At 49.6% G+C, this 57,671-nt stretch carries 52 protein-coding genes and 2 pseudogenes (1 of these 54 only partly in view); 45 read left to right on the forward strand and 9 right to left on the reverse strand.

All coding sequences use genetic code 11. The features are described from left to right. From AC50YL_RS33875 to AC50YL_RS33920, 10 genes and pseudogenes are all read left to right on the forward strand, one after another. Positions 1 to 1,842 carry the 3' portion of a Hint domain-containing protein gene (locus AC50YL_RS33875; RefSeq protein WP_494837787.1) on the forward strand. The gene continues 366 nt to the left of window position 1, outside the view, so 1,842 of the gene's 2,208 nt are visible here — the last part of the coding sequence; its start codon lies beyond the left edge, outside the window; it ends in the stop codon at positions 1,840 to 1,842. 420 nt (positions 1,843 to 2,262) lie between these two features. Continuing rightward, positions 2,263 to 2,508 (forward strand): annotated as a pseudogene (locus AC50YL_RS33880) (aldo/keto reductase); the annotation flags it as partial. Positions 2,509 to 2,835: 327 nt separating this feature from the next. Continuing rightward, positions 2,836 to 3,402, forward strand: coding sequence for an RNA polymerase sigma factor (locus AC50YL_RS33885; protein WP_494837788.1), 567 nt, complete (start codon positions 2,836 to 2,838; stop codon positions 3,400 to 3,402). Beyond that, on the forward strand, positions 3,399 to 4,910 hold the full coding sequence (locus AC50YL_RS33890) for an ABC transporter substrate-binding protein (RefSeq protein ID WP_494837789.1): 1,512 nt from the start codon (positions 3,399 to 3,401) through the stop codon (positions 4,908 to 4,910). The genes AC50YL_RS33885 and AC50YL_RS33890 overlap by 4 nt, the downstream gene beginning before the upstream one ends. Beyond that, the gene (locus tag AC50YL_RS33895) at positions 4,907 to 6,313 is read left to right on the forward strand and encodes an extracellular solute-binding protein (RefSeq protein ID WP_494837790.1); all 1,407 of its coding nucleotides are present in this window, start codon (positions 4,907 to 4,909) and stop codon (positions 6,311 to 6,313) included. Before AC50YL_RS33890 ends, AC50YL_RS33895 begins: the two co-directional genes overlap by 4 nt. 508 nt (positions 6,314 to 6,821) lie before the next feature. Then, complete coding sequence (locus tag AC50YL_RS33900; RefSeq protein ID WP_494837791.1) at positions 6,822 to 7,208, forward strand: phosphotransferase; 387 nt, start codon at positions 6,822 to 6,824, stop codon at positions 7,206 to 7,208. 452 nt (positions 7,209 to 7,660) lie between these two features. After that, positions 7,661 to 8,251 (forward strand): hypothetical protein, encoded by a 591-nt coding sequence (locus tag AC50YL_RS33905; RefSeq protein ID WP_494837792.1) that lies wholly within the window; start codon positions 7,661 to 7,663, stop codon positions 8,249 to 8,251. 264 nt (positions 8,252 to 8,515) lie between these two features. Beyond that, positions 8,516 to 10,315 carry an RCC1 domain-containing protein gene (locus AC50YL_RS33910; RefSeq protein ID WP_494837793.1) on the forward strand — a complete coding sequence of 600 codons (1,800 nt, stop codon included), beginning with the start codon at positions 8,516 to 8,518 and terminating at the stop codon, positions 10,313 to 10,315. A 232-nt stretch (positions 10,316 to 10,547) separates the two neighbouring features. Further along, positions 10,548 to 10,916 carry a DUF7674 family protein gene (locus AC50YL_RS33915; protein ID WP_494837794.1) on the forward strand — a complete coding sequence of 123 codons (369 nt, stop codon included), beginning with the start codon at positions 10,548 to 10,550 and terminating at the stop codon, positions 10,914 to 10,916. A 365-nt stretch (positions 10,917 to 11,281) separates the two neighbouring features. Further along, positions 11,282 to 13,144: an RCC1 domain-containing protein gene (locus AC50YL_RS33920; RefSeq protein ID WP_494837795.1), complete on the forward strand. Its 1,863-nt coding sequence runs from the start codon at positions 11,282 to 11,284 to the stop codon at positions 13,142 to 13,144. Positions 13,145 to 13,280: 136 nt separating this feature from the next. Here the strand turns inward: AC50YL_RS33920 and AC50YL_RS33925 are convergent, their stop codons facing one another. Together AC50YL_RS33925 and AC50YL_RS33930 are read right to left on the reverse strand one after the other, a co-directional pair. Beyond that, positions 13,281 to 13,916, reverse strand: a complete 636-nt coding sequence (locus AC50YL_RS33925; protein ID WP_494837796.1) for a CGNR zinc finger domain-containing protein — start codon at positions 13,914 to 13,916, stop codon at positions 13,281 to 13,283. Positions 13,917 to 14,415: 499 nt separating this feature from the next. Further along, the gene (locus AC50YL_RS33930) at positions 14,416 to 15,285 is read right to left on the reverse strand and encodes an alpha/beta fold hydrolase (RefSeq protein WP_494837797.1); all 870 of its coding nucleotides are present in this window, start codon (positions 15,283 to 15,285) and stop codon (positions 14,416 to 14,418) included. A gap of 516 nt (positions 15,286 to 15,801) precedes the next feature. Between AC50YL_RS33930 and AC50YL_RS33935 the strand changes: the two genes are divergently transcribed. The 8 genes from AC50YL_RS33935 (at position 15,802) to AC50YL_RS33970 (ending at position 24,990) form a co-directional block, all read left to right on the forward strand. Next, positions 15,802 to 16,704: an AraC family transcriptional regulator gene (locus AC50YL_RS33935; protein WP_494837798.1), complete on the forward strand. Its 903-nt coding sequence runs from the start codon at positions 15,802 to 15,804 to the stop codon at positions 16,702 to 16,704. Positions 16,705 to 17,003: 299 nt separating this feature from the next. Continuing rightward, on the forward strand, positions 17,004 to 18,419 hold the full coding sequence (locus tag AC50YL_RS33940; protein WP_494837799.1) for an ABC transporter substrate-binding protein: 1,416 nt from the start codon (positions 17,004 to 17,006) through the stop codon (positions 18,417 to 18,419). Positions 18,420 to 18,479: 60 nt separating this feature from the next. Then, positions 18,480 to 19,382, forward strand: a complete 903-nt coding sequence (locus AC50YL_RS33945; RefSeq protein ID WP_494837800.1) for a carbohydrate ABC transporter permease — start codon at positions 18,480 to 18,482, stop codon at positions 19,380 to 19,382. Beyond that, entirely contained in the window at positions 19,375 to 20,277 is a 903-nt protein-coding gene (locus AC50YL_RS33950; RefSeq protein WP_494837801.1) for a carbohydrate ABC transporter permease, read from the forward strand. Before AC50YL_RS33945 ends, AC50YL_RS33950 begins: the two co-directional genes overlap by 8 nt. A gap of 48 nt (positions 20,278 to 20,325) precedes the next feature. Next, positions 20,326 to 21,402 (forward strand): hypothetical protein, encoded by a 1,077-nt coding sequence (locus AC50YL_RS33955; protein ID WP_494837802.1) that lies wholly within the window; start codon positions 20,326 to 20,328, stop codon positions 21,400 to 21,402. A 22-nt stretch (positions 21,403 to 21,424) separates the two neighbouring features. Beyond that, the gene (locus AC50YL_RS33960; protein ID WP_494837803.1) at positions 21,425 to 22,999 is read left to right on the forward strand and encodes an FAD-dependent oxidoreductase; all 1,575 of its coding nucleotides are present in this window, start codon (positions 21,425 to 21,427) and stop codon (positions 22,997 to 22,999) included. 35 nt (positions 23,000 to 23,034) lie between these two features. Beyond that, a complete protein-coding gene (locus AC50YL_RS33965) occupies positions 23,035 to 24,096 on the forward strand; it encodes a Gfo/Idh/MocA family protein (protein ID WP_494837804.1) in 1,062 nt (353 codons plus the stop codon). A gap of 21 nt (positions 24,097 to 24,117) precedes the next feature. Further along, positions 24,118 to 24,990 (forward strand): Gfo/Idh/MocA family oxidoreductase, encoded by an 873-nt coding sequence (locus AC50YL_RS33970; RefSeq protein ID WP_494837805.1) that lies wholly within the window; start codon positions 24,118 to 24,120, stop codon positions 24,988 to 24,990. Positions 24,991 to 25,152: 162 nt separating this feature from the next. Here the strand turns inward: AC50YL_RS33970 and AC50YL_RS33975 are convergent, their stop codons facing one another. Further along, a complete protein-coding gene (locus AC50YL_RS33975) occupies positions 25,153 to 26,265 on the reverse strand; it encodes an MFS transporter (RefSeq protein ID WP_494837806.1) in 1,113 nt (370 codons plus the stop codon). A 262-nt stretch (positions 26,266 to 26,527) separates the two neighbouring features. On the opposite strand from AC50YL_RS33975, the gene AC50YL_RS33980 reads away from it, so the two are divergent. The 6 genes from AC50YL_RS33980 to AC50YL_RS34005 all read left to right on the forward strand — a co-directional run bounded on the left by AC50YL_RS33980 (position 26,528) and on the right by AC50YL_RS34005 (position 33,421). Next, the gene (locus AC50YL_RS33980; protein WP_494837807.1) at positions 26,528 to 27,418 is read left to right on the forward strand and encodes an endonuclease/exonuclease/phosphatase family protein; all 891 of its coding nucleotides are present in this window, start codon (positions 26,528 to 26,530) and stop codon (positions 27,416 to 27,418) included. Positions 27,419 to 27,985: 567 nt separating this feature from the next. Next, positions 27,986 to 28,885 (forward strand): phosphate/phosphite/phosphonate ABC transporter substrate-binding protein, encoded by a 900-nt coding sequence (locus tag AC50YL_RS33985; protein ID WP_494837808.1) that lies wholly within the window; start codon positions 27,986 to 27,988, stop codon positions 28,883 to 28,885. Between the two features lie 27 nt (positions 28,886 to 28,912). After that, positions 28,913 to 30,559 (forward strand): phosphonate ABC transporter, permease protein PhnE, encoded by a 1,647-nt coding sequence (phnE, locus tag AC50YL_RS33990; RefSeq protein WP_494837809.1) that lies wholly within the window; start codon positions 28,913 to 28,915, stop codon positions 30,557 to 30,559. A gap of 14 nt (positions 30,560 to 30,573) precedes the next feature. Continuing rightward, the gene (gene phnC / locus AC50YL_RS33995) at positions 30,574 to 31,320 is read left to right on the forward strand and encodes a phosphonate ABC transporter ATP-binding protein (protein WP_494837810.1); all 747 of its coding nucleotides are present in this window, start codon (positions 30,574 to 30,576) and stop codon (positions 31,318 to 31,320) included. 186 nt (positions 31,321 to 31,506) lie between these two features. Beyond that, positions 31,507 to 32,625 (forward strand): tyrosine-protein phosphatase, encoded by a 1,119-nt coding sequence (locus AC50YL_RS34000; RefSeq protein WP_494837811.1) that lies wholly within the window; start codon positions 31,507 to 31,509, stop codon positions 32,623 to 32,625. 148 nt (positions 32,626 to 32,773) lie between these two features. After that, on the forward strand, positions 32,774 to 33,421 hold the full coding sequence (locus AC50YL_RS34005; RefSeq protein WP_494837812.1) for a GntR family transcriptional regulator: 648 nt from the start codon (positions 32,774 to 32,776) through the stop codon (positions 33,419 to 33,421). 632 nt (positions 33,422 to 34,053) lie between these two features. Here AC50YL_RS34005 and AC50YL_RS34010 read toward each other — a convergent pair. Further along, positions 34,054 to 35,769, reverse strand: a complete 1,716-nt coding sequence (locus AC50YL_RS34010) for a metallophosphoesterase family protein (RefSeq protein ID WP_494837813.1) — start codon at positions 35,767 to 35,769, stop codon at positions 34,054 to 34,056. A gap of 558 nt (positions 35,770 to 36,327) precedes the next feature. Here AC50YL_RS34010 and AC50YL_RS34015 point away from each other — a divergent pair. The 7 genes from AC50YL_RS34015 (at position 36,328) to AC50YL_RS34045 (ending at position 41,902) form a co-directional block, all read left to right on the forward strand. Continuing rightward, positions 36,328 to 37,317, forward strand: coding sequence for a tRNA dihydrouridine synthase (locus AC50YL_RS34015; protein ID WP_494837847.1), 990 nt, complete (start codon positions 36,328 to 36,330; stop codon positions 37,315 to 37,317). Positions 37,318 to 37,779: 462 nt separating this feature from the next. Then, entirely contained in the window at positions 37,780 to 38,097 is a 318-nt protein-coding gene (locus AC50YL_RS34020; protein ID WP_494837814.1) for a hypothetical protein, read from the forward strand. A 112-nt stretch (positions 38,098 to 38,209) separates the two neighbouring features. Beyond that, entirely contained in the window at positions 38,210 to 38,767 is a 558-nt protein-coding gene (locus tag AC50YL_RS34025; protein ID WP_494837815.1) for an ATP-binding protein, read from the forward strand. 191 nt (positions 38,768 to 38,958) lie between these two features. Continuing rightward, the gene (locus AC50YL_RS34030; protein WP_494837816.1) at positions 38,959 to 39,417 is read left to right on the forward strand and encodes a DUF4830 domain-containing protein; all 459 of its coding nucleotides are present in this window, start codon (positions 38,959 to 38,961) and stop codon (positions 39,415 to 39,417) included. A 732-nt stretch (positions 39,418 to 40,149) separates the two neighbouring features. Then, positions 40,150 to 40,572, forward strand: a complete 423-nt coding sequence (locus AC50YL_RS34035; protein ID WP_494837817.1) for a hypothetical protein — start codon at positions 40,150 to 40,152, stop codon at positions 40,570 to 40,572. A gap of 324 nt (positions 40,573 to 40,896) precedes the next feature. Further along, the gene (locus AC50YL_RS34040) at positions 40,897 to 41,250 is read left to right on the forward strand and encodes a hypothetical protein (protein ID WP_494837818.1); all 354 of its coding nucleotides are present in this window, start codon (positions 40,897 to 40,899) and stop codon (positions 41,248 to 41,250) included. Positions 41,251 to 41,413: 163 nt separating this feature from the next. Next, on the forward strand, positions 41,414 to 41,902 hold the full coding sequence (locus tag AC50YL_RS34045; protein ID WP_494837819.1) for a GNAT family N-acetyltransferase: 489 nt from the start codon (positions 41,414 to 41,416) through the stop codon (positions 41,900 to 41,902). Positions 41,903 to 41,963: 61 nt separating this feature from the next. Here the strand turns inward: AC50YL_RS34045 and AC50YL_RS34050 are convergent, their stop codons facing one another. Next, positions 41,964 to 42,191: a hypothetical protein gene (locus tag AC50YL_RS34050; protein ID WP_161747346.1), complete on the reverse strand. Its 228-nt coding sequence runs from the start codon at positions 42,189 to 42,191 to the stop codon at positions 41,964 to 41,966. A gap of 251 nt (positions 42,192 to 42,442) precedes the next feature. On the opposite strand from AC50YL_RS34050, the gene AC50YL_RS34055 reads away from it, so the two are divergent. From AC50YL_RS34055 to AC50YL_RS34075, 5 genes are all read left to right on the forward strand, one after another. Continuing rightward, the gene (locus AC50YL_RS34055; RefSeq protein ID WP_494837820.1) at positions 42,443 to 42,907 is read left to right on the forward strand and encodes a hypothetical protein; all 465 of its coding nucleotides are present in this window, start codon (positions 42,443 to 42,445) and stop codon (positions 42,905 to 42,907) included. Positions 42,908 to 43,016: 109 nt separating this feature from the next. Continuing rightward, the gene (locus AC50YL_RS34060) at positions 43,017 to 43,679 is read left to right on the forward strand and encodes an IS110 family transposase (protein ID WP_494837821.1); all 663 of its coding nucleotides are present in this window, start codon (positions 43,017 to 43,019) and stop codon (positions 43,677 to 43,679) included. Between the two features lie 144 nt (positions 43,680 to 43,823). Continuing rightward, positions 43,824 to 44,303 (forward strand): transposase, encoded by a 480-nt coding sequence (locus AC50YL_RS34065; protein WP_494837822.1) that lies wholly within the window; start codon positions 43,824 to 43,826, stop codon positions 44,301 to 44,303. A 1,609-nt stretch (positions 44,304 to 45,912) separates the two neighbouring features. After that, on the forward strand, positions 45,913 to 47,403 hold the full coding sequence (locus tag AC50YL_RS34070; protein WP_494837823.1) for a serine hydrolase domain-containing protein: 1,491 nt from the start codon (positions 45,913 to 45,915) through the stop codon (positions 47,401 to 47,403). A gap of 243 nt (positions 47,404 to 47,646) precedes the next feature. Then, positions 47,647 to 48,036, forward strand: a complete 390-nt coding sequence (locus tag AC50YL_RS34075; protein ID WP_494837824.1) for a hypothetical protein — start codon at positions 47,647 to 47,649, stop codon at positions 48,034 to 48,036. On the opposite strand, the pseudogene AC50YL_RS34080 reads toward AC50YL_RS34075, so the two are convergent. The 3 genes and pseudogenes from AC50YL_RS34080 to AC50YL_RS34090 all read right to left on the reverse strand — a co-directional run. Further along, positions 47,933 to 48,409 (reverse strand): annotated as a pseudogene (locus AC50YL_RS34080) (MBL fold metallo-hydrolase); the annotation flags it as partial. The gene AC50YL_RS34075 and the pseudogene AC50YL_RS34080 overlap by 104 nt on opposite strands. 26 nt (positions 48,410 to 48,435) lie before the next feature. Then, positions 48,436 to 48,801: an MBL fold metallo-hydrolase gene (locus tag AC50YL_RS34085; RefSeq protein WP_494837825.1), complete on the reverse strand. Its 366-nt coding sequence runs from the start codon at positions 48,799 to 48,801 to the stop codon at positions 48,436 to 48,438. Positions 48,802 to 48,902: 101 nt separating this feature from the next. Further along, positions 48,903 to 49,478, reverse strand: a complete 576-nt coding sequence (locus tag AC50YL_RS34090; RefSeq protein ID WP_494837826.1) for a helix-turn-helix domain-containing protein — start codon at positions 49,476 to 49,478, stop codon at positions 48,903 to 48,905. Positions 49,479 to 49,791: 313 nt separating this feature from the next. Here AC50YL_RS34090 and AC50YL_RS34095 point away from each other — a divergent pair, with 313 nt between their 5' ends. The 8 genes from AC50YL_RS34095 (at position 49,792) to AC50YL_RS34130 (ending at position 56,003) form a co-directional block, all read left to right on the forward strand. Further along, entirely contained in the window at positions 49,792 to 51,021 is a 1,230-nt protein-coding gene (locus AC50YL_RS34095; protein WP_494837827.1) for a Tm-1-like ATP-binding domain-containing protein, read from the forward strand. Positions 51,022 to 51,116: 95 nt separating this feature from the next. Then, positions 51,117 to 52,112 (forward strand): Gfo/Idh/MocA family protein, encoded by a 996-nt coding sequence (locus AC50YL_RS34100; RefSeq protein WP_494837828.1) that lies wholly within the window; start codon positions 51,117 to 51,119, stop codon positions 52,110 to 52,112. Then, positions 52,109 to 52,888, forward strand: coding sequence for a sugar phosphate isomerase/epimerase family protein (locus tag AC50YL_RS34105; protein WP_494837829.1), 780 nt, complete (start codon positions 52,109 to 52,111; stop codon positions 52,886 to 52,888). The genes AC50YL_RS34100 and AC50YL_RS34105 overlap by 4 nt, the downstream gene beginning before the upstream one ends. A gap of 5 nt (positions 52,889 to 52,893) precedes the next feature. After that, positions 52,894 to 53,142, forward strand: coding sequence for a hypothetical protein (locus AC50YL_RS34110; protein ID WP_494837830.1), 249 nt, complete (start codon positions 52,894 to 52,896; stop codon positions 53,140 to 53,142). Between the two features lie 12 nt (positions 53,143 to 53,154). Continuing rightward, positions 53,155 to 53,520, forward strand: coding sequence for a cupin domain-containing protein (locus AC50YL_RS34115; RefSeq protein ID WP_494837831.1), 366 nt, complete (start codon positions 53,155 to 53,157; stop codon positions 53,518 to 53,520). Positions 53,521 to 53,534: 14 nt separating this feature from the next. After that, on the forward strand, positions 53,535 to 54,362 hold the full coding sequence (locus AC50YL_RS34120) for a phosphoenolpyruvate hydrolase family protein (RefSeq protein WP_494837832.1): 828 nt from the start codon (positions 53,535 to 53,537) through the stop codon (positions 54,360 to 54,362). A gap of 42 nt (positions 54,363 to 54,404) precedes the next feature. Continuing rightward, positions 54,405 to 54,830, forward strand: a complete 426-nt coding sequence (locus AC50YL_RS34125) for a TSUP family transporter (RefSeq protein ID WP_494837833.1) — start codon at positions 54,405 to 54,407, stop codon at positions 54,828 to 54,830. Positions 54,831 to 55,013: 183 nt separating this feature from the next. Beyond that, positions 55,014 to 56,003 carry a helveticin J family class III bacteriocin gene (locus tag AC50YL_RS34130; protein ID WP_494837834.1) on the forward strand — a complete coding sequence of 330 codons (990 nt, stop codon included), beginning with the start codon at positions 55,014 to 55,016 and terminating at the stop codon, positions 56,001 to 56,003. A gap of 235 nt (positions 56,004 to 56,238) precedes the next feature. Here AC50YL_RS34130 and AC50YL_RS34135 read toward each other — a convergent pair whose 3' ends face one another. Further along, positions 56,239 to 56,484 carry an alpha/beta hydrolase gene (locus AC50YL_RS34135; RefSeq protein WP_494837835.1) on the reverse strand — a complete coding sequence of 82 codons (246 nt, stop codon included), beginning with the start codon at positions 56,482 to 56,484 and terminating at the stop codon, positions 56,239 to 56,241. A gap of 42 nt (positions 56,485 to 56,526) precedes the next feature. Here AC50YL_RS34135 and AC50YL_RS34140 point away from each other — a divergent pair, with 42 nt between their 5' ends. Then, complete coding sequence (locus AC50YL_RS34140; RefSeq protein ID WP_494837848.1) at positions 56,527 to 57,468, forward strand: helix-turn-helix transcriptional regulator; 942 nt, start codon at positions 56,527 to 56,529, stop codon at positions 57,466 to 57,468. Positions 57,469 to 57,671: the final 203 nt, after the last annotated feature.

The following is a 57,671-nucleotide window of genomic DNA, read 5'->3' on the forward strand; positions in this document are numbered from 1 at the left end:
TATCTGCGTCGAAGATTTGAGACGCAGCGCTTCGCGAAGGAAGAATACCGGAGCAAATTGCTGGATTCACGGTGGAGGGAGGCGATCGCCGCGAAACAAGCAAGCGCGGACTGGCTCAACCCGTCTTGGGAAATGTACGGTCATTGGGCGAAATTTGCGGCGTGCGGCGCGACCGATGGGGATATAGCGAGCGTTTACCTAGACCTGACGACGAAGGAGCCGATTATCGATCTCGCGGGCTTGACGGACGTCGCGCCTGACGCTTGGCGCCGCTATCGTTCTTGGCATGAAGTCGCCATCGATTCGGGTCTGCTTCGCGCGGACCGTACGGGCGCGACGTACGAGACGAAGCATTCGGAGTCGTTCTGCCAGGGAGGCTCCGGCATATGCAGGACAATCGAATCCACGGTGACTCATTTATACGCGGACGATTATGCAGGCTCGTTGCCTTGGCATCACAATAGCGGAGGCAGCTGCTTCGCGGCCGGGACTTGTATCGTAATGGCGAACGGCTCCTTACGCAGGATCGAGGACATCCGTCCGGGCGACGAAGTAAGAAGTCTTGACTCCGTACGCAAAGTCGCCTTCGTGTCCAAGCCGAGCCGGCGGGGGCGCAGTCTATACGCTTTTAATGACTGCGGCGTAAAGTTTACGCAAACGCATCCGATCGTCCAGTACGGTAACGAACGGGAGCACCATCTTCTCGCGATTCGCCCTGCAGTCGCGGAGACTCACATTCCGACGTTAAAAGCGCAGCGTGTACGACGTCTTGAACCCGGAGCGGAAGTAATGGGATATCAAGATGAGCAATGGATCCCGATTACGGTGAGCAGCATAACCGAGTACCCGGGCGTCATGAACGAGGAAATGCTATATGACTTGATTTTAGAACCGGACGGGTCAATGGCGGATCGTTACGTGGTAAGCGATGGACAGACTCATTTCGCCGTGTGCTCGGAAATCCCGTCCTTGACGATGTATCCGTTAGCGACGGCAGCCTTCCTGCACATGTTGAAATCCGCGTCTCCGGAGCTTCACGAAAGCGCCCTTGGGCGCGGTGTCGGCGCTCATCATCAACATGTTCTCGGCATGGTAAAGAGGGCCGTTTCATCGATTTTTCAAGAAGCGTCGGATCGAGCCAAGCAAGCCCCTGCTGAAAGAGGCGACCTTACACAATCGGTCGACATCGCCGAAGCGTTCGGTATGTTCGTCTCGGATGGGGCATACAACGAGGTAATCGGAGGCGCAGTCGACACGTTCGGCGCTCACTTGGTCGACCTTCTGCCCGGAGAAATCGAGATGGGATGGCGGATTCCGTTTGCCCTGGAGCAGGACAAAGATTATTTGGCGATTTCCGTCTATTATGTGTCCGTTCATGCTCCTTACGAGTTGGATGCTGATGAAGTATGTTCCTTGGAGCTCATCTCCGATACAGAAAACGTAACGCTACGGCAGTCTAAGGCGCCGGAGCTGTTTCAATCGCGGTTCCTGCGTCATTTTGCCAGGTGCGCCTATGTGAAGGGGAGTAGACATCGTCAATTGGAATTGTCGCTGACTTGCGGGCCTACCGTTAGCTGGAAAGGGATGCTGCCTATACCCGCCGATTATGATGGATCCTTACGTTTGGAAAGACTGTGTTCGTTGCGGAACGATCAGAACGGTGAAACGGCACTCGTGGCGGTGGAGCTTCGCGGTATATCGGAGGCGCAGTGCGAAGCGGAACGAAACGCGCTGGAACATTGGCATGCGGATGCCAAATTACGATTTGCGGAACGATTCGGCACAGCTGTCGGAAGTATCATCGCACATCAGCTAAATCCGCCTTTAATGGCGTCCATCTAATTGACGTAAGTGCTGGTGTGTTCACAAAGAAAGTTCTTGTCTTTCGCATAGAAGGACAAGAACTTTTTGGTGTTCATATATCCATAGCCGCACTTCCGCCATAAAGCCTATTTCGCAGATTAGAGCTGCTTTCTTCTATTAACATTGGGGTTTCGCGCTCCTTCCCGACATGATTGTTCAACTGCCGCGTATTTGGAATGAAGAGGCAACCTCTAAATGGCTCTATACATTGTTAGATAAATTATACGTTTATCGTGAACGAGCGCAATATAACGGAGGATGGAAAATAGGCAATTTTCATGCAGGAATAGGCGCAACGAATTTCTCCTTTTAGCAGATCATCGGTTTAAGGACGACTTCATCGTGAAATCCTGAGCATCGCGATATTATTTTCAATTCGATTGGAGGACATCGACAACGGACTACATCGATCTCCTTTATCTGCATCGCGTCGATCCGGCTGTGCCGATGGAAGAGGTAGCGGGAACGGTAGGAGATCTGGTCAAGGAGGGTAAGGTGCGGTTTTTCGGTCTGTCCGAGGCGGGTATCGCCAACATTCGCCGCGCGCATGCTGTCCATCCGGTTTCTGCATTACAGAGCGAATATTCCTTATGGGAGCGAAATCTTGAACCGGACATCATACCGGTTCTGCGCGAGCTCGGCATAATGATCCACGGTACCAGGAAGAGAATTACGATGCTAATTTGGAGACATGGACGAGTGGTTGAATCATCCAGTAATATTCAAGTAGATGCGTTAAGCTAAAGGGTAAGAGATAGTTCAACATTATGAGGGCTGCCAATATGGCGGCCTTTTATAACGCTAACGGAAGGATATCACGGATATGGTGAAGCGCGAGCGCCCGGAGATCTCGATTGTTGCGGGAAGAACCGACCGCGTATTGCTTAATGGATGAGCCATGGATATAAAATTTTTTTTTCAATATAGAACCATTTTCCTTATCAATCGTCTACTTTTGCGAGGTGAACAAAGTTGCAGTTCGATTACTTGAATCATGTTAAGGGCGGTTTAAACCGTCATGCCGTGCTCGATGAATTGATGCAGGCTTACGGCAAAGACGTCTGGAACTTCGCCTTCATCATGACGCATCGAAGAGAGTTGGCCGACGATATTACCCAGGATGTATTCATCAAAGTGTTTGAAAACCTGTATAATTTCCGGGGACAATCGTCGGTGAAAACATGGCTGCTAGCCATTACCCGCAATACGGCGCGCGACGCGCTGCGCTCAGCCTGGATTCGCCGTGTGACACTCATGCCCAGACGTTATGAACATCAGCCGGCTCACGCTTCAGCGGAACAAGCGACAATCGACAAACTCATGACCGAGCATATTTTGGGTATCGTATTGAAGCTTCCTGCTAAGCTGCGTGAGGTAATGCTGCTGAGTAGTCATTACGGACTGTCGATGAATGAATTGGCGGACATGCTTAAAGTATCGACGGCCACCGTGAAATCAAGACTTCACCGGGCAAGGAAGGCGGTTAACCGCAAGCTGTCCGAGGATGTCATGCTGACCGGGGAGGAAAAGTGGATATGAAGAATTCCGTAAATCAATGGGAGCGCAAACTGGCTGAGAAGCTTCCAATCCGAAATGGGTTTACTTCAGATCTTGAACAAAAAGTGAGGGAACGCATCCGCATGAGAGAGAAGAAACGAAAATCGCCATTTCGGGCTGCAGCTGCCCTGATGAGCGTGGTTGTGCTGATTGGCTGCGGTTGGTGGTTCCGTGATGATATAAGGCAAGTTTTACAACCTGTTCATGCTGAAGACGGCTTGTCTGCGTTATTGAAAGATTCGCTTCAGGATGAAGGGGATCTCGTGCTTAAAGTCCAGGACTCGAAATACAGTAATTTCATGTTTGATATCGGACGGCCGTTTGTTCTGCGTCATCCGTCGGTGGAATTCCGATTGTCTTCGCCTCCGGACGCTTCGCTGAAGAATCTTGCGAAGTGGGTGGATCAGGAAAGGCCGGATGTGCTCAGGCTGACGCCGATTCAGTTCCAAGAACTTGCTGGACAAGGAAAATTGAAGTCTCTCGATATCTTGGCGGACAAGGATGGTATGAAGCTGGATGCCATGTATGAGCCGGTAGTCAAGACACTACGTATGCTTGGCGGAGGGAAGCTGTATGGTTTTGCGCAATCTTTTAGTACAGCAGCCGTATATGTTAACAAGCAGTTGTTTGAGAAATACGACATTGAGCTGCCAAAGGACGGCGTAACGACCGAGGAACTGCTGCAGATTGCCATGAAGTTCAATGGTACCGGGGTTGCCGGATTGTCCACTTCAACAGGCAGAAGCGGATTTGGCTTGTTCAGCCAGCTAGGGAGCATCACGGGACTGCGCTCGTTAAGTCCTGACGGCAGCCAATTGACACTGAATACTCCGGCGTGGAACAACCTCTGGAGTAAAGTAACGGAGGGGCTGAAGGCCGGTTGGATCATCGACGATGTAATTGATTGGGCAGAACATCCGAACGGACTGTCAATGGATGAATCGGGAAAGCTTGATGCCTTTGCCAGTAGTAAGGCCGCGATGTCGATTAATACCTATTCTTACGGGAGTGATTTGGTCAAGTATAAAGTAACGCCTGCTATCGAGTGGATCGCTGTTGCCCCGGCTGCTGCTGATACAGCGTCTGATTTTTATTTGGATACGATCTATGCCATTAACGCGCAAACGACCCAAGAGAAAGCGGCATGGGAGCTGGTGAAGTTCGTTGGGGGGCCGGAATCTGCCAGTAAGCAATTTAACCAGACGGGTTCTTTGCCTGTATATATGGATTCCAAGCAATTAGCCTCCCTGCCTGCCGAGCAGTGGAAAGCCTTTTACCCGCCTGGTCTGGATCCGGAGCAAATTATAGCTTCCATCAAACGTTCCGGCAATGAGGAGCAGGTAAAAGTGCAGGGGCAGATTTTTCAAATTGGTTCTGAGACGATGAAGACGGTTTTAGATGGCAAGCTGCAGGGAGATAAAGCGCTGGCAATTATGGAGGAGAAGCTGCGGAATGCGATTCCCGATCTCCGAAAGGGGACTTCTCCATGATTAGCTTCTTGATTACGCGATCCGCAGTCCGTTGGTCTAAGCGATCCCTGGTGAATATGACAGGCACCTGGCTGCCTGTTTATGCAGGCTTAATCCTATTGCTGTTGATCTCGGGCTGCACGGATGGTCCAGCTGCTCAGAAGCCTACAAGTGCACTCAAAGTAGCCGTTTCAGACGAAATACTTTTTCAATACTATTATCAAGATTATTTTGATCTGATTTACCCTGATCTTCCGGTTGAATTGGTTATTACGTCAGATGTCTATCAGGAAGATGATCCCATAAAGGCGTATGCGCAGCTGATTGAAACGGAGAAGCCCGACATCGTTATTTCGCCATCTGCTTTCTACGACTCGCTCGCGGATCAAGGTCTACTGGTGGACTTGACCGACTGGATGAGCCGTTCTGGCATGAAGGAGACGAATTATCACCCGGGAGTTATAGCGTTGCTGAAGGATAATGAACAGAACAGAATATACGGCCTGGCTCCGTCATACGATGCATCACTTCTCTACTATAATGCCGATTTGTTCAAGCAGTATGGAATTGATCCTCCGACGAGTGGAATGACCTGGAAAGAATTGTTTCAGTTGTCTTACCGTTTCGAGCAGGCGGGGGGCGGCATTGTCGGCTACCATGATCCATGGATGCAAGACTTGAAAGCCCTTATATTTGATACGATGAACGGTACCGAAGGATTGCAGCTTGTAGATTGGAATCGGGGCATACATCTACTGGATTCGCCCGCTTGGCATGAATTGTTGCAGACAGGCCTGGAGGCTGTTCGTGAAGGAGCCATTGCCATTAAGGGCGTGGAAGTTCGCGAGGAAGATGGCAGCAGCTGGATCGATGAAGGTGCGATCGCGAAGCAAGATCTCTTCGCCAAGGGCAAAGCTGCGATGTCAATCGATATGTACGGCAACAGGACCAGGTTTGATCAATCCAAGTTTGCTTGGAGCGCGGTTCTTCCTCCGGTGAATAGCGCTTCGCGAGAGTCGGGCGGCCTTATTCGCTTGGACGGGATTTTCAGCATAACCGCGAACTCCGCGTTCAAAGAGGAGGCTTGGAAAGTGATTCAATTTATTGGCAGCGAGCGTGCAGCCAAGGTGATATCCAAAACAGATGGCGGACTATCTATCCGTCGCTCGGGACTTCAATTTAACACCAGCCCGCTTGCGGCTGTTGCCTTCGATCAGAAGCCGATCCATCAAACGATTGACTATACTAATCGAAGTGATTTCTATGTAAATGAATATGCCATGATTCAAAAAGAATTGCAGAACGTGCTGCAGAACAAGCAAAGTCTTGACGCTGCAATTCAAAGCATGCAGAAACAGGGTCAGGCGTTTGTGGATGCTTTTATGAAGAAGCATAAAGCCGTCGAAGAGAAGACGGAACCATGAGCGAAAAATATGACTATTGGAAATAAGGGTGGTATAAGGGGGGCTCAATAAACTAACGGGTACGATAGTTGAGGAGCTTGCCGAGAGGCGGCTCTATTTTTCTTAGTAACGGATAGATTTCGTAATCGTTCCACGAATATTATTGACTGTAAAAATATGCGTTAATAAGATTCGAACTGAATTGAGATTTCTCGCAAGTGAAGCATTCACTGTCGGCAGGTAATTTTTAACTGAGGTAACAACCGGAGTTTGGGAATAGTGTATTCGAGTGCTCAATCACGACACAATAACCAAGGAGAACTCATGGACCCCAAAAATAAAACAAATGTTCCTGGACGAATATGCTGTAGAAGGCGCAGCGAGGTTTGGCGTCAGCTCTGAAGATCTGGCTTTCATTGGAGGCTTTCAGAACTTTATTTATTCCTATAACCGCCATGAACTGAAATATATTCTCCGTTTTCACTCCGAGCACTCTTCGTACGTCGGAAGGACTTGCTGCTGAAATAGAATGGATTCGTTATCTTTCGCAGAATGGGTTGTCGGTTTCAGATCCGATATTTTCGGACTTTATGAACAATGCGGACGAATGACCGGACGTCTTCATGAACTCTCGAAGCGTTACAAACCAATGGCCAAAAGACACACATGGGAGCGTAATGAATACCTCTTGCGGGCCAGTAGATATATACCGTCAGAGCATCAGTTCATTCTTCTTGCCCTTGATGAACTTAAAGCACAATTGGCTAGTCTGCCTGTTTCTGCTGTTAATTTCGGTTTGATTCACGGGGATATCAATGTAGGAAATTTTACCGTTGATGATTCAGTGGGAATAACGCTCTTCGACTTCGATGATTACAAAAGGAATTTCGTTGATCAACGAGTTTTGAACACTTAAAATGAAAGATAATATTAAACTAACAGGTACAATAGCTTACTAGACGTTCAAAAAGAGGTCGTATGCTATAGCGTGAAAGCAGGTGCTTATATTGGGCTTAGATGTATATGTGGTACTTATTATTGTATTGTTGGTCATCATAGTGATGATGTTGGTAAGCATACAGTCACATCAACAAAAGAATAATAAGGATCTTGTAGATGCGATATACAGATTAATTGAAGTCACAAAGAAGAATCAAAAAGAATAAACCTAGCATTGAACTAATTGGGAACGATAGCATAGTTACTTTCGCGAATACCAAAGGTATCACGAAATTTACGAAGTTCGTAAATAAGTACGTTATCTGAAAGAGCCCAAAGTCGATTTCATACATCGGGCATACGCCCTCGGTCTGCCGAAGCATTTCGGGGAAGTAATGCTATTACGCTAACGGGAGACTATAGAACGAATTGAAAATAAGAAACGGAGCATTAGCCTTGAAAAGAACTGCTTATTTTATTGTTCTTCTGATAGGCTGCGCATCGATGATATTCCTTATTAACCACTATCACGCGAAGAAAGCCAATTACTTGCAAGTCGTAAATCGGCAAGGCTATACCTTAAAAATGGCTCAAGAGCCTGTTCCGATTCAATTATCGCTGGAACCGAAGTGGTTGAACAAAGAGGGAACGTGGAATTTCAAGCTTCTGGAAAAGGCAAATACGTCCTTCATTCTCAAACGAACGGAGACATTGAACGGAGGCTTAACTTTTACCATCGCCATTCAACCGGAGATGGAACGATCTACGGGAACATTCTTGTCCAACAGGGTGTATGAAGAAGTTGGCGGCTACCATTATTACGCAAAAGCACCGTTATGGAAAATCTATGGCCAGGACGGTCGTCAGCTCGACATAGACGTGATCGCGAACGGTCAGGGTGACAGGCAATTCTCGTTTACACTGAGCAAGGAAGATCTTGAAGAAGCAGTGGAAGGCGCCTCGCAGGGGCTGGATGTCCAATACAATGGAATTGTCTTATATGAATATGACCGAACCTAATATATGCTTTAGTGCGTTGCGTTCTTAGCACTAACGGGTACGATAGTGCAACGCATCTTGGAGCAGTTTGCTGGCGGCAGTTGCGCCATTTTTATTAAGAAGCAGCCGAATTTAGCTTCTGTTTATTCATATTGCTACCGTCTGAATAACGACTAATAACCTATTTAATGCTTTTATCTTTCTATTAGATAGTGCAGCGAGCACATTTATAGACCTTAGAAGTATGGTAGATTTAAGGCGTAAATCAAGATGGGAGTGAGATGAATGAGACGACCGTTTATGTTTTTGGTTTGTGGATCTTTACTGCTGACGCTGCTTCTGCCCTTTCAGGCGTTCGCCGAGGAGTCCGGTTCAACGTTGGCGGCAGAGAGTTCGAAGTCGGATGTGACGAAGGTTGCAGGAGGAGGGATGCATTCTCTCGTTCTAAAACAAGACGGAACCGTATGGGCGTGGGGGAATAATGATTATGGCCAAATCAGCGGTAGTTCTCGCGTACTTTTTACTCCTGGACAAGTACAGGGCCTCGATTCGGTGGAAGCCATCGCTGCGGGTTTTACACATAGTATGGCACTCAAAAGCGACGGCACTGTCTGGACATGGGGATCGAATTCTCTTGGCCAACTCGGCAATGGAAGCACTCCGTCGAATGGAACGATTAGTTCTTCCCCCGTTAAGGTAACCGATCTTAGCACCGTGGCCGCCATTGCGGCAGGCGATTGGCATAATTTAGCGGTAAAGAGCGATGGAACCGTATGGATGTGGGGGTACGGTCAGTTGGGCGATGGAAGCACGACAATGCATAATACTCCGGTTCAAGTTCAGACACTCGGCTCGGTGATCGCCGTCGCTGCGGGTCATGACCATAGTTTGGCCCTCAAAAGTGACGGGACTGTCTGGGCATGGGGAGAAAATAAATTTGGCCAACTGGGCGATGGAGGCACGACTAACAGTTATACTCCAGTTCAAGTACAAGGTCTCGATTCGGTGATTGACGTTGCGGCGGGTTCTAACTATAGTTTGGCGCTCAAAAGCGACGGCACCGTCTGGGCATGGGGAAAAAATGGATATGAAGGCCGACTGGGCGATGGAAGCATGACAGATCGTTTTGCTCCGGTTCAAGTGAAGGGTCTCGGTTCGGTGGAAGCCATATCAGCGAATCGTGGAAGTTCGTTGGCGCTCAAAAGCGATGGAACAATCTGGGCGTGGGGAGATAATGATTATGGCCAACTGGGCGATGGAACAATGATAGACCGTTCTTCCGTCGTTCAAGTAACCGAACTCGATTCGGTGTCAGCCATCGCGATGGGTGGCGAGGTTAGTTTGGCGGTGAAAAGCGACGGCACCCTCTGGGTATGGGGAGCGAATTATGCAACACATAGCGCTTTTCCCGTGCAAGTTGCCAGCTCTGGAGCTCCACAGTGGCCAGTGGACGACGTGCTGACGGTTACCGGTGTAACCTATAGCAGCTTACAGCTGAATTGGCAGCCGGCTACGGATGAAACGGGTATTGACCATTACTTGCTTTACCAAGACAACACGCGCCTGGATACTTTGAACGGGAATGTGAAGAGCTATGAAGTGAGAGGCCTTTCTCCAAACACGTCTTACCTCTTTTCACTGATCGCCGTCGATGCCGACGGCAACCAAAGTATGAAAAAAGATATGACGTTCACTACTCCAAAGGCTCCCGGCGCTTTTCATCTTTCCGATTCCGAATCTTATGAGTATGGCGGGTCCCATTATGAGTATTTGTTATATGACGGGCTCATTTGGACCTCAAGACAAGAGCTGATTGGATCTTGGACTCCCCCAGCGGGTTTCCATGGAACGGTCACGGTCTCCATGATTCATTCAGAGGATGTAAATTTCGACCTTCGTTTGGCAACGGTTGGCGAAGGAAACCACTCGCCGGTAGAAACGGAAAAATACCTGGATGGTAGCGAGTTCAGTAAAGCGGAAGTTCCCGAAGGTTACGCAGCTGAATGGATGGTGGAGGGATCTTCGCTCCCAAATCATCCGGAAAAGGTTCACCTCTATGTGACCATCCGATATGACGATCACTAAACCTATAGGTAGGGTATAGAAATATGAGAACGGGCCGTGGTGGTATCCACGGCTTACTCCAAGCTAACTGGGAACGATAGTTGAACATCATGAGGGCTGCCAATCTGGCGGCCCTTCGTTACGCTAACGGGCAGCTTAGTTTAAGCAAAACGGTTTTTAAAAGCATTGGTACTATGCTTTAAGAGATGATTTAAAAATGCAATAGGACTGTTTAAATAGAGGAGTGGGTGGTATGAGTAAAGAATCGGAAGAATTCCTTGAAAAAATGTTAGATTTTTTACCGTCGACTGAAGTTGAGTATAGAGAATCAATCGCGTATTACGGTGAGGTACTAGAAACTACTATAATTGAACTAATATTCATGCCGAAAATAATTAAATTATTAATTGAGGACAGAAACATCAATTTGCTAGAGAGTATTTTTAAATACTTTGAAGAAGTATCAAAGAGTAAAGATGTTCATTTAAAGAGCATTTTTAAAACCACGTCATTGGAGATACTTGGAAATGATAAATCAATTCTAAGGACTGCACAGAAATACATGGGAGCCAAGACTATACAGCTTCAGATAGAAGCTGATATAGCATTAGGTAGAATCTAGTTATCACAGACTCGTAAGATATTGAGGGGCCCGACGGAGAAATTCCAAGCAGATTTTGTTAAACTAACGGGTACGATAGTGCAATACGGAAGGGCTGCCAACCTGGCGGCCCTTCGTTACGCTAACGGGTAGTTTAGCGTAACGAACAAGTAACAGACAACCGTAATTTCTACCGCCTGAAAACATGGAAATGCGTATTAGAGGTCACATAGTCATAGTTGGGTTATGTCCGAACTGCGATTCGGATTTGTTATTATAAGGGAGAGTAAGCACAATAGGACCTTAGTTATGGATCGATGGAGTGCTTTCGGTATTTCCAAATAATAGTATACTTGAGAGAAATATGTTCATTGGAGGGAAATGAAATGAAACGATGGTTTTTGCTTTCCGTTCTCGGGACTCTGATACTGACTCTGTTTCTGCCCTTTCAGGCTGCTGCCGCCGACTCCGGTTCCGTTGCGGAAGCAGTAAGTTCGAATTCGGCTGTAACGATGGTTGTATCAGGCGCCGGGCATTCTCTCGCTCTAAAACAAGACGGATCGGTATGGTCGTGGGGATACAATCAATTTGGCCAACTGGGCTATGGAGGTATAACAAATGATGATGATCCTCCGGTTCAAGTGCAGGGTATTGATTCGGTTGTCGCCGTTTCTGCAGGTTCTAATCATAGCTTGGCGCTCAAAAGCGACGGTACCGTCTGGGTGTGGGGAAGCAACATAGGGGGCCAACTGGGCAGCGGAAAAAAGGGAGGGGTCAGTTCTTCCCCCATCCAGGTAACCAATCTTGGCTCGGTGGTTGCCATTGCTGCAGGAAATGATCATAATTTGGCCGTTAAAAGCGACGGATCGGTATGGTCGTGGGGACAGAATAGGTCCGGTGCACTGGGCGATGGAAGCACGACAGCGCATTATATGCCTGTTCAAGTACAGGGTCTCGGTTCGGTGATCGACGTTGCTGCGGGAGATAGTCATAGTTTGGCACTCAAAAGCGACGGAACCGTCTGGGCTTGGGGAAGCAATGATGATGGCGAACTTGGCGATGGAAGCAAGAAAGACCATTATACTCCGGTTCAAGTACAGGGTCTCGATTCGGTAATCGACGTTGCTGCAGGCTCTTCGTTCGGGTTCTCGCATAGTTTGGCACTCAAAAGCGACGGAACCGTCTGGGCGTGGGGAAATAATCATGACGGCAAACTCGGCGACGGAACGACGACCAGCAGCACTTCGCCCGTTCAGGTCATTCATCTCGATTCAGTGACCGCTATCGATGCGGGCAGTGAACATAATTTGGCACTGAAAAGCGATGGAACTGTCTGGGCTTGGGGGTTTAATAGTTATGGCCAACTGGGAAATGGAAGCTCAACCAGCAGTTCTTCCCCCGTTCAAGTGCAGGGGCTCGGCTCGGTTGTCGCCATCTCCGCAGGTTCTGATCAAAGTATGGCACTCAAAAGCGACGGTACCGTCTGGGGATGGGGAATTCAATTTTTTCCGGCAACAGCCAGTAATACGCCCGTACAAGTTCAAGGAACTTGGCTCACTACTCCCGAAGCGCCGCAATGGCCTCCGGGCAACGTGCTGACGGTTACCGACGTGACCGATAACAGCGCACGCTTGAATTGGCAGCCGGCTACAGATCAAACGGGTGTAGACAAGTACTTGATCTATAGCCTAGATGACAATTTGCTGGCTACCTTAAACGGAGAAGCGAGCAGCTATGAGTTGAAGGGACTGTCTTCGAATTCCTTCTACATGTTATCACTGGTTGCCGTGGATGCCAGCGGCAATCAAAGCGAGGACAAAGAGGTGATATTCTTTACGGAAGCCTATCAGGATCAGGATCCCGGCTCGTTACAGCTGTCCGATTCCATAACGGATTCAGACGGCAGGTACAATTACGAGTATTCGTTATATTACGGGTACATTTCGTCTCCTGGCCAAGCGTTGAGCGGATCTTGGACCCTTCCTGAAGGTTATCATGCGGTCGTTACTGTCTCCATGGCTTCTCCGGATGGAGAAAATTATGACCTTAGTCTGGTGACAGCGGGCGACGGTTCCCAATCTCCGAGTAAAACGAAGGTACTCTTGGATGGTACCGAATACAGTACTTCCGAGTTGCCCGAAGGTTACACGGCAGAGTGGAAAGTTAAGGGACATACTGGCGATGATTATAGTCCGGATAAGAAGGTTATCGTCTATGTGAGCATTAAATACGAGGTGATACGAACTTAAGGCATGTAGGGCCGCGTAAAGTAAGAGATAGCTTAGCTTCTGTAAAGAAGCACAAAAAAATGGCGGTGTGGGGAGGACTACTCCTGCGCGGCCATTTTATATTGCCACCCTTGCTGCGTTCTTGATCCGCCAAAAGTTAATCAGTTGCTTCCGATCGTGCAGTGTTATTCCGCTGTCTTTCTAGAAAAGCGCTCACATTCATCCTGTTCCCGCAAGTCTTCGGATTGCACCATCTGCGGGTGCCATTTTTACTATTGTCGTAGAAGTAAAGGACGCACTCGGGATTATCACACTTTTTTACCAATGCCAGATTGTAATGACAGAGGAAATCAACGGCTGTCTCGGCAATAGGAGCAATAACATCGAGAGGCTTTCGCATATCTACATACTTTTTACTGCTAAATCCCTTGTCTGTTTTATTAAGTTTGGTTGTCGTAGTTTGGTTTTCAAGAAGGATATTAATGTTCTCCATAACTAAATTCATAGCATGCTCGTCGGTGAATTTGGTTTGGACGATTGCGAGTAGATGGGAGCGCAGTTTCCTGGCTTCATGTAAAACATGCAGTCTCTCATCGATATTTCTCCATCGCTGCTCATTCACATCGACTTCTTCTTGGTTAAGTATGCCCGTCTTGGAAACCCAATCGAGTAAATTTGAAAATGTTTCAAGTAAATCAAGCGGTTTTCCTTGATATTCGATCTTCGTATTTATAAAGTCGATCATCGGATGATTGCCAATAAAAAAAAAGGATGGTTCGATTAATTTAGGCATCTGATTTACCGCTCCTAATTTAGGATTACCTGAAAATGAGTTGAAACTTTATGCGCGATTACGTATAGGGCCTCCGTATTAAGATATAGTACCCGTTAGGATATGTCGGGGTCAATAGCTGTAGTTTGGCACTTATTACTTCATGTGGCAGGTGGCAACGCCTAGATTAGTGGGTCTGGGAATGGCATTCGTTCAGAGCGTCAACTGGGACGCGGCTGCTGCTGGCTAGCGACACAAGAGTTTGCGAGGAGTTACTCATCGATATTATAGGACAAAAGAGGATTGGAATAAACTGGGTTGTTAACGGGAGTATCGACTTACTTAAATAAAGCCGGACATCATCGAAATGCAAAATGAAAGGATAACGATAATCTCCGCGCTGTTCCAATTAAAAAAGTGAAGATTCGGCATAAGAACGAGTTTGATAGACACCGACGACGTTCCATCGGTGTCTATTCTTTTCGAAAAAAGTAGGGATAAACAAATACAATTTTTTATGTTAGTTGTTTTTTTTCAAAAATTCCCTGATATAGGCTATCAACTCTGGACCATGGGACTCCAACGCGAAATGCCCAGCCTCTTCAAAGATGTGCATCTCCGCATTGGGCAAGTCGTTTAGGTAAGGATGTGCACCGCTTTCCGGGAAAATTTCATCCCCTTTACCCCAAAGGATAAGAGTCGGCGGTTGAGCCTCACGGAAGTATTGCTGCCAAGCAGGGTAAAGTGGAGGGTTTGTGCCATAATCCAAAAACATATCAAGCTGAATCTCCTGATTTTTAGGTCTGTCGAGGAGAGACTGATCCAATGTATAGGTGTCTGGGCTGATCAGCGTGCTATCTTTGACACCATGGGTATACTGCCATTTTGTTGCCTGGAAGCTGGTCAACCAGCGAAGGGCCTCACGTTTATCCGCAGAGGATGGATCATGCCAGTAAGCTTTAATCGGATCCCAGAAATCTTTCAGCCCTTCATTATAAGCATTACCGTTTTGTATAATCAGGCCCTGGATACGCTCGGGATTACGGGCTGCGATTCTGAATCCAACCGGAGCGCCATAATCCATAAGGTAAACAAAGAAATTAGTGATGTTTAGCTTTTCCAAGAGTTTTTCGATAATCTGACTGAAACGTTCAAAGCTATATTCAAACTTGTCGTGATCCGGTGCGCTGCTGTAACCATACCCCGGATAATCCGGGGCGATGACGTGATACCGGTCTGCTAATGCGGGGATCAATTGGCGATACATGTGACTTGATGTGGGGAACCCGTGTAGCAGCAAAACGACAGGAGAACCATATTCCCCGGCTTCACGATAAAAAATGTCTAAACCTTCAACCGTTGCCGTTTGATACTGGATATTTTGTTTCATAAAAAAACTCCTCTCCGAAATACAAAATTATTCGCGATCAACGCGGTTCCTTGGACTAACCATGCTGACAACTTCAATTAGTTAACCATCAAAAACGGTATATTGGTATTATATATATCTTTATTTAATATGTAAACATGTATTTTAGATATTAAAAATGGACGCAATGAATCAAAATAGCCAACTTCTTTTAAGAAGAAGCTAACCATTACACAGCCCGCTACGAGCGAAGAGCTGGCGTTGATCGACGGCATTTTGCAAGGGTAAGCTACTAGAACGCAGGGCATCTTTGGATGCGCTGCGTGTTATTGATTCGGCGGAGAATGGCGCTGCAGCGTGAACCCCAATCGAGACACTTGGAAAAAAGTGTCCCGGTTGGGGTTTTTTGTGCTTTAATGAATTCATTCCGAGGGCCAAGCCCCGAATGAAGCATCTTTAGCAGAGAACGAGCTCCCGAGCAGGTCCAATTATTGCGCTGGGGAATCCGCGTTTATCCCATGCACAGGAGGTTTTATTTTGGCGCATGACCGTAAAAGATTTCATTTCGATAACCTCTACTTCCTGAATCCCAAGCAATACGAGCTGTTCACCCTCTATCAGATCGGCGATTTAAGCTGCGATTCCGGGTACATGCTGCAGGAGCACACGCAGGTCTGTTATGAGATCACCTACGTTATGTCGGGGAAGGGATGGTTCTCGACCAACGGCAAGCGAAGCGAAGTGGAGGCAGGGGATCTGTATATTAATATCCCCGGCGAGGTGCATGCGGGAGGCGCCGACGATAAGGAGCCATTCCGCTATTTCTACGCGGGATTCCTCTTCAACCTGCAGCAGGACGACGATTACCGCGAGAGCTACGAGAGTCCGTTCATCCATATCCAGAAAATGATGGATAAGCGCGATAACCCGCTGACGAGGGACCGTCTGGACATGCAGCATACGTTCTTGAGCGCGCTGAAGGAATTCCGCAACATGTCGCATTATTCGCAGATGATGACGCAGACGTATTTGAACCAGCTGATCGTGCTGATGTACCGCAACTTCTTCTCCGACTGGGACAGTACGTACCACTACGACCAAGGCAATGGCGGAACGAAGGAGATCGTCTACAACGCGATCAGCTACATCGACAACAACATGCTGACCATGCAGGATTTGGCGGAGGTATCCAGGGCGCTCGGGTACAGCTATTCGTATCTCTCGCATTTGTTTACCGAAGAGACGGGGATCAGCCTGCGCAATTTCTATTCGCAGAAACGCTTGCAGAAGATGATCGAGCTGATGAAATCCCGGACATGCAGCATTACGGAGATCGCCTCGACCATGCAGTATCAGTCCATTCATTCGTTCAGCCGCGCGTTCAAGAAGGCGGTCGGCTTGTCTCCGACTGAGTACATTCGTCTGTATGTCAAAGAGTGATGGCTTCGGTAACGTGGGGTTGAAATTGGAGTGAAGAGTTTGACCGGAGAGTCGGCATGGAGTCGGAAAAGCGTCAGCGTTCGCCTTTGTAGTCTGATTTCTACATCTATCGCTTATATATTCAAAGAAATCAGAACTACAACAGCGATTGGAGACCCATACCGGCCGCAGGTCATACCTCCTTCACGAACTTCTAAACAATGGCACAACTTTAAAGCATGAATGGTTAAATACAGCCTATCCCGATTCAGGTAAGATCACCTTAAGAAACGCACTCTTGATAAGGAAGAGGGGACGATATGGGGAATGTGAAACGGTTGGCTTCCATCGCTTTAGCAGGCAGCATGGCATTTGCAATGTTGACGGCATGCGGCAACGGGAACTCGGACGACGGCAACGCGTCTGCGCCGAATGCGAATTCGCCAGACGGGAACTCGGCGGGCAAGAACGCGAACGGCAAGAACGCAGCGGGCACTAACGCGGAGGGAACGAACTCGGCGGGCACGGCGGACGATACGCCGAAGAAGGACATCACCTTGAATTTCTGGACCATCTCGCTCAGCCCGAACTTCGACGATTACATTAACGGCCGCATCGAGAAGTATCAAAACGAGCATCCGGGCATTACGGTGAAATGGACCGATCTGCCTTACGGCTCCATGGAGAACAAGCTTCTGACTTCCATTGCCGGCGGCAATTCCCCTGATGTCGTCAACCTCAATACCGGCATGGCGCTGACGCTCGCGGCGAAGAACGCCCTTGTCGATTTGAACAAGGAGGCGACGGACGAGCAGCGTTCGATTTATTTCCCCGACCTCTACAATTCCACCAAACTCGGCGAAAGCGCGTATGCCTTTCCTTGGTACTTCGGCTTATCCGTCTTCATGTACAACAAGAAAATTTACGAAGAAGCGGGCCTCGACCCGAACAAACCGCCCGTCACGCTGGATGAGCTGAAGCAGCAGGCCGTCCAAATCAAGCAGAAAACCGGAAAGTACGGCTTCACGCTCGTCTCCAATCCGCCTGCCGATTTGTATTTCTCCGGCGTGCCGATGATCAGCGAAGACAAGAAGACGATTATTCTCAACACGCCCGAAGCGCTGGCGTGGGCGAAATGGAATAAGGCGCTGTATGACGAAGGCGTCATACCGAAGGACAGCGTCGGCGCCGATGCCAATTACGCGACCGACAAATACCAAGGCGGACAGATCGCAACGCTGACGACGGGCGCGAATTTCTTGAACCGCGTCAAAACGAATGCGAAGGATGTGTTCGACAACACGCTCGTAGCCAAGATGCCGGCGAAGAAGGAAGGCGGCAACTATCAAGCCAGCTTGATGGACGTCGTCGTGCCGACGATGAGCAAAAACCATGTCGAAGCGATCGATTTCGCCAATTACATCACGAATGATGAGTCGCAGCTGGAGTTCTGCAAAGTGGTCAATATTTTGCCTTCCACGAAGAAAGCGGCAGCCGATCCGTTCTTCACCCAAGGGGGCGACGACCCGGAATCCAAAGCGAAGATCATCGCAGCCTCGATGGTCGGTCAGGCCAAAGATTTTACGCTCGGCATCAAGGACGAATCGAAGGTGCTGGATCCGCTCTGGAAAGGCTGGACGAAGATGATGCTCGGCCAGCAGACCCCGGAGGAAATGCTGAAGCAGGCCGAGGCGGAGATGCAGAAGCAATTGGATGCCGTCAATGCGGAAGGCTAGGTCGACTTGCGGGGAGTGAGCGTCTCTCTCCCCGTTATCCAGGGGAAGGGGGATATCCCGATGGCTGCAAAATGGTCCAAACAGCAGAAGAGCCGGGCCGGTTTCGCTTATCTGATGATCGCTCCCGGCGTCCTGCTGCTGATCGTGTTTACCTTTTACCCGATTATCTATGGCCTTCCTCTCGCGTTCACCAATTACTCCGCCCTCGACACGACGAAATGGATCGGGATGAAAAACTTCCAGCGCGCGTTCCAGGATCCGGATTTCTACGTTGCGCTGAAGAACTCGCTGATCTATGTCATCGTCGTGCCGATTATCCAGATCATCGCGATCCTGATGGCGGTGCTGGTCAATACGAAGCTGAGATTCGTTGGCTTCTTCCGGGTTGCCTTCTTCATTCCGGTCGTCACGTCCATGGTAGCGGCAGCGATCGCTTGGAAATGGATGTACGAGGAGCAGGGGATCATCAACTACATCTTGCGAACCATCGGGCTCACCCATCACGATATTGCGTTCATGGTGGAGCCGAAGTATGCCTTGGCGGGCGTCATGCTGGTTACGATCTGGAAAGGGCTCGGCTATTACATGATGATTTACCTGGCCGGCCTTCAGTCCATTCCGAGCGAGCTGCAGGAAGCGGCGCGAATCGACGGGGCCAACCGTCTGCAGGTCATACGTCTGATCACCATACCGCTGCTGATGCCATTCGTGCTGCTATGCTCGTTGCTTTCCGTTATGGGAGCCATTCGCGTATTCGATGAGATCTTCGTCATGCACGGTCCCAAGGGCGACCCCATCAACGCGACCCTAGTCGCGAGCGTGTACACGTACAAAGTGGCGTTCCAGGATTTCGACTTCGGCTATGCGGCCGCCATCGGGCTTGTCGTCGCGCTGATCATACTGGTGTTCTCCTTGTTCATGTTCCGTTACACCAGAAAGGGAGGGCTGACCTACTATGAGTAATGCTGCCTCGAGCCGAAGCATCGGAAGACCGGCAGCCGGGAAGAGCGGCAGGGCCGCCAAGACCGGGAAGGTATCGCTCCGAAAAATCGCATCCGCGATCATCCTGTACGCGCTGCTGATCGTTACGGCGCTGCTCTGCCTTGGCCCTTTTCTATGGCTGCTGTCCACCTCCTTGAAGGTGAACGCGAACGTCTACAAATTCCCGCCGCAGCTCATTCCATGGCCGGTCAATTTCAACAACTTCAGCGATGTATTCCATATCATGCCGCTTTGGACGTATATCAAGAACACGGTGCTGATGACCGGGATGGGCGTCCTGCTGAACGTGATCATCTGCACGATGACGGCGTATCCGCTCGCGCGCATCGCATTCCCGGCACGGAATTTCGTCTTCTATGCCATCGTGAGCACGATGATCCTGCCGAACGCGGCCGGGATGATCGTCAACTTCATCATCATTCAGAAGCTGCACCTGTATAACACGATTCTTGGCATCGTCCTTCCGTCGGCGGTCAGCGTATTCAACATATTCTTGCTTCGTCAAGCGTTTATTACCATTCCGAACGATATGGAATATTCCGGCCGGATCGACGGGGCGGGCGAGTTTCGAATCTTCTGGAACATCATGGTCCCGATGGTGCGTCCGGCGATTGCGACGGTCGTCATCTTCGACTTCATGGCCTTCTGGAATAGCATGATCTGGCCGATTATCATCCTGGACGACAAGGAGAAGTATCCGCTCGCCGCGGCACTGCAATATTTGCAGGGGAACCTGTCCTATAACTTTCCGTACATTGCGGCCGGCACGATCATCTCCGTCATCCCGATCATCGTTATTTTCCTGGTGCTGCAGAAACAGTTCATTAACGGAATGGTCGGCGCGGTCAAAGGATGATTTGGCGCCGGCTCGCGATCCCTACAATCGAGAAAACAAGGAGTGGTTATGGTGAAACGTAAAATCGCATTGGCAGTATCGCTTGGATTGGTTGGCGCAAGTACGGCATTTGCGGCAGCGCCACCGCCGCCGACGGTTCCGATCGCCTCCCTTCAACCCGCGGTTCACCTCGAGAAGCCGCAGCTGACGGGCGTAGGCGGCAAGCTGCTATTAAGCGATTCGCCTGAAACGTTCTCCGCTGCGGGCGCATTCTACCGGGATACCGCCGAAGGCGAGTTTCGCGTGTTCTGGCATCATCAGAACGAGGCGCCGCAAACGTTGACGGTAGGCGTCGCGATCACGAACACCTCCGCGGATACGGTCGCGCTCTATCTCAAAGGCAACGGCGTCGGAACGAACGTCTACGTCGATGTCGCCGGGCAGTCCGCGCTCGCCGATTTCATCGCTTCCGAGAATAAGCGCACGCTGGCCGCGAGGCTGGCTCCGGGCGAAAGCTACTACGTCGACGCGCCGACGGACACTAACATCACGAACAGCGGCATCGTCCAATTCGAAGCGACCACGGGCAAAGGAAATGCACCGGCGCAAGTAACGGCGACCGTATTAAGCTATGACGCGAAGCCGGAGCATCCGGAGCAGGTCGCCGTGCTTCCGGAAGATTCGCATACGCGGGGAACATTCCCTCATTTCGACCGGACCGGCACGATTCAATACGATACCTCCGTCGGCAACGCCTACTTGCGCATCGATTCCGCGGCATACGGCCAGTGGAGCGACGCGATGCCCGGCGAATACGAGGACGGCTGGGATGCGGTGGACGGAAACAAGCCCGTCATCAACAACGGCAACTACGGCGTGATGTATCGCTTGAATGCCGAAATCGTCAACAGCTTCCATCATCCAAGGCAGGTCGGCTTATTCTTGAATCCATCGGGCGGATACGGACATTACGTGGTCAAATGGAACAAAACGATTTTCCAATCCGGTTACCTGACGTACGAGAACGCTTGGAATATTACCAACTTCAAGCTGAATCCGAACGGCGGCACGTACAAGTCCGAATTGAGCCTCACGGGCGGGGCGGCCGGCCCGCAAGTCATTTATTTCACGAATCAGGAGAAATAATGGAATCGAGGGGGCTTACCCGATGAGCAAGGAGATGCATGCCGATCTGGTCATTATCGGCGGCGGGACCGGCGGATGCGCGGCGGCGCTAGCGGCTGCCAAGATGGGCGCGACCGTCATCATGACCGAGGAAACGCCGTGGATCGGCGGCCAGCTGACGAGTCAAGCCGTGCCTCCCGACGAACATCCGTGGATCGAGCAGTTCGGCTGCACGAGGAGCTATCGGCGGTTTCGCGAGGGCGTGCGGCAGTACTACCGGGACTATTTTCCGTTAACGACCGAAGCCAGGGCGAACGTCATGCTGAATCCGGGCAACGGCTGGGTAAGCCGCATTTGCCATGAGCCTCGAACCGCGCTCGCCGTGCTTCGCCATATGATGGCACCGTATGTCCACAGCGGACGGCTGACGATTCTGACCCGGTATCAAGTCGAGTCGGCTCGCACCGAAGGAGATAACGTCGTGTCGGTCACGGTGCGGGGACTGGATCAGCCGGATCGCGTGGAACTGACAGCCCCCTATTTCCTGGATGCGACGGAGTGCGGCGATGTCCTGCCGCTGGCCGGCGTCGAATACGTAACCGGCGCGGAGTCGCAGCGGCAGACCGGCGAACCCCACGCGCTGGAAGGGGATCCGGAGCCGACGGACATGCAGGCGTTTACGTACTGCTTCGCCATGGACAATCTCGAAGGGGAGAACCATACGATCGACAAGCCGGAGCAGTATGCCTTCTGGCGCGATTACAAGGCGGACTTCTGGCCGGATCGTCTGCTCAGCTGGACGGGGGTGAAGCCGGCGACCCTGGAGCCTTATCAATTCGACTTGTTTCCCGACAAAGATTGGATGTCGCTGATGGGCTATCGGAGAATCGTCGACAAGAGCAATTTCTCTCCGGGTACGTACCGCAGCGATATATCGCTGGTGAATTGGCAGCAGAACGATTACTGGCTCGGCTCCGTGATCGATGTGAGCGAGCAGGAGAAGGCGCGCCACCTCGAAGGGGCCAAGCAGCTGAGTCTGTCGCTGTTGTATTGGATGCAGACAGAGGCGCCTCGTCCCGACGGCAAGCAGGGCTATCCCGGCCTGCGCCTGCGAAAGGACGTCGTCGGCACGTCGGATGGGCTTGCCATGGCTCCGTACATTCGCGAATCGCGCCGGATCAAAGCCGAGTTCACGGTGCTGGAGCAGCATCTGAGCACGGAATGCCGCGGAACGGAAGAGGCGGAGTTGTTCACCGATTCCGTCGGCATCGGGTGCTACCGGATCGATCTTCACCCGAGCACGGGCCTGCGCCATTACATCGATATTTCCAGCCTGCCGTTCCAAATTCCGCTCGGCAGCCTGATTCCCGTCCGCGTCAACAATCTATTGCCCGCAGGCAAGAACATCGGAGTCACGCATATCACGAACGGCTGTTATCGGCTGCATCCCGTTGAATGGAACATCGGCGAGGCGGCTGGCTATCTGGCTTGCTACTGCTTGCAGCATGGCATCAAACCGCGGGATATCCGCAATCGTCAGGAGCAGCTGCTCGCCTTCCAGAAGCTGCTGATCCAAGAAGGAATCGATCTCGCATGGCCGGAGTCGCATCCGGTCTAAGCTTCACGACTACCTATAAGCAGGGAGTGTCTACTATGACGAACACCATTCGTATTGGCGTTATCGGAGCGGGCTCGATCTCGGAAAGCCATCTGAAATCCTACCTCAAGAACCCGAATGCGGAGCTTTATGCCATATGCGATTTGAACGAGCAGCGAGCACGGGCCAAGGCCGACAAATACGCCATCGCGCATGTCTATACGGACTATCTCGAGCTGCTCGCGAGCCCTGAGATCGATGCGGTCAGCATCTGTACCTGGAACAACAGCCATGCGGCAATCAGCATCGCGGCTTTGAATGCGGGCAAGCATGTTCTATGCGAGAAGCCGCTTTGCCGGACGGTCCAAGAGGCGCTTCAAGTGGAGCAGGCCGTGCGGCAAAACGATAAAATCCTGCAAGTCGGGTTCGTTCGGCGGTACAGCGCCAATACGCGGATCGTCAAGGAAATGGCGGATCGCGGCGAGTTCGGCGAGATCTATTACGCGAAGGCGTCCTGTATACGAAAGCTCGGCAACCCCGGAGGCTGGTTCTCCGATCGGGAGCGCTCCGGCGGCGGTCCCTTGATCGACGTCGGCGTTCACGTCATCGACTTATGCTGGTATTTGATGGGCAGGCCCAAAGTGAAGTCGATTAGCGGCAATACGTACAAGAAGCTCGGCAACCGGGCGAACGTTCAAAACTTAGCCTACTACAAGTCGTCCGACTACGACGCGGAGCAGAATACCGTGGAAGACATGGCCAACGCGCTCATTCGCTTCGAGAACGGAGCGTCGCTGTACGTCGATGTCAGCTTTACGCTTCACGCGAAGGAGGACGAGCTGACGGTCAAGCTGTACGGGGAGAAGGGCGGCGTGGAGCTGGAGCCGTCGCTGACCTTCATCACGGAGAAATACGATACCATTCTCAACATGACTCCGCAGATCAACAATCTCTCGTTTGATTTCGCGGCAGGATTTCAGGACGAAATCAATCACTTCATCGAGGTGTGCAGGGGCAGCAAGCAGACGCTAAGTCCGGTCGAGGACGGCGTCGAAATGATGAAAATGCTTTGCGGCATTTACGAGTCCGCGAGGTTGGGAGAGGAGATCCGGTTGTAAGGACGGATACGGGGAGCGACCATGAGAAAAATCGGGTTCATCGATTATTATTTGGACGAGTGGCATGCCGAGCACTATCCGGCGTGGATCGAGCAGGCGTCGAGCGGTAATATGAAGGTCGTCTATGCGTATGGCAAAGCCGATAAGATTGGCGGGCTGACGAACGCCGCCTGGTGCGAGAAGAAAGGGATCCGGCTGCTGGCTTCCATAGCGGAAGTCGTGGCGTTGAGCGATTATCTGGTCGTGTTGTCGCCCGATCATCCGGAGTTTCACGAGGAGCTGTCCCGGCTTCCGCTGCGGTCGGGCAAGCCGACGTACGTGGACAAAACGTTCGCGCCGGACCGCAATACGGCCCTCGCGCTGTTCGAGACCGCGCGCAGGAACGGAACGCCGCTCTATTCCAGCTCCGCGCTTCGTTATGCGTCGGAATATGCCGAAGCGGATAAACAGGGAATCGCGATCATCAGCAGCATGGGACCGGGGACGTACGACAATTATGCGATTCATCAAATCGAGCCGATCGTAGCGCTGATGGGCTGCGAAGCCAGGCGCGTGATGTACATCGGCCATCCGGCTTCGCCTGCGCTACTGATCGGTTATGCGGACGGCAGACAGGCGCAAATCCGTCATTTCGGCTGGAATTGCCCGTTCAGCATGACGGTGCAATACGAGTCGGGGACCGCAGTGACCTTGAAGCCGGAATCGGATTATTTTCAAGCGTTCGTTCGGTCGATGCTGGCGTTCTTCGAAACCGGCAACTCCCCGGTGCATCCGGCCGAGACGATCGCGATTATGACGATTATCGAGTACGGGCGATTGGCGGCGCAGCAGCCGTATGTATGGATTGCGCTGCCGGCGTTGGGGACGGACTTGGGCGAGGCGGCAGGGAGATAGAGTAGAGGCGATAGCCTGAATTGGTGTTGAAAGCTTGCCCTGAGGGGGCAAGCTTTTCTGTCTGATCTAAAAAACTGCCGGGTGACAAGAACATAGTAACATTGAAAGCCGCAACTTGATCTCTTTCCCGACAGGTGCGAAACCGCAGGGCTTAGTATCCAATTAATGAGGCTGAGAATTTGGAGCAACGTCCTTTACGCCAAATAATTTCACTTTTAAAAGTATGGTGAGTAAAGCAGCTCCAAAAAGGACGATACCTGTCAATAGAATGTTATGCGTACCATACTGAGAGATTGTCCAGCCTCCAGCGATCGATCCGACCGAAATACCGAGGTTGGAGAAAGAGACAAACAAGCTGTTTCCGAACTCTGGCGCTTCCGAAGCTTCTGTCGTAAACCAACTTTGGCTAATGACAAAACCCGAAGTATGAACAGCTCCCCAGAGAATGACAACGAGAATCATGGGAATGAAGGCTTGTCCGGCAAAATACACGAGTAGATAGATGAGAACCATAAATATAGGGAAGAATACTGCAGTTCGAGTAACGCTTCTGCTCAAAAACTTACCTGTTTGCAGATTCCCAATGACCCCGCTAATTCCGAACACCACAAGCATAATACTTATCCACTTGTTATCTAATCCCGTATTTTTAGTCAAGTACCCGGAAAAATAGCTATATACAGTAAACATAGCGGCAAGCACAAGGAGTAAAGTTGCAATATTAAACCATAGGCTTGGCTTCGCTAGCACGCGTAACTGCGAACGATACGTTAATTTAGTCGTCACAGGAAGACTGGGAATAAAGACGGCTAATCCGATAAAGCCAATCATATTGATAATTGCCGAGAACAAGAAGGATGCTTCAAGGGAAAAATGACTCGCTATAAACGACGTGATCGGGACGCCTAGCACAAGACCGATGGTACCGCCAGTAAATACTTTGGCGATGGCTTTCGAGCCGTCATTCGGATAAAAACTCGCTGCCACGACAAACGCGAGCGAAAAGTATACCGGATGTAAAAATGCGGGCACGATTCGAAGCAACAATAATACATTGAAACTCGTACTGAATGCGGCCAAAGCGTTGGCCAGAGCAAAGATAGCTAAAACGAGCAACATGATTGTTTTACGGTTAATGCCTGATAACAATAAGGTCATAATAGGACCGAAGATCGCGATCGTTAAAGCAAACAAGCTCACCAATAAACCTGCCTGAGAAACACTCGGTATCAGCTTGACAAGAAGATACTTATCTTTCGAGCATACGGATTTCACCTTTGGATGATAATGAAAGAAGAAAATATTTTGAAGCTTTTGCTACTCGGCTGAAGAGAAAAGGAGATGCATAAAGTACGGACAGCTTCACCCACATTGTTCCATTTAAAAAATTACAATTCCCTTACATAGGGTCCTAGTAAAAGAACATATTTGCAAAGAACAATCTACATCTACCAGCCTATGGAAATGGAAATGAATATATGAAATTATTAGTAGCAGATTCACCTATCTTATTTAGAACTTCGAGAGGATGTTGTGCATGCTTAAAAAGTCAGTTATTGTCTCTTCCGTTTTGTTGATGTCTATGATTCCTATGTTTTCGTTAAGTAGTGAATCTTATGCCTCGGACTTTAAAAAAGGAAAAGAGACTGCCATTAAAGTGATGGAGTATAATATTCACCATGCCGAAGGCATGGATGACATTCTAAATTTGAACAGAATTGGTGACGTTATTAAATCATCGGGTGCTGATATCATTGGTCTGCAAGAAGTCGATAATCATTTCTCCACGCGTAGTAATTTCGAGGATCAGGCGAAATGGTTAGCCAATTACTTGGGCATGCATTACCAATTTGCTGCAAATCTTGACAATGATCCCTTAAATGCGGGGGAACCTCGTCGTCAATATGGAACGGTTATATTAAGTAAGTATCCTATTCTTTCTAGCGAAAATCATTTACTTGATAATACGCAATATCCTGCAGAGCAGCGCGGTCTTGCGAAAACGGTAATTAATGTGAATGGCAATCATATTAATTTCTACAATACTCATCTTGATAATAAAACACCTGAAGCAAGAGATATACAAGTCAACGAGATCCTGGCCATTGTAAATCAAGATAATGGAACAAGTATCTTAGTGGGAGACTTCAATGCCACACCAGATAGTCCTGAAATTAAAAAAATGTCTGCGCAGTATCATGACACATTTGCGGAACTGGGTCTAAATGATGCCTATACGTCCTATTATTATTCAGACAAGCCTAATCGTCGAATCGACTACATCTATACGTCTGACGAAGTAAAAATAAAAGCAGGGAAGGTTATAGACACAATCGCAGCGGATCACTTGCCCATTACGGCTGAGCTCGTTATTAATAAGAAAGACCATTCATCTCATGGTGATAACGGTCATAACCACCAGAAGTAATTAAGCAAATCGATTTTTAAGCGCAACCCCTTCAGTGAAGATACTGAAGGGGTTTTTAGTCGATCGTAGTTGCATTGAAATAACATCAAGTCCTTATCATGTTATGACATCAATTTCTTCTTTTGCAAGGGGATAGGATGCAAATGCCGCTGGAACCACAAGCGCTGCGTCGAGGGCAGCGAAAATCCCATTTCCGAAATTGACAAGAACTTGATCTCATTGCCGACCGTTGGCAGGGATGACTGCAGCGATCTTAGGCAGCACAAGCGCGCCGGCCGCAATGATGAATGTCTTTGCCTATCCTCAAGAACGCGCTCTCCCACGGCGTGGAGTAGAGTCACCGTCCGTCGGAGATCCGAATCGAGGGCTAGTAGGAAGACGGCCAGCTGCTGCTGACGATTCGCGACAATAGCCGGGGCATCGATCCGGCGCAGTTGACCAACATCCGGCGGCGCCTACAGGAAGATGGATTCGTCGGTGGAGGATTAACCGGCGCCGATGATACTTTGATAACAAAATACAACTAGAATTCTAAATGTACTATAAAATTATTGGAGGAATTCAGTCATGCAAAGAAACTTCATCTTGCTTGCCCTCATCTTCGCAGCCGCGACCATTCTCTCGGCATGCAGCACGAATCAATCCGGTCCAATGGACAAGTTTGTCATTGCTTATCTACCGGGCGAATCGAGTGAAGAGGCAACGAAGCTTGACAAAGATTTTGAAGACAAACTGTCCAAATCGCTCGGATTGCCTGTTGAAACGTATAAAGCGACCAGCTATAACGCTGCGATCGAAGCCATGAAGAACGGCAAAGCCGATATGGCAACGTTCGGACCCTTCTCTTATATCGTTGCGGTGGATCGTGCCAAGGTAGAACCGATTGCCGGTGTAGTCATCCCGTCGCTGGCCAATAAGCCTGCCTCCGTCATCATCGTCAAAAAAGACTCCGATATTCAAACGATCGCGGATTTGAAAGGCAAGACAATGGGCTTCGTCGATGCGGTATCCACAACCGGCCATTTGCTGCCATTATCGATGATCGTCGATGAGCTTGGGCTCGACCCGAAGGAACTGGAGACTCATTTCTTCAAAGATATTCAATTTGCGGGCAAACATGATACTGCCGTGCTGGGGGTAGTGAAGGGCCAATACGATGCTGCGGGCGTTTCGGGAATGTTTCCCGATATGCTAGTTTCAAAAGGGATCATTGCGAAGGATTCCTATCGGGTCATTGCAAGCTCCGAGCCGCTGAACGCTACTGCGATCGGCATCCGGTCGACCGTGCCGGACGAAATGAAGCAAAAGGTAAAATCGTTCCTGCTAAGCTACGACAATAAGGAATACTTCCAAAGCACTTTCGGCATGCCGGATGCCAAGTTCATCGAAGCTCAAGACAGCGACTTCGACAATATCCGTGCCATCGCCAAGAAGCTGAATTTATCACCGGATGAGCTGCTTCAATAAATCATTTCGAAGGGAGGCACGTTCTGGATGCAGAACGAAACGGTAACGCCGGTCGCGATCGGACAAAAGAAAACGAAGCAGCTGGTCTCGCTTGCGTTTTTTTCTGCTGCGCTGGTAGTCTCCGTCTGGTATGTGAAATTCGATTTTGTCGCGTTTGTGATGGGGATTCCTCTCTTTTTGCATTTTATCTTCGCTGACTTTTTGCCGCCAAACCTGACGAACGTAAGCAGTTATATCGGACCTGTACTCAACACGCTCATTTTTGCCGTCGTCGGTACGTGCATCTCTTCTGCGCTCGGCCTCGTGACGGCGTTTATGATGGCACGCAACACATCTCCGCATCCGGTTATCCGTATCGGGTTGCGCGGGATCATCTCCTTCGCGCGAAACGTGCCGTTGCTTGTGTGGGCATCGCTTTTGGTCGTCATTTTCGGAGTAGGCGCAATGCCAGGCTTATTCGCACTGCTTGTGTTCGGTATCTGTTTTCTTGCCAGAGTATACGCCGAATCGATCGAGGAGCTGAGCGGGGAGACGACCGATGCGCTCGAAGCGAGCGGGGCGACATCCTTGCAGCTCATCAAGCATGCGATTATTCCGCAGTTTATGCCGGCTTATTACGCGTGGACGCTGTTTATGTTTGAAATCAATATCCGCGCATCGGCGATTCTCGGCTTGGTAGGTGCAGGCGGGATCGGCAGCAATCTGAAACAGGCGATGGATTTATTCCAATACGGAAGAGCCTCTACGATCATCGTCATTCTGATTGTGGTGATATTGACCGTCGAATATCTGACGCAAAAAATAAGGGAGCGTATTCTAGTGCATCAGGAATCGTCTTTGCAGCGGTACGCGCCATCGCCTGCCGAGAAACCGGTCGTCCCTTCAGGCCACAAAATCAAAATCGCTCATAGGAAAACACAGCTTCATGCCAGGCTTTTTTTTGGCACGACGTTCGTCCTCTTTCTCATTTGCATCGGCAAGCTGGACTTAAGCTGGCGGGAATTTACCGAAGGGGTTCAAAGCATTCCAAACGTTGCCTCCAAGGCGCTGCGGATTTCCTTTGAACCATTCGCTCCGTTGATCGGCGGCATGTTGACTTCCCTTGTCGTCGCGTTTCTTTCCGTCGCCATCAGCGTCGTGATCTCCGTTCTTCTGGCCTTTTTCATTGCGGAAAATATCATGCCGGTCAAATGGTTCGGACGCTTGCTGCGGTATGCGCTGCTAATTATCCGGACCGTGCCGACGACGATTTGGGTGCTGCTCGCAGTGGCGAGCATGGGCTTCGGCTCGATGGCCGGCGTGCTTGGGCTGCTCTTCCCGACGTCTTCTTACTTAATCAAGTCGTTCGCAGCTCAAATCGAGGAAGCTGGAAATGAAACGGTCGAAGCGATGCGGGCTGTCGGCGCTTCTTGGCTCCAGATCGTTTTTAAAGGGCTGTTTCCTGGCTTAATGCTGCCGTTCCTTGCGATTGTTTCCTTCCGTTTCGAGTTAGAGGTCGCAGAGACCGTCATGCTCGGCATGGTAGGGGCCGGCGGGATTGGCGTCCTGCTCCAGGATTACATTTCCTACTATGAATTCGCGGATCTGGCCCTTGGCATTATGGTCGTATTCGTGACGATCTTTGCGATCGAATTAATCTCGAATCGCATGCGCAGCAAGTTGGCAGGACGATAACCGAGGGGGCAAATATGAGCACGATATTGAAGGTTGAAGGGCTGCAAAAGGCCTTTAATGACGGAACGCTCGCACTGAAGGGCATAGATTTGACGGTTGATGCGGGGGAGTTTATCGCCATCATCGGACCAAGCGGTGCGGGGAAATCTACGCTGTTAAGGAGCATTAACCGGTTGGTCGAGCCGACCGAGGGGCAGATCGCTTTCCTTGGGGAAGTGATGCACAGCAAACGCAAACGAGACCTTCGCAGGTGGAGAGCGCAGATCGGGATGATATTTCAACACCACAATTTGATCTATCGTTCCAGCGTACTGGAGAATGTACTGCACGGCCGTCTTGGTTACATGAGTTCACTCGCAGGTGTTTTCAGTCGCTATAGCGAGGCAGATAAGAGGGCTGCCATCGAACTCCTGGAGAAAGTCGGCCTTGGGAACGAAGCGTACAAGCGGGCGGATGAGTTGTCCGGCGGTCAGAAACAGCGAGTCGGTATCGCCCGGGCGCTCATGCAGCAGCCAAAACTGATTTTGGCGGACGAGCCCATTGCTTCGCTCGACCCGAAATCAGCCACGGTCGTGATGGACACGATTTACGAGAATTGCCGCTCGCAGGGCATAGCATGTTTAGTCAATCTGCATCAGGTTGATGTCGCCAAGAAATACGCAAAACGAATTGTCGGGATAAAGAACGGGAAAAAAGTATTTGATGGAGCTCCTGACGAGCTGAAGGAATCGACAATCTTCCCTATTTACGAAGACAATTAGGTGCAGATGCAGGCTAAACCGGCTGGTGCATGATGACCTTAGCTTTCATCGGGGAGATTCAGTGACCGGATGGATTTGTCGAGGCCAACGTATACAAGATCTCAACATCCCTATGACGTACAGATAACACACAACTTGTATACTACTTATCGACAAGTAGAATTCATTGGGAGGTAATCATTCATCATGAACAAATTATCGAAACTCGCAACAGCCGCTTTGACCGCATCCGTACTCGCAAGCGTAATTGTTGCTCCTGCATCAAGCTTCGCTTCACCGCTCGTTAAGCAACCCGGCACCTTCACGCAAGCAAGCGTAGAGCGCACGGCACAAGGCAAACTGGTCATTCACTGGAAGGCAGACGCCAACCTGGGCGCGGCCAAGGTATACTGGAGCACGTCCCCGGACGACATCGAGAAAAACGGCAAACTGCTGGCCAGTACATATTCGGCATACAATGGGTATGTAACGTCGGACCCTAAACCGGGCTTCCGCGTCTACTTCGAGGTAAAAGGCGGCAACGGCGACACGATCACGACCGCCGAGCGCAAAGTGAACCTGCAAGGCGCTTTTAACTTCCGCGATCTTGGCGGCTACAAAACAACCGACGGCAAGACCGTCAAATGGGGCAAGCTGTTCCGCGGCGAAGAGCTTGGCCATCTGACGAGCACCGATCTTGACTATATCCAGCGCATGGGCATTAAGACGGATCTCGACTACCGTACCGACGCCGAGGTAAAGGCGCTGCCGGATCCGACGATTCCGGGCATAAAATACGTGCGCACCGACGAAGGCAATCCTGGCGCCGGCTATAACTTGAACGATATGATCGCTTCGGGCATGCTGAAGAATAAAGATTCCGGCGTGCAAATGCTGGTGAGCGGCAACAAGGGCATGGTCGACGATCCGAAATTCTACGTGCAGCTAATGGAATTGCTGAACGATCCGAATAACATGGGGCTCGTCGAGCACTGCACGGCCGGCAAAGACCGTACGGGCTTCGGTTCCGCCGTGATCCTGCTGACGCTGGGCGTGGACGAGCAAACGGTCATGAACGACTACCTGCTCAGCAACGTTTACCGCGCGGACGCGAACAAAGCATCGCTTGACGCCATCAAGAAATCGATCACGGATCCGGGCGTCATTGATGCGATGACGGCGCTCATGGGCGTGCAGAAGGAATTCTTGCAAGCGTCGTTCGACGAGATGAAAGCCAAATACGGCTCCATCGACGGCTTCATCGAGAAAGGTCTGGGCGTGACGAAAGCGGAGCGCGCGAAGTTGAAAGCGATGTACACCGAGTAAAAAAAGCATACCTATCGGCGAGGAGCAGCCCCGAATACGGGGCTGCTCCTTTTTCTCATTCATGAGACGGGTACATCTTCATTTGCAGACAACCCCTGATCTGACATAAAATATAGAGAACCAGAAGTAGAGAAAGGAATGGGCAATTGTGGCGAATTCGTCATTAATCGAGACTGCGTACGACTATATTAGTTCCCAAATCTTAACCGGCGAAATCATGCCTGGATCACTTCTTTCCGAAAATGAGTTATCCCAGATCCTGAATATGAGCCGTACGCCGATTCGCGCGGCGATTGCGCGCCTCGAGCATGATGGGCTGCTTGTGACGCTCAAGAATAGAGGCGTGTTGGTCAAAGAAACCACCATGAAAGAGGTCATTGACATCATGGAGGTGATGCATCTCTTCCAGATGCAGGCCATCGATCTATTGAAAGAAGGCGTCATCATCCCAGATCTCAAGCAGCTGAAGGAACATCTGGACCGGCAGCTCGAAGCCGAGCAGCAGAACGCGTATACGCGTTATCTCGAGAGCTCCGTGAAGTTCTCCGAAAGCTTGCTGAAGGACATGAATAACGGCCTTATCACGAAAATAGCCGATATCGGATTCCAAAAACTGGTTCTCTACGGCATCATTAATTTTAAATTAACCCCCCACGAGCCGCACTATTCCGCCAACCGTTTGAATCTGGCAATTTACGAGGCGCTTGCGGCGAGCGATTACGACCGCTTGCGCGATATCACCATTCAATCCTACAGCCGCAGCCGGCAGAATATGTTGAGAGTTGCAAGGTTGTAGTGTGGGTTAGAACCGAAATATAGAAAATAAAGAGCATATTAGTCGAAAAACAACGAAAAGTAGCCTTAGATCCTAATGGCTAATTTCTCGTTGGTTAATACTATTATGATTGGAGTCTTACTCCAATCAGCCCCCAGTAGAGCCGCTCTCCGGACATGAAAGTCCTGATGACGGTCGTGCCACAGCGATCGGACAATGGATGAAAGGGGGAGCGTGCAAAGAAATATAGTGCTTTGGAGAAACTTGCGATTCTCGAAGAAGTATCAAATGGGATGATTCCATTTCAGAAAATGACGAGAGCTTGATCTTATTCTCGACATAAGGCGCGGAATCGCATAAAAAAACACCACCTGTGAGGTGGTCAGATTGAAGAGAAACCCATGTCTTTTAACGAAGACATGGGTTTCTCTTCTGTTTCTACCTGCATTTCCGGTGAGGTCGAAGGAGGCTTAGGCCTCCTTCGACCTCCCTAAGTGGAGGGCAATTTTCTTCATGTTTTGTACAGCTGCTGCCGTTAAGGATTTTTGCTAATGATTTTGTTACCTGCGCTTGGCTCGCTGGGTCTGACCACTCCGCGAAAACACCACGCCCCACCCGGTAAGGGCGAGACGAGGTGTTGGGATTTCAGATTGTCAGTCTCTCGCAATCGGGTTCGCCACGGTCAGCTCCTGAATTTTCTCACCGGTCAGGACGTCGAAGTCGCGCACGATCATTCGGTCGTCGTACTTGGTGATGGTCATTACAGTAGGCGACTCTGGACGGTCAGTCATCGAGTCCTCATCCCACGGATTAATCGGGTTCGGACCGAACTCCATCGCCAGCGCGCCCGTGTTGAAGGCCGCGTAGCCATCAGGGTCTCCGCCTTCCGTCACCGGGCGACCCGACCAGTCGCGCAGGTAAGGCGACCAGTGCGAGTGGCCGCTGATGTAGACGACGTTGGAGTACTGACCGATGATGTTCTCAAGCACCTGAACGCGGCTGCTGTTCTGGTAGAAGCTGCCGTAGGTCCCGGAGACCGACCACTCGAACGGGTAGTGGCCCATCACGATGACCTGCTTGCCCTGCGTCTTCCAGTACGCGAGGCGGTCCTTCAGGAACTGGACCTGCTCTTCGCTGACACCGCCTTCAGCCGCCGTAGTGCCGGCCTCTACGCCGAGCGCGATCAAGGGAATGCCGTCGATCACCTTCTCGTAGTAGGAGTTGTCGATGTTGGCACCCCACTGGTTGCCCCAGGCGATGAAATTGTCGACTTGCTGACCGAGGCTGAGCACGGAGCTGCGCGTGTCGTGGTTTCCGATCGCGGGGTACACCGGTGGCATCTTGTGCTTGGCGAAGATGTCGCTCACCTCTTTGTACTCGGCGAGTTCCGCCTCCTGGTCGTTCTCCTTCGGACCGCTGATGATGTCGCCAGCGATGAGCGCGGCAGACGCTTTCGGGGCCTCGCGGTGCAGCAGATCGAGGGCGGCGTCGAGGTAGGGGAGACCCTCACCCTGGATGTCGCTGAACACCTGCAGCGTCGTGCCCTTCGCATTCGGCGCCAGCGGGGCAAGCGGCGTGCGTACAAGCACGTCGTCCAGTGCCCAGTACAGCTCGGGCTTGTTGCTGGTGTACTCGAAGCGGAACACGGCGGACTTCGCTCCGGCGGGAACAACCACCGGGATGACCTCCTGACCGGAGAACACGTCGCCGCCCTCGTTGTCGCTGATGCGCGCACCGGAATATCGTAGGATCTCCTGCGCCTCGCCTCCGTCGAACGTTACAGTGACCCGCGCGACTGCCTTGTGCGCCTGCTTGTAGTGCGAAGAAAAGACGAGTTCGACAGCATCGCGGCCCTCGACGGGGACGCCCGGGCTGATCAATGAGGTGGAGACGGAGTGCGTGTTGTCGATGACGGCACCGTTCGCGGCAGCGATCCCGTTGTCAGCCACCGCGAGCGTGCCGCGCGCGCGGGAAAACTGGTTGCGCTCGTCGAGGAAGCAACTGATGTCCAGCGGCTGATCGACGTCCGAATCACAGCCGACGTCCGTGGGTTTGGCGGCGGCGAACCAGTCGTCACGCGGTGTGAACGTCCAGCCATACCAAGAGGCGGTATCGCCGGCGGTATCGATGGTCCAGGCGGAGTTGGAGCTATCGAAGTCTCCACGCCAGATGGTCTGTTGCGCGGGCTGAGCGGCGTGGCCGTGCCCGGTCGGGGGCGAAGGCGGCGACGGATGCGGAGGCGGTGACGGATGCGAAGGCGGTGTCGGGCCCGGTGTCGTGGCGAGCGCTGCTCCGGGGGCGAGGAGCGTCATGGTTACGACGCCGGTGGCGGCAAGCAGGAATAACCCTTTTTTGCGGATGTGTCTCATGAATTTTTCCTCCTAATTAAAATTTGAATCATGGAGAGCTCTGGATGTCATTTTTGAATGGACCGAAAATTGATCAAGCTCTGCAGTAATTATAGAACCTCCAATATTAATTCCAGATCAATACAATGTTATTTATTAGTAAGATAATTACAAATATGAGTAATGAAGGGGTATACTTTGGTAGTATATTGTTTGGTGACAAAAACATTGTGCCATAAAAAGGCTGCATAAATCGCAGTTTTGTATGTATTACATTAAATTCTTGTTATAAATCGATGACAAGAACTTGATGTCATTGCCGACGAAAGGCTGGGAAGTGTCCAGTTTTTATTCGGAGACATTCCCAATTACAAAAACATGGTGTAATTACGAAACATTGTTGACGGTACGAAGGGGACATACCCCTCATGACGGTATTCAGTTTATAATAAAGTCGTGTACGTTATGGAATGTCTGTTGTTCACCTGTGATGGTGTTTGAACAATGTTCCACTGACAGCACGTATTTTACTATTCTAAGGACAACGATTGTTCTGGTAGGTATAGAGGGGTTTTAATGATGAAAGAAAACTTTTGGCGCGATTTACCACGACCTTTTTTTGTACTAGCACCCATGGAAGATGTGACAGATGTTGTTTTTCGCCATGTGATAAGCGAGGCAGGCAGACCGGATGTGTATTTTACGGAGTTTGCGAATACGGAGAGTTATTGTCACCCAGAGGGGAACAAAAGCGTACGCGGGCGCTTGACTTTTACCCCAGGTGAACAGCCCATTGTAGCACATATCTGGGGAGACAAGCCGGAATTTTTCCGTGAAATGAGCATCGGCATGACGAAAGAAGGATTCAAAGGCATCGATATTAATATGGGTTGTCCAGTGGCGAATGTAGCAGAGAATGGGAAGGGCAGCGGCCTGATCTGCCGTCCTGAAATCGCAGCGGATATCATCCAAGCCGCCAAAGCCGGAGGACTGCCTGTCAGTGTAAAAACAAGGCTCGGTTTTAGCGACCTAGACGAATGGCGTGACTGGTTAACCCATATTTTGAAACAAGACATTGTTAATCTGTCCATTCATCTTCGGACAAGAGAGGAAATGAGCAAAGTAAAAGCGCATTGGGAACTGATTCCGGAGATTAAGAAGCTTCGTGATGAGGTGGCGCCAGATACGCTTCTGACCATTAACGGGGATATCCCTGACCGTCAGACCGGCCAGCAGCTTGCAGAGCAATACGGTGTCGACGGTATTATGATTGGACGCGGTATTTTTCAAAATCCATATGCATTTGAGACAGAGCCGAAGGAGCACGGCAGTGCGGAATTGCTTGATCTGCTGCGGCTCCATCTGGATCTGCATGATCAATACTCGGCAGAGGAACCACGTTCGTTTAGTGCGCTTACCCGTTTCTTCAAAATCTATGTCCGTGGGTTTCGAGGGGCAAGTGAACTCAGAACCAGCTTGATGAACGCCAAATCAAAAAGTGAAGTGCATGTATTACTGAATAAATTTGGAAGCAAGGAGCATGATGGGGCTGAGGAACATGAAAATTAGATGCGTAAGGGTCCACCGGACAATTGGATAGAGTAGGATATTTAAGAGCAACATCAGAACTCTTTTATGATCGTATTTTAAGTGGAGGAAGCGTAGGCAAGGCGTTAAATTGGGAAGCCGGGGGACGAAGAAGTATCAAATCGCTTTAGTCGGTGGTATCGTCTTGCTTATCGGGCAAATCATCGTGTTGCTGCTCCCTTTACGTCCACAAACGGGGCCAGTCGGGGAGCCTCATGGGTTGGACTGGCAGGGATTTATCCGAGGCATAGGAGTTGTTTTGCCACTCATCATTATTGGTTTGGCCGGCTGGAAGAATGAGAAACGAAAACAGAATGTGCCATATGACTGTTGCACTAAGTGGGAACAAGAGATCAAATTTCGGGAGGAACAGATAGGATAGCCGCATCGATTGAAATCGCGAGGACTTCCCAATGGGCGAACCGGAATCGGGATTATGTTATCATGCTGAACAACGTTCGGATGGGGGCGGTCGAAGACGGAGGGAAGATAAGGCTCGAATTAGAGCCGGGCGAGTATGAGCTTAAGCTGACCATCGACTGGTGCGGAAGCAACCGGCTCCCTTTTACGATCGCCGACGGAGAGAAGCTCCTGTTTCTATGTGGCTGCCGAATAAGGGGACTCGACTACTTTCACCCATTCGCGATGCTTTATTATCTTCTCTATAAGAAGGATCGGTACTTATATGTGAAGCAGGAGGAACCGATCCAGCTGACCGGGTCAATTGAAATTTTCATTGAGGGGCAACGCTACGAACCCTGAGTAACACCATACGCTGGGAGAGGTCTTGCGTTAATTGCCGTACTGTTGTTAAGTCGTTTTTTCTTTTGAGCTAACGGGTACGATAGTTCAACATTTTGAAGGGTGGCTTTTGATGAATCGAATTGTAGTCATGACGGTAGGAAAAACACACAGTGGTAAGACGACATTTGCTAAACAATTGGAATTGCAGTTGAAAAATACAATTATTATTGACCAAGATAATCACGCATCGTTCATTAATGCTCACTACAAGTCGTTACGTCCGAAAGGAGGACCAAATAAACTGAAATATGCAGTTACCCAAACGATAGTTGATTACGCGGTAAATCAGACCGATTGTAATCTCGTACTCTGCAATTCTAATCTTGCCCGAAACGGTCGTATGGATGCACTGGACTATTTTCGAAAGAAAGGGATTATAAGCATTCTTGTCTTTTTCGATATTCCGGAAGTCGTACTTAAAGAACGGATAACAGAAAGCCAGCGAAGTAAAGATATATTTCGGAGTGCTTCAACTTTCGAAGAGGTGCTAGCACGACAACAAGAGAGCGATGGATCGGCTCCAGAAATAGGGGAAGCTGACCACTTCTTTATCGTCAACCGTAATAAAGAAGACGTACCTTTGGTTATTAAGCATATTACGGAAATCATCGAACCGGTATTACGCTAACGAAGAACGTTAGTTGAATGGAGACGCAACGGCAACCGTCCACACGACCGGCTGCCGTTGTCCATTGAAGTAACGGGCAGTCTAACGCAACTTCACATCAACTTAATGCGTCATTTGAAGATAGGTTGGAGTGAATTCACAGGAAGGGAACGGATTTCTACATCATGTGATGAGAGGGAAGGAGCATGCACATGAAAAAAGATTATGTGATGTTGCTTTTATTTGCATTATGCTTCGCTATTCTAACTGGATGTAAATCAAATGAGCCAGAAGATAAGCACTCATTTCCATTAGTTCACAAACAGTTTATTGAACAATACGGTTGGACAATACGACAATTTCATTCTGAAACGAATTTTGGTGCTGGTACCTTAGAGGCTTCATATCAGGAACGTGCGAACGATTTAAAAACAAAGGCAGATCTTGATTTAAGTCCATATGTGAATAAAGAAGTCATTGAGACGGAGTACATACTTAACGAAAGTATAAATAGTTATAATGAGATAACCTGTCACTTATTTGAAAGTGAAGGAAAAGTAATCGGTGCCTATCTGGTATTAAATCAATCTGTGCTCGAAGAAGATAACTACACATATAAGACTATCCCTGGCCCAACCATACCTATGATGAATAAAGAGGATGTAATATGAAAGTTTTTTTAGATAAGTGACTATATTTGGGGAATTACGCTAACGGGTACGATAGCTCAATACCTATTATGAAGCTGCTGGCAAGATCGGCGGCTTCATTACGTAAAAGGGCAGAATAGCGCAACGAATATCATTCCATTAGCGTGAAATATTAGGAGGCGGAAAAAGTGATTCGTCAGATGGAAGAATCAAAACGAAAATAGAATGCACCATTCCGAATTTTCTATGGTAAAATATTTCCAACTTTAGTGTGGGCGAGATTATCATAGAAATTCGGGGAACGATTAAATCGGATCAGCAATCATCTGTCGTTAAGGACGCCACAACTAAACGTAGGGCACAAAATGTTACTGGCCTGCTGCTGCTGTCGTTCGGTGGTGTCTTATTCGTAATCAGTGTAGTGCTCACTTTATTTTACAGCGTATCATGGTACAGTGCTATCATGCTTAGCCTGCTGGTCGCCGGTATTGGCGAGCTCATAATCATCGTCGATAAAATCAGGGAACGCGTCGAGTCAGATTAGAAGGGGTCAGGGGAGGGCTGCCTCGTCTCGAATTATCCTTCAAGCTTATTGGGAACGAAAGTTTGTACGCATTTAGGAGCAGTTTGCCGGCGGCAGCTGCTCCATTTTTCGTTACGGGCAGGAATGGTCAGGAACGAAGTAATGAAACAGATTATTGATACGAACGTATATACTTCTAAGTGTAATGTTGATAATTAGGAGAGTTCAAATTGAGGATTAAGGAAATTGCAATCGTTGGTACAGGCACGATAATTGTAATAATTGCTGGATTATTGATAAATAAAGCGGCAAACGGTGACCATTTAAAATTACTAAAATGGTGTATTAGGATGAGCATTATACTTTTGATTTTTAGTTTGATGATTAGTCCATATAATGATTATCATATTGATAAATCTTTTGACTTCTATGCTTTCGGTATATATGACTTAAAAATATTTATTAAAGATTATCTTTTTATATGGATAAATTTATTCCTTCTAATTCTTCATATATTGGTTAGAATGCTAGTCCGTTGGAGAGGCGTTACCTCTTACACGGAACAAAAACTTAATCTGTCTATAACTTTATCTCTCTTTGCTATGCCACTAATACATATTGGATTCTGTGGTTCTGTATTCAACTTATGGTAACTTCTATGCCGTACCAATTAATACCAACAACGATTGGGGAGTGACTCCGTATATGGTTACATTCTCTGAGTGAATATCTCAAAATTTCGGTCTATTCGTTGTTCTCATCTTCGCCTTTCCAATATTAGGTGGGGTCATTACCGTTGTTTTAATCAAAAAGTGGCTAAGAAGGTAATGTAGTATACTATTCAGCTAACGGGTACGTTAGTTGAACATCATTAGGGCTGCCAACCTGGCGGCCCTTCGCTACGCTAGCGGGCAGTTTAATTGAAAAATATGATAGAATATGTTCATTACTTTAACGTGCATATTAGGAGAGAATTTATGAAAAGAAAGTCTACTGTCTATATTGTGTCAATACTTGCTTTTATAATAGCTTCCGCTGTAATGAAAAGCTTTGATTCACCTCCCTATTTTATAGCTGGGATTATGCCAATTGTTGGTGCCATTTGGTTGGTGAATTATATTATCAAAGGACGCCTTAAACCTGAGGGCAGTAAAATAGGTGCAATTGGGCTAGTATTCTGGTGTTTTGGTACAGGTGTTTGGTTTTTTATCATCCAGTTCGACCTATTGATAAACCATCAATTAACTTTTATTATAGCCGTGCAACTCATTTCTTTTATCTGGATTACCCCATTCGTAATTTATAGAAAAATCAGTTCTAAAAAAAAATAGGAGAACTTCCCATTTCATGAACACTTAAGCTAGCGGGGAAGGATACTTCAATTAAAGACACGAAGGCAGCCGGTCGGAAAAGAACGGCTGCCTTCGCTCAACGGGCAGGATAGTTGAGCATTTATATGAATTTATTAAAAATCATACTTAGTGTGGTGAAAATATGAATAGCGAAGTAATATTGCGAGACGTGAATAAAGATGACTTGCCGATATTTTTTGAGCAACAATTGGACAAGACTTCCAACTATATGGCTGCCTTTACTGCCAAAGATCCAACGGACAAGATTGCCTTTATGTCTCACTGGCAAAAGATATTAGACGACGATCGGATTATAAAAAAGACCGTACTCTTTAACGATCAAGTGGCGGGGCATGTTTCGAGTTTTGAACAGTTCGGTGAACCAGAAGTCAGCTACTGGATCGGACGAGAGTATTGGGGAAGAGGTGTTGCTACCAGTTCACTTTCTCAACTTCTTGACTTTGTAAACATTCGTCCCTTATTTGCTCGGGCAGTGAAAGATAATACAGCTTCTATTCGGGTATTGGAAAAATGCGGGTTTAAGATTTGTGGTGAAGACAAAGGGTTTTCCAATGCACGTGCTGAGGAAGTCGAAGAATATGTTTTAAAGCTGTCTTCTAAGGCAGAGTAGCATTCTCAATATTTCTCAGCTAACGGGACACGATAGTTCAATCTTTTCAATAAAATGACAATCATCGTAGTTCAGAAATGATGGCAATCAAAAAGACGAGCGTTAGAAGTACTATACCTGCAATCGAAGCGATTTTGGTATAAATAATGGCTCCATCTGAAATATCAGGTTCTTCTTTATACATCCATCGTTTTCCGAAAAGCAGACTTTCTCGGGGGTCGAGGAATGACCAAATGAGTGCAGCGTACAAAGGTAACGAGAGTATAAAAAAGACAATGATTTGAGCCACGTTCAACACTCCTTTCCCACATACCTCTATATTACGGAGAATGTTGATCATAGTTGCCTCAAACATAATTTCCTTCATGTAATGCTAACGGGCACGATAGTTCAATAATTACAAGGTGGCAGCCGGAGAACGACTGGCTGCCTTCGTTGCGTTAACGGGCAGATATGTTTAATACCTACGCAGGAAAAATAACCTACTAATCGAACTATTTAAGTGGAAATAGCATTCATTCGAACCAAGGAGATTCTCAAATGAGCTCAAATAGTTCTACTACGAACCATATACCTAGTAATGAAAATGAACATATTGCAGTTGGCCTTTTGATAAATAAAACAAGACGTGTTATTGGAGAGTTAGTATTGTTTGATGAGTCTCCAGTGGACACAGAAATGGTTTTTATAGAATTATCCTTTGAAGAATATACAATTCCCAGTCAAAGTGAAAATTATTTTACTGCTCTACTGCTGCTGAGAGCTAAACTAGAGGAACAGGATATACAAATTTTGTGTAACGGTGCAGCGATTAACATCTATCCTTCACGCATGCAATTAGAGATGGGAGTAGGGCGATTAGCGTATAAGTTACATTATGCGTTACCTGCCAAAACTGCAGATGTTATTGATATTTTTGACCTGGATGATGAACTGGAGTTTGTATCAGTTACTGAGCAGGCAAATTACTATCAAAGGTGGTTAGACAGCATTCTGGGCAGATAGATGATTAAACTAAACATCCCTGTTAGTCCTAAGAAATGGACTTTGTCAAAAAAGGGAGCGCCTCGGTATGATGGGTTAGTCCACAACACATCAAGGAGGCGCTCTTACTATGAAGTTTAAGCAATCAGAGGTGCAAAATCAACGGATTGAACGAATTACCACTTCGCATCTTGTCGTAGGAATCGACATGGCTAAAGAAACGCATGTAGCACAAGCAACAAATTTCCGAGGAATTGTTCTCTCGAATCGGCATCTTTCGTTTAAGAATACACACGACGGATTTGAAAAGCTAAAGCAGTGGATGGATGCCTTACTACAGAAGCACAGATTAAAAGGCCATATTATTGGCATGGAACCGACAGGACACTACTGGAACAACCTTGCCAATTGGCTTGTGGAGAAGGGACGAAACGTGGTTTTAGTAAATCCAGCGACAACGAAACGAAACAAGGAGAACAGAGATAACTCTCCTTGCAAGAGTGATCCTAAAGATGCGCTGGTCATTGCAGACGTTGTCAGCCGTGGCTATTACTACGATTATACACGTCAAGCAGGGGAGTTTCAGAGGCTGCGCACCATCATGAGCGACCGGGAATTTTGGGTCACGAACAGCGTTCGACTGCAGAATCGAATTATTCGCTGGCTGGATATCTACTTTCCTGAATATAGCGCTGTCTTTAAGGATTGGAAATGGGGATTGGAAATGTCCAAGGTCTTTTGCAACACTCAAAGCGTTTCCGTCTCCGTCCGATCTGCAGGGCCAAACCATTGATGGGCTCATTAATGGCTGGAGAACGTTTATGAAGCGAGCTGGTGGCACCACCGGAAGACAGAAAGCCGCCGAACTCCTCTCTAAAGCTAAACAGAGCGTTGGAGAGAGGTTGCACTCCGCGAGGCAAAGCAAGATTTACAACGCTTGTTAGATGAGTTTGAGCGTATTACCAGCATCTTAGAACAGATTGAACAAGATCTCGGAATATTGCTCGAAAGAATCCCGTTGGTCAGCCAACTTCGCTCGGTAAAAGGTCTTGGAACGACTTACTTTGCTGCGATTCTGTCCAGTGCGGGTGACTTGAGACAGTACGCACATGGACGTCAATTGCTGAGGAAAGCTGGCTTAAACCTGGCGGAAAGTACGTCAGGGAAACGCAAAGGGGAGATCGTAATCTCGAAACGTGGTGATGCAAAGTTGCGAAAATATATGTATCTTGCGACGCTTACACTGGTAGGAACAAATCCTGTCTTTCGAAAGTTGCATGAGCATAATGTTCAGGTTAAGCACATGGGTAAGCAACAGTCTGTATTCAAGTTGCTTGGAAAGTTAGCGCGAGTGCTTGTGGGTATGATTCAAAATGAGGAATCTTTGCACCGGAAAAAACGGTCCAAACCTACGTAAACGCAGCTTAACCCTATAGGATCGTGTATTGACTCATTCGCGGGATTTCAAACAAAGAAAGCACGGAGGACAGAGTTCGTATCCGATAAGGGCAAAGACCCGTCAGCTAAACGCTATCGGTCTCCACTCCTTGGACAAGTGTAACGAAGGAATGTAAGGGCAAAGACCCGTAGAGTCATGGGATGGTAAACTACCAGGGATCTTGTGGAGGAAGCGTGCAGTAGAAGGACACCTGAAGAAACAATTACAGCTATTTCTTCTATTCTCGCATGCCCAAAACAGCGACCTTCAAGGGGGTGAAATCCTGCGAATGAGTGAGTATACGAAAGAAAATCCCTTAATACCGAGAGACGGGTACGATAGCACAATAAACACCGATTGCTGTCAGCGTGATCGGCGGCTTACGTTAACGGGCGGAAAGTTGAATCACTTTGCGAATATCGTGAAAAATAGACGTTGTATACAATATCAGAAAGCAGTAATAATTCAAAATTTATAAAATGTAAGTATTACAAATGGGGTGGTTTTCATTAGATTTTTTGTTCCTAAATTATCAACAATTTTAGTTTGTCTTATTTTTGCAATAATCAGTAGTGGAGTATTGCCTTTAATAATTTTTTATTCAATCTCAAAGATATCTTTTTTATTTCTTTTTCTTTGCTACTCATTTTCATTTCTTAATTTTTTATTCTGGATCAATCAATGTTTTGGAAGGACTGTTACCATTGATAGTCATGGGATAATATATAAATCAATATTAAAGAGGTTTAGAGTTAATTGGGATGAAGTATATGAAATTGGAGTAGGTGTATATGGTATTCTAGATTCTTCTGCCGATGGATTTGTCTATTTTTCTAAAAAACCAGAGGCAACACGTATCTCCAGTAAATTTAGTAATGATTTCATAATGCTGAGGTACCGGAAGAAGTTAATTAAGGAAATAAGAAGATACTGGAGCAAACCAATAATTGGTTTAATGGAAGGTTAGCATTACTTTGATTCAACTCATCATATAGCTAAGAGTGAATTTACACTATGGGGTATTCGCTAGCGTTCATTACGCTAACGGGTACAGATAGTTCAATCTTGACACGACGGCTGCCGACAGCCATACGATCGGCAGCCCATTTTTCATTGAAGCTTTGTTGTTGATTCTAGGAATGTTATCAAGTGCTTGTCATTTATGTTATCAAGTTCTTGTCATCCGACAGCTTGATATTAAACATAAGAACATTATCTCATTAGAGGCCGCGAAAATCGCGGCTTTTTTATTTATGGGATCAAGTTCTTGTCAAAACCAAATGACAAGAACTTGATCCCATTACCGAAATTGACAAGAACTTAATCTCAGTCCCGACGATAAATAAGAATCGCATTTTGAAGGCAGTAAGCCATGCAAATTAGACTCTCACCGACGGCACTGATCGGGCATATACCTCCGAAATTATTCCATTTGGTATACGCACAGAAACTGACATTGCTATGAATTATTGCATAACGTAGTTTGCAAATGAACTGGATGGCGGCTTTATATCTTCTTAAGAATTATCTTAAGCTTTTCTTATGCTTTAGTCTCTACCATGGGGCTATCATAGGAGGAGGCTACCGCATGAAAAACAAAGGAATCGCAGCTATTGTAATAGGAATAATCGTTATTGCGTTATTCGGAGAATCGACTGGGTTTCGTTCCAAATCAGTAGCAGCGGAAGCAAACATACAGACAAGCGATATCGACCGCTTTATTCAATCGGAAATGGTTAGAAACAATATTCCCGGACTGGCCATCGCCGTCGTCCATGGAGATCGGACCATTTATGCAAAAGGCTATGGAGAAACGGGCGATGGTCGGCCGGTTACGGCTAGCACCCCTTTTGCCATTGCATCTCTATCTAAATCGATAACCGCCATGGCTGTGATGCAGCTGGCTGATTCCGGAGAAATCAACCTTGATTTCCCGGTTGCACGTTATCTCTCCTCCTTCAAAACGGACGATCCCCGGGGATCCGACATTACTGTGCGAGAGCTGTTGAACCAAACAAGCGGGCTGGCGGACACCGTTTTTCCGGAAATGGCCTTTCGAAAGCAGCCGGGCAATCTAGAGGAATCGATAGCCCGTTTTCAAAACGTCAAGCTCGCGAGCGATCCAGGGCAACAGTTTCATTATCATAATCCCAATTATCAGATTTTGGCCCTTCTCGTGGAGACGGTAACCGGAGAGAGCTTCCAGGGCTACCTGCAGAAGCACATCTTTCAGCCGCTACAAATGAATCATACAACGGATGTCGACGACACCAGGCAATTCAAGGCTATCGACGGCTTCTCGGACGGTCATATTTTATTATATGGCAAACCGGTTTCGATGAAGGAGCCAGATTGGTTTGTGGAGGGGGCGGCAGGAACCGTATCGACTGCGGATGATATGGCGCAATGGCTAATGATTCAGCTTAACGGAGGAGAGTATGGAGGCCGACGGTTACTTGACGCCGAAGGGGTCGAAACAATGCATACCGCTCCAGCAGGGGTGAAAAGCACGTACGGGATGGGCTGGACAATCGACGGATCAACCATCGAACACAATGGTATTTTATGGACTTATTATGCCGATCAGTTGTTAATGCCCGCGAGCGGTTACGGGATTGTCGTCTTGTTTAATAGCGGTCTTAATGCACTAGTTAACTACACTTCGTTCACGCAGGGCATTTCCGACATCCTGAACGGAGAGCAGCCTAGGGAATCGTTTCTTAACGTACAGACGAACGAAATCGCGATTGGACTTCTCACTTTGGTGACCGTCGGGATCGGAATTGGAGCGTTAACTCGACTGAATAAATGGGAAGCGAAGTATCGAAGAAGATCGAGATGGGTGTCCTGGCTCGGCATTGTGTCGACGCTCATCCCACTTGCGCTGTTCCTCTCTCTTTCTAAAATCATGACATTCATCGGTGGAGGACGGGTGATGAATGGTGAACGGATTTTTCTGATGATGCCGAGCATTTTTATTTGGCTTATGCTCGCTGGCTTGTTCAGCCTCGCAATCGCGGCTACTCGGATTATAAAAATGTACAAGATAAAAAAAATGAATCCAAAGAACGACGGATGAACACAAACAGAGGGGGCTGTCCCAAAAGTGGTTTAATCGTTTGGCGGTTAGCTTGGCTTCTGTAAAAAAGCACGAAAATAAACGAAATGGCGGTCTTTATTTTCGCTTACGAGATAACGGTGGGGGGGGGAGTTAGATGGAACCCTTAAGGATTTCAGCTGAGGCAGGATTGCTTGAAGCGGTGTGGAAATGTTCAAGTTAAGCACAGAATGAACTGAAAATCGCCTTAAAGGAGTCATCAACATGCAGCTAATGAAGCGAATTTATCAAGTTTGCGGGCAGCCCTATGGTATTCATCCTAATGCATATGCGGTATTGGGGGATCGTGCTACAGGGGATACCATAATGGCCGGTCTCAACGGAGAACCCAAATTAGGAGCTTCGATTGCGGTCAATTACAATCCCGAGCTTAACCTCAATTCGCTTAAACGGCTAGCCTCTGTTCACGCGGATGCCGCCCTGGCTGGCCATTTTCAGCCCTGCTTGCATCAAGGATCCCGCTTGCTCAAAAACGGTTATCGCCAAGTTCTCATCGAGCTTCGAAATCCCTATGCCCCGAATGCTTCGGGTCCTTATTCAACACATAACGCTCCCCGGGGGCTAATACATGAAATCTGCTCGCCGAACGGGTGATATGCGGGGAAAGCTTGCCCGGATCACCATTGAACGGCAGTATCTCAGGCCCGTGATAGGTACCATAGTGGTGGGGGATCAGAACCGCATTCTCCTGATGATTGGCTAATTTGACGGCATTCTCGATCCCGAAATGATACGGATCATCCGATACATCGAGCAGTAAGACGTCAACCGCGTCCATGTGCATATGCTCGGGCAGCAGACGGGAGTCCCCTATATGCCATATGCTTCCATCCGGAGTGCTGATGAGGAAGCCGCTGCAGTCCTCCGGACCATAGGGATGCTGACTTGGCCAAGCATGATCGGCTGGCGTAAGCGTAATTTCAACATGTCCGACACGGAACTTCTCGCCGATATGGAGAGCGCGAGATTGTCTTGAAGGAACCCCTAACCGCTCTAGTCCCCCACGACAATAGCAGGCCCCCCGTACAAGCCCCCTGTCTTTATTAAAGCCTGAGCCGTTACCGGAGCCAAGTGATCGTCATCCATATGCGTATAGAGAATGGCATCCAATCGCGGGACATCCCCAGCCGTAATCGGCAAAGGCACCAACATCCGATGTCCAAGCTCACAATTTTCGCGGGAACCGGGCTGCATGGTAATAACGGGATCGACCATAATCAAGAACCCGCGGGAATTAATTAGAAACCCTGCGCCCGAGAGCCACCAAATGGAGGTGTTGTCCGAGGGTGAAAAGTCGTTGGCCGTGATCGGCTTCGTATAAGGCGCACGGACTTGCGGTATGGAATTTTCTTTCGCCATTAATTATCTTAGCTCCCTTAATTTCACCGCCGAGGCGTTGTCCGCCGAAGGCCGTTTTTCGTATGCCGGTGCATCCGCCTGGCGACGCTGCGAGCGGGCGTTCAGGAAGGATCTTCGGCCGGCTTGGATTGGTGCTCGGTAAATACCGCCAAATATTTGACCTCGTCCGAGAGCGGGACGACGGTATGCTCTTGCAGGGAATTGAAATAGAGGCTGTCGCCTGCGCTCATATCATAGTCCGTATTCCCGACCTTGTAGCGCATGTTTCCAGAGATGACATAGATAAATTCCTCGCCGCTATGGGAGAAGGTGTGAGCGTTAATCTCCCCGCGGCGCGCGATGAAAATATACGGCTGCATAATTTTGCTGTGCCGGGTGGACGCGAATGCGAAGAACGAATAGCCTTTGTTCGTCTTGATCCACTTGGACACATCCTCGTATTGCCCCGCCGAGACCATCACGGTGTCGCTGCTGGACTGCTCCTCGAGCAGATCCGACACTTTGACGCCGAGGGCGCCTGCTATCTTCATCAACGTCGAGACCGCCGGCATCGCGCCGCCGCTCTCGATCTTGGAGAGCATGCTCTTGGTAAATCCGCATATCTTCGCTATATCTTCCTGGGTTCTCTTCTGTTCCTTGCGTATCAGCCGTATTCGTTTCCCTAGGTCCAGATCCATGATTCCCCTCTTTCTATCAACAACAAAAATGTTAATAAGTATAATCTAACTCAACTATGTTGAATTCGCAAGAATACGGCCAGCCAGATTGATCTGATAGAGAGAAAATTCAACAGATTGTCCGATTGAAGGGAATAAAGCAGCTCCAAATTAAAATGAAGAAAGCGGTTGCGCAACATTTACGAATATAGTAAGATAATCACAATTCAACAAGGTTGAATATAATTTATAAGAATAAACTATATTTATACTTAGTTGATCAAGCGTTATTGGGATTCTTCGGCTTGCATTCATCTTCGAAAGGAGGGTTCATTTGCAGCGAACAATCGGAATGATCGGCGCCATGGATACGAAAGGGACGGAGTTTGCTTTTCTGAAGCGGGAGATCGAGCGGAGGGGGTGCAGCGTGCTGGTGTTCGACACCGGCGTGATGGGCGAGCCGAAGCTTCGGCCTGACTTGAGCCGTGAAGCGATCGCGGAAGCCGGCGGTGTCGCTCTGACGGAGCTAATCGCCCAGGGCGACAGAGGCAAGGCGATGGCGGCAATGGCCGCGGGAGCGGCCAAGATCGTAAGCGAGTCGGCGCAGCGGGGCGACATTCACGGGTTGATCGGGATGGGAGGAACGGCCGGGACGGCGGTGGCGAGCAGTGCCATGCGCGCGCTTCCCGTCGGCTTCCCGAAGCTGATCGTCTCGACCGTAGCCGCCGGCGATACCCGCAGTTACGTCGGCATGAAAGACATCGTCATGATGCCGGCCGTTGTCGACGTTGCGGGTATCAACCGGATCAGTCGTCAGATCTTCACCCGGGCGGCCGGGGCAATCTGCGGCATGGCTCTGGGGGACATCGAACCGGCCGAGGACCGCAAGCTGATCGCGGCCAGCATGTTCGGCAATACGACAAGCTGCGTTGAACGGGCAAGGGAACGGCTGGAGCGTGACGATACCGAGGTTCTCGTCTTCCATTGCACAGGCGTCGGCGGGCAGACGATGGAAAGTCTGATCGACGGCGGCTACATCAGCGCCGTCCTCGACATTACGACGACCGAATGGGCCGACGAGATCGCCGGGGGCGTATTCGCTGCGGGGCCGGACAGGGGGGACGCTGCGGCCAGGCGAGGGATTCCCCAGGTCATCGTGCCGGGCTGCGTCGACATGGTTAATTTCCATGCCCGCGCAACCGTGCCAAGCCGCTATTCGGAACGCAATTTGCACGAGTGGAATTCGAACATTACGCTGATGCGGACGACCGCGGATGAGAACGAGCGGATCGGCACCATATTGGCGGAGAAAGCGAACGCGAGCACGGGACCGGTCGTCTTCCTCCTTCCGCTCGGAGGGGTTTCGCTGCTCGACAGTCCGGGCCAGCCCTTCTGGGACCCGGAGGCGGACAGGGCATGCTTCGATGCCATTCGGCGTCATGTCCGCGGCGGCATTCCGGTCCACGAGATGGCCTGCAACGTTAACGATCCGGAATTCGCGGACCGGGCTGTGCAGCTGCTGGAGGAATTGATGTCGGGGCAACTGCAAGGAGAGCGTTCGTAGGGCGCTGCGGCAAACCGCAGTCAGCGAGTCATAGGCACCAAGAGCGAGCAGACGGCAGGTACTTATTATCATTTATCCGGGAGGCGGAATGCATAATGAAAAGGTACAAAGTGGGTCTTATCGGTGCAGGCGGCGTGACTGAGCTTCATCTGGAAGGCTATAAGGAACATCCCGATAGAGTCGAAGTGGCGGCGATCTGTGATCTGAATGCAGAAGCGATGACGCGCAAGGCGGATCTGTATAACATTCCGCTGAGGTTTTCCAACCTGAACGATTTCATCCGGGAAAGCGGCGTTGATGCCGTCATCGTAGCTACGCCGACATCCATCCGCAAGCAGGTCGTGTTCCCGCTGCTGGAAGCGGGCTTGCCGCTCTTCGTCGAGAAACCGTTCTCTGACACGCTGCTGGACGCGGTCGAAATTACCGAGAAGGCGGCCGGACTGAACGTGCCGGTCTCGGTCAATCAGAATTTCCGCAAGCATTTCACCTTCGACGTCGTGAAGGGCATCATCGCTGAAGGACGGATCGGCGGGGTTACGCAGATCGTTTTCAATAATCTGTTCTTCCGCCAGGACGCCGGCTGGCGGCTGCAGTGCGAGCGTCATGCGCTATCGGTAATGGGCATCCACTGGTTCGATGGGTTCCGCCAGATTCTGGGTTCGGAAGCGGTCTCGGTGACCGGTCTGATGAGCTCTTCTTCGGCGATCGAATGCGCGGGCGAGACGGATGCCACCGTGCAGGTTGCTTTCGAGAACGGCACATTCGCCACCTATGTGCAGAGCTTCTCTTCACCTTTTCCCCGCACCGAGATGATCGTCATCGGCGAGACCGGCACGCTGGTCTGCGGCCACCGTTCCGTAGAGCTTTACCGGAAGGGGCAGACGGCTCCGGAGCTGACCTGGAGCAACGACGTCTCCCGCGAAACCGCGACGTACGAAGGCTTGAATCACCTGCTGACGTCGCTCGAGACGGGCATCGAAGCGCCGAACAGCGCGCGGGACAATTTAAAGACGGTGGCAATCCTGGATGCCGCGTACCGTTCGGCTCAGGACCGGCGCACGATTACGCTGGATCGCGGTGTGCTCGTATGAGCATCCAATACGCTTTCTCCCGGCCAACCCAATCCGATGTCGAACGCGATCAGCTGTTTCGCGGCTATCGCTCCATCGGGTATGACGGCTTGCAGCTCAAGTACGGGCAGTACGCGCCCTACATGGCCGAGCCGGAGCGATTCATGGAAGAATGGGGCTCGCTGCCGGGGGTTGGCTCAGCGCTGATCGCCGGCGGAACGCTGGACGAGGATAGCCGCGGCCAGCTCGAGAAGCTCTTTGCTTTCGCCGAGCGGATCGGTACCGAGACAGTCGTGTACTGTCACGGCATCTCCCGCAAAACCGTGATGACCGGAGATATTCGCCGCTATGCGGACACGCTCTCGGAGCTCGGCAAGTCCGCGAGGCAGCGGGGGATTTCGCTGTCGCTGCATCACCATTTCGATCAGCCGGTCATGTACCGCGAGGATTTCGACGTGTTCTTCGAGCGTATCCAAGCGGGCGAGGTCGGACTGACGGTCGATACGGCCCATCTGGCGAAATCGGGCATCACGGATGCGGCCGAGGTCATTACGTCGTTCGGGTCGTTCATCGACAATTTTCACCTGAAGGACTTCGCCGGCGGCGAGTGGCGCGTGCTCGGCCAAGGCGTCATCGACTTCGCGCCGATTTTCAAGGCGATCGGTGACATTCGCTACAGCGGATGGATTTCCGCCGACGAAGAGAGCGGAGGCGGCATCATCGAAGGAATGCGCACATGCTTGACCTTTATGAGAGACGGCTTGAAAGCGCGTCCTGACCAAGCGATCGGGAGGTAGAAGTCATGAATGCTCAGACCGTCGAGATGAAGCGGACCGGTCGCTCAGGCAGCCAGAAGAAAAGCAGGCGAATATGGCTGGATATCCGGCGCGACAAATATTTGTATCTGCTCATCTTACCCGGCGTCCTGTTCTTCATTGTCTTCAAATACATCCCCATATCACCGAGGAGATCAACGAAGCGTATCAAGCGAGACTGGCGCAGAACAAGTAAGCAGCGTACAGGCTGGTCGGGCAGACAATCCAACATGTAAAGGAGAACGACTATGGCGACCATTACGAACCTTCACGAGAACGAGGAACACCGCGTGTTGGATATGGGCTGGGGCAAAATCCAATGGTTATGCGGCAAGGATATCGATCCCGAAGCGGAGATGACCTTCGGTATGGTATACATCGATGCGGGCAAGGAGAACTCCCGGCACTATCATCCGAACTGCGAGGAAGTCATCTTCGTCCTCTCCGGCGAATGCGATCATACGCTCGGAGACGAATCGTTCCACCTGAAGCCCGGAATGATGCTGCGGATTCCCCGCGGCGTGCCGCATAATGCCAGAGTGACGAGCTGGGAAGCCTGCCGGATGATCATCGCGTATTCCTCGCCGGACCGGCAGACCATAGGCGAATCATAAAGGAGAGCATAACCATGGCGATATCCAGAACAGAAGCGCTCTCCCGGCTGAGGGCACAGGTGGAAACCGGTGCGACGCTCGTCGGAGCCGGAGCGGGCACGGGCCTCTCCGCCAAGTGCGCGGAAACGGGCGGCGTCGATCTGATCATTATTTACAATTCCGGACGTTACCGGATGGCGGGACGGGGTTCGCTTGCCGGCCTGATGCCTTACGGCGACGCCAATAAAATCGTGGTTGAAATGGCGGCGGAGGTGCTGCCGATTGTCAAGGACACACCCGTTCTAGCTGGCGTGTGCGGGACGGACCCGTTCCGGCTCATGGACGTCTATCTGAAGCAGCTCAAGGAAATAGGCTTCACCGGCGTGCAAAATTTTCCCACCGTCGGCCTCTGCGACGGGGTGTTTCGGCAGAATCTCGAGGAGACGGGCATGGGGTACGATCTCGAGGTAGAGATGATCCGCACGGCGCACGAGCTGGATTTGCTCACGACCCCTTATGTTTTCAATGAGGACGAGGCGCGGAAAATGGCAGCCGCAGGCGCGGACGTGCTCGTCGCCCATGTCGGACTGACGACCAAGGGCAGCATCGGCGCTTCCACGGCGCTCACGCTTGACGAATCCGTGGACGTAGTCCAGCGGATCTGCGATGCGGGCAAAGCCGTCAATCCTGACATTATCGTCATCTGTCATGGCGGACCGATCTCCGAACCGGAGGATGCGGCTTACGTGCTGAGTCGCACCACAGGCGTTGCTGGCTTCTTCGGTGCCTCAAGCGTGGAGCGGCTTCCGACGGAGATCGCGATTACCGAGCAGGTCCGCAAATTCAAGCAGATCGGTTCTTGAGGACGATGAACGGGCTGACGATACTGCAAATGCTGATTGTGCATGCTGCTCGTCCTGATCGCCTTCCAGCTGCTGAAGGATCTTGCCGGTGCCGCCTTCGACCGTTTTGTTCCCCAGAACAGGGGATTCACCACCTCGATGGGCGTATTGGCCGGATTCGCGACGATGGTCGGCAACGTATCGGGCGTTGTCATGTCGATCTATCTCTTCGGCAAGAAGCTGCCCAAGGAGGTCATCGCGGGAACCGGGGCTTGGTTTTACCTGGCGGTCAATCTGATCAAGGTGCCGTTCTTCGTCCAGCTCGGCATGATTTCGACGCGCTCGTTGGCGATCAACGCATGGACCGTTCCGGTCATCGCGCTCGGCACGCTCGCGGGGGCGAAAGTCATCCCGCGCCTGCCTCAAACCGTCTTTCAGAACGTTATTCTGATGATCGGCGCAGTCGGTGCGCTGCTGCTGGTGTTGTAGCAAACTTCCATTCCATCTGAACCTTCGGTCATCCGCGAATGCGGCACCGAAGGTTTTTTGCTGAGAAGCGTTTAAAGAAGATTAACAATTTATGGTACCTACAGACTATTCAAAGCGTCATCCTGCTGTTTAATAATCAGTTAGTATGCATTAACGATGAAAGAATTCAATGGAGGTATCCGTATGTTTCGAGTTCAAGCGTTGAGATTTGTTAAAGGGCAATTAAAACTACTCGCTTCCGCCAGTCTCGCAATCCTTATTTTCGGCATGACCGTGCTGCCCGTCTTTGCGGCGACCCCCGGGAAAACGCTCAACGCTTCGGCAACGCTCGCCTACAATCTCAAAGGACTTCATCACAACCTGGCCGTTCAGAAAGCTTATATCGCATCCACGTATGTATACGTTACTCAGCGGACCGGGGGAACGGTCTACCTGTCAAGACTGCTCATAAACGGAACCAACGCGACATACGTCGATGAAATGACCATTACCAATTCGGGCCATGGCCAAACGTTGGATATGTACACCTACAAGGGGATCAACTACTTGTATTTCAGTTCAAAAGCGGATCCTGCGACCACGTATGATTGGTCGCTCCAGGTCGCAAGACTGCAATACTCGGCTGGCACGACTTATGATTACACGGATCTTCATCGGTTCACCTATATGAATTACGCCAATGAGACCGGTACGAGTTTAGGCGAGACCCTTCGCGTCGATGGCGGCGGCAACAGCGATTATACGATTTTCCGCGTGCAAACTGCCGCAGGAAACGTAACGTGGTCCGTCTATGACACGGTAGCCTTGAACCAGCTGCTTGACAACAATGAACAGGTAAGAATGGACAGCGCGGCGGCGGTAAGTGCCAACGTCAGCAGCATTACCCAGACGGATGGCTACATCGTCAGACCGAACGGATCCTTCCAGGGCTTCGATATGCTTGGCAGTACGGAGATCTATACATCAGGCGGCGCGGAAGGCGAAACTCCGCAGATTGCGATGATGTCTAACACGGGCGCGTACAAAACCCTGGTGAAGATAACCAATGTGGGCACGCATGAGATCGAAGGCGTCCAAACCAAAGACGGCAATGTGTATTTCAATATCGTTACCGACACCGAAAATAAAAAAGATACGCAGAAAATTTACTATGTTCCTGACAGCCTGTTTTAATTAAGTCGCCGAGCACGCATTTTCTACGGTGTCTTCTGATAGCTGCTAAAATGGGAGGTACCACCCAACCATCTTCGAAAGGTCGGAGCTCGTGCGTGGAACAAAGGAGTAAACCAATGAACTTCGACCTGATAAGAGAACGAAAGAGAACAAGCAAGTTAATAAGGAGAGCCATCTGAAAATGATGGCTCTCCTTTTATACGTATTCGTTAGGATTGTTTTAGCGAGCAAATGTTCATCTGAGATGCTGTGTGATGAAGAGCGCAGCACGGTCCAGAGCTTGATCGGCTTCATCGAGAATACCAGCGAACGCATGAAAAACATGCGGGACATCGGCGGTAACGTCAAGGATTACATCCACGCCTGCTGCCCGTGCACGGTCGGCTAACTGCGTGGAGTCGTCAAGGAGTAGCTCATTAGTTCCGACCTGTAGCAGGAGCGGTGGGAATCCGGTAAGATCGGCGAACCTGGCGGGGCTCACTGTTCTCCTTTTTTAATCGCTTTCTGCCGTAATTTCGCGATGATGGCAGTAAATCGGAAGCGGAAATTCACCGTCAAAGCGCTTGCTGAAGAATTTGGTGTGTCTACCCGAACCATGCTACGCGATTTGCAGGAGTTGAGCGGAATGGGAGTACCTTTATACTCACAAGTTGGGGCAGGAGGTGGATACCAGGTTCTTACAGAGCGAAGCCTTCCGCCGATTTCATTTACGGAAAATGAGGCATTCTCCATATTCTTTGCTTCCCATGCTCTTCGACACTTCAGTTCGCTGCCCTTCGAGGCATCTGCAAAATCAGCACTTCGAAAATTTTACAGGTACTTATCGGATGATGTGAAAAGCCAGATAGATGAGATGCGACACCGAATTGACTTCTTTACGCATACGCGCCCGGAACGAGCTGGATACCTGGAGATATTACTCGAAGCGTCTATTAGAAAGATGCCCGTAACAATCCATTATAAAACTCGGAAGCATGAGACCAGTGAAAGAACAATTCAACCCATCGGTATATATGCCCATGAGGGATATTGGTTTTGCCCAGCGTACTGCTATCTGCGACAAGCCTTCCGATTATACCGGGTAGATCGAATAGGGTCTGCCGTTTTGGCGGATGCCGAAGCGTTATTGCCTCCAGTGGATGTTTCAGAGGTGGATTTAACGAACTGGGGCCTTCATTTCTACAGCAAACTAAAAAGCGTAGATGTCAAAGTAAAACTAACGGCAAAAGGGATTGAGTTATTCCGAGACAAGAGCTGGATTTTCCCTTGGGGAGAAGTACGTCGTTCTAATAACGGGACAGGCGTACTAGAGATGGGTATCTTCCCCTCAGAAATAATATTCTTTGCCGAATATTTCTTTTCGTTCGGCGCTGAAGCAGTCGTGCTCCAACCGGAAGAATTAAGAGAAGCTGTCAAAAGGAAGTTGGTCCGTGCTCTCGAAGAGTATAATGCCCTAAATCCCTAATCTCCCGATTTCGATTTTAGGCGGGTCGGAATTCTATCGGGAGTTAGATGCAGAAAACGAGCTTATCCTTAAGTCGTCGTAGGTCCAACCGAGGATTAGTGATAATCAGACTGACGAGATGCAGGCAAGCAACTTGCAGATCCGCGCTTCTAAAATTTTACAGGTGCTTATCGGATGATGTGAAAAGCCAGATAGACGAGATG

The sequence above is a fragment of the Paenibacillus sp. J22P277 genome (genome assembly GCF_059383675.1).

Bases quoted from the DNA above. Each gene is read 5' to 3' on its own strand.
- AC50YL_RS34110 (WP_494837830.1), top strand. From the start codon at position 52,894: ATGAATGCTCAGACCGTCGAGATGAAGCGGACCGGTCGCTCAGGCAGC.
- AC50YL_RS33960 (WP_494837803.1), top strand. From the start codon at position 21,425: ATGAGCAAGGAGATGCATGCCGATCTGGTCATTATCGGCGGCGGGACC.
- AC50YL_RS34130 (WP_494837834.1), top strand. From the start codon at position 55,014: ATGTTTCGAGTTCAAGCGTTGAGATTTGTTAAAGGGCAATTAAAACTA.
- AC50YL_RS34020 (WP_494837814.1), top strand. From the start codon at position 37,780: ATGCTGAACAACGTTCGGATGGGGGCGGTCGAAGACGGAGGGAAGATA.
- AC50YL_RS33945 (WP_494837800.1), top strand. From the start codon at position 18,480: ATGGCTGCAAAATGGTCCAAACAGCAGAAGAGCCGGGCCGGTTTCGCT.
- phnE (WP_494837809.1), top strand. From the start codon at position 28,913: ATGCAGAACGAAACGGTAACGCCGGTCGCGATCGGACAAAAGAAAACG.
- AC50YL_RS33925 (WP_494837796.1), bottom strand. From the start codon at position 13,916: ATGCCTAAATTAATCGAACCATCCTTTTTTTTTATTGGCAATCATCCG.
- AC50YL_RS33900 (WP_494837791.1), top strand. From the start codon at position 6,822: ATGGATTCGTTATCTTTCGCAGAATGGGTTGTCGGTTTCAGATCCGAT.
- AC50YL_RS34090 (WP_494837826.1), bottom strand. From the start codon at position 49,478: ATGGATCTGGACCTAGGGAAACGAATACGGCTGATACGCAAGGAACAG.
- AC50YL_RS33910 (WP_494837793.1), top strand. From the start codon at position 8,516: ATGAGACGACCGTTTATGTTTTTGGTTTGTGGATCTTTACTGCTGACG.
- AC50YL_RS34100 (WP_494837828.1), top strand. From the start codon at position 51,117: ATGAAAAGGTACAAAGTGGGTCTTATCGGTGCAGGCGGCGTGACTGAG.
- AC50YL_RS34055 (WP_494837820.1), top strand. From the start codon at position 42,443: ATGAGCTCAAATAGTTCTACTACGAACCATATACCTAGTAATGAAAAT.
- AC50YL_RS34010 (WP_494837813.1), bottom strand. From the start codon at position 35,769: ATGAGACACATCCGCAAAAAAGGGTTATTCCTGCTTGCCGCCACCGGC.
- AC50YL_RS33890 (WP_494837789.1), top strand. From the start codon at position 3,399: ATGAAGAATTCCGTAAATCAATGGGAGCGCAAACTGGCTGAGAAGCTT.
- AC50YL_RS34115 (WP_494837831.1), top strand. From the start codon at position 53,155: ATGGCGACCATTACGAACCTTCACGAGAACGAGGAACACCGCGTGTTG.
- AC50YL_RS33955 (WP_494837802.1), top strand. From the start codon at position 20,326: ATGGTGAAACGTAAAATCGCATTGGCAGTATCGCTTGGATTGGTTGGC.
- AC50YL_RS34030 (WP_494837816.1), top strand. From the start codon at position 38,959: ATGAAAAAAGATTATGTGATGTTGCTTTTATTTGCATTATGCTTCGCT.
- AC50YL_RS34085 (WP_494837825.1), bottom strand. From the start codon at position 48,801: ATGGCGAAAGAAAATTCCATACCGCAAGTCCGTGCGCCTTATACGAAG.
- AC50YL_RS33915 (WP_494837794.1), top strand. From the start codon at position 10,548: ATGAGTAAAGAATCGGAAGAATTCCTTGAAAAAATGTTAGATTTTTTA.
- AC50YL_RS33965 (WP_494837804.1), top strand. From the start codon at position 23,035: ATGACGAACACCATTCGTATTGGCGTTATCGGAGCGGGCTCGATCTCG.
- AC50YL_RS33940 (WP_494837799.1), top strand. From the start codon at position 17,004: ATGGGGAATGTGAAACGGTTGGCTTCCATCGCTTTAGCAGGCAGCATG.
- AC50YL_RS34025 (WP_494837815.1), top strand. From the start codon at position 38,210: ATGAATCGAATTGTAGTCATGACGGTAGGAAAAACACACAGTGGTAAG.
- AC50YL_RS33950 (WP_494837801.1), top strand. From the start codon at position 19,375: ATGAGTAATGCTGCCTCGAGCCGAAGCATCGGAAGACCGGCAGCCGGG.
- AC50YL_RS33985 (WP_494837808.1), top strand. From the start codon at position 27,986: ATGCAAAGAAACTTCATCTTGCTTGCCCTCATCTTCGCAGCCGCGACC.
- AC50YL_RS34140 (WP_494837848.1), top strand. From the start codon at position 56,527: ATGGCAGTAAATCGGAAGCGGAAATTCACCGTCAAAGCGCTTGCTGAA.
- AC50YL_RS33895 (WP_494837790.1), top strand. From the start codon at position 4,907: ATGATTAGCTTCTTGATTACGCGATCCGCAGTCCGTTGGTCTAAGCGA.
- AC50YL_RS34000 (WP_494837811.1), top strand. From the start codon at position 31,507: ATGAACAAATTATCGAAACTCGCAACAGCCGCTTTGACCGCATCCGTA.
- AC50YL_RS33920 (WP_494837795.1), top strand. From the start codon at position 11,282: ATGAAACGATGGTTTTTGCTTTCCGTTCTCGGGACTCTGATACTGACT.
- AC50YL_RS34075 (WP_494837824.1), top strand. From the start codon at position 47,647: ATGCAGCTAATGAAGCGAATTTATCAAGTTTGCGGGCAGCCCTATGGT.
- AC50YL_RS34125 (WP_494837833.1), top strand. From the start codon at position 54,405: ATGCTGCTCGTCCTGATCGCCTTCCAGCTGCTGAAGGATCTTGCCGGT.
- phnC (WP_494837810.1), top strand. From the start codon at position 30,574: ATGAGCACGATATTGAAGGTTGAAGGGCTGCAAAAGGCCTTTAATGAC.
- AC50YL_RS33970 (WP_494837805.1), top strand. From the start codon at position 24,118: ATGAGAAAAATCGGGTTCATCGATTATTATTTGGACGAGTGGCATGCC.
- AC50YL_RS34040 (WP_494837818.1), top strand. From the start codon at position 40,897: ATGAAAAGAAAGTCTACTGTCTATATTGTGTCAATACTTGCTTTTATA.
- AC50YL_RS34105 (WP_494837829.1), top strand. From the start codon at position 52,109: ATGAGCATCCAATACGCTTTCTCCCGGCCAACCCAATCCGATGTCGAA.
- AC50YL_RS34070 (WP_494837823.1), top strand. From the start codon at position 45,913: ATGAAAAACAAAGGAATCGCAGCTATTGTAATAGGAATAATCGTTATT.
- AC50YL_RS33930 (WP_494837797.1), bottom strand. From the start codon at position 15,285: ATGAAACAAAATATCCAGTATCAAACGGCAACGGTTGAAGGTTTAGAC.
- AC50YL_RS34120 (WP_494837832.1), top strand. From the start codon at position 53,535: ATGGCGATATCCAGAACAGAAGCGCTCTCCCGGCTGAGGGCACAGGTG.
- AC50YL_RS34060 (WP_494837821.1), top strand. From the start codon at position 43,017: ATGAAGTTTAAGCAATCAGAGGTGCAAAATCAACGGATTGAACGAATT.
- AC50YL_RS33980 (WP_494837807.1), top strand. From the start codon at position 26,528: ATGCTTAAAAAGTCAGTTATTGTCTCTTCCGTTTTGTTGATGTCTATG.
- AC50YL_RS34015 (WP_494837847.1), top strand. From the start codon at position 36,328: ATGAAAGAAAACTTTTGGCGCGATTTACCACGACCTTTTTTTGTACTA.
- AC50YL_RS34045 (WP_494837819.1), top strand. From the start codon at position 41,414: ATGAATAGCGAAGTAATATTGCGAGACGTGAATAAAGATGACTTGCCG.